At 63.4% G+C, this 57,671-nt stretch carries 48 protein-coding genes, 1 tRNA gene and 1 pseudogene (2 of these 50 only partly in view); 30 read left to right on the plus strand and 20 right to left on the minus strand.

Going from position 1 to position 57,671, the window contains the following annotated elements:
- The 7 genes from GJ654_RS00785 to GJ654_RS00815 all read right to left on the minus strand — a co-directional run.
- Positions 1-378, minus strand: partial view of an FkbM family methyltransferase gene (locus GJ654_RS00785; protein WP_155444189.1) — the 5' portion only. The gene continues 582 nt to the left of window position 1, outside the view; the window shows 378 of its 960 coding nt (coding positions 1-378); its start codon is at positions 376-378; its stop codon lies beyond the left edge, outside the window.
- Positions 379-439: 61 nt separating this feature from the next.
- Complete coding sequence (locus GJ654_RS00790; RefSeq protein ID WP_155444190.1) at positions 440-1,441, minus strand: KpsF/GutQ family sugar-phosphate isomerase; 1,002 nt, start codon at positions 1,439-1,441, stop codon at positions 440-442.
- 1 nt (position 1,442) lies between these two features.
- Complete coding sequence (kdsA, locus tag GJ654_RS00795) at positions 1,443-2,267, minus strand: 3-deoxy-8-phosphooctulonate synthase (RefSeq protein ID WP_264586091.1); 825 nt, start codon at positions 2,265-2,267, stop codon at positions 1,443-1,445.
- A gap of 85 nt (positions 2,268-2,352) precedes the next feature.
- A complete protein-coding gene (locus GJ654_RS00800) occupies positions 2,353-4,833 on the minus strand; it encodes a methyltransferase domain-containing protein (protein ID WP_155444192.1) in 2,481 nt (826 codons plus the stop codon).
- An 82-nt stretch (positions 4,834-4,915) separates the two neighbouring features.
- A complete protein-coding gene (locus tag GJ654_RS00805) occupies positions 4,916-6,280 on the minus strand; it encodes an aminotransferase class I/II-fold pyridoxal phosphate-dependent enzyme (RefSeq protein WP_264586076.1) in 1,365 nt (454 codons plus the stop codon).
- Entirely contained in the window at positions 6,277-13,632 is a 7,356-nt protein-coding gene (locus tag GJ654_RS00810) for a type I polyketide synthase (RefSeq protein WP_155444193.1), read from the minus strand. Before GJ654_RS00810 ends, GJ654_RS00805 begins: the two co-directional genes overlap by 4 nt.
- A 260-nt stretch (positions 13,633-13,892) precedes the next feature.
- Complete coding sequence (locus GJ654_RS00815; RefSeq protein WP_210350791.1) at positions 13,893-14,483, minus strand: CDP-alcohol phosphatidyltransferase family protein; 591 nt, start codon at positions 14,481-14,483, stop codon at positions 13,893-13,895.
- 215 nt (positions 14,484-14,698) lie between these two features.
- Between GJ654_RS00815 and GJ654_RS00820 the strand changes: the two genes are divergently transcribed.
- Both GJ654_RS00820 and GJ654_RS00825 read left to right on the plus strand, forming a co-directional pair.
- On the plus strand, positions 14,699-15,481 hold the full coding sequence (locus tag GJ654_RS00820; protein WP_155444195.1) for an SDR family NAD(P)-dependent oxidoreductase: 783 nt from the start codon (positions 14,699-14,701) through the stop codon (positions 15,479-15,481).
- Positions 15,478-16,281 carry a formyltransferase family protein gene (locus GJ654_RS00825; RefSeq protein ID WP_155444196.1) on the plus strand — a complete coding sequence of 268 codons (804 nt, stop codon included), beginning with the start codon at positions 15,478-15,480 and terminating at the stop codon, positions 16,279-16,281. Before GJ654_RS00820 ends, GJ654_RS00825 begins: the two co-directional genes overlap by 4 nt.
- Positions 16,282-16,577: 296 nt before the next feature.
- Here GJ654_RS00825 and GJ654_RS00830 read toward each other — a convergent pair.
- A tRNA-Arg gene (locus GJ654_RS00830) sits at positions 16,578-16,654 on the minus strand.
- 301 nt (positions 16,655-16,955) lie between these two features.
- Between GJ654_RS00830 and rpmH the strand changes: the two genes are divergently transcribed.
- The 6 genes from rpmH (at position 16,956) to GJ654_RS00860 (ending at position 21,917) form a co-directional block, all read left to right on the plus strand.
- Positions 16,956-17,090 carry a 50S ribosomal protein L34 gene (rpmH, locus tag GJ654_RS00835; RefSeq protein ID WP_111360736.1) on the plus strand — a complete coding sequence of 45 codons (135 nt, stop codon included), beginning with the start codon at positions 16,956-16,958 and terminating at the stop codon, positions 17,088-17,090.
- Positions 17,091-17,112: 22 nt separating this feature from the next.
- A complete protein-coding gene (gene rnpA / locus GJ654_RS00840; protein WP_155444197.1) occupies positions 17,113-17,538 on the plus strand; it encodes a ribonuclease P protein component in 426 nt (141 codons plus the stop codon).
- A 2-nt stretch (positions 17,539-17,540) separates the two neighbouring features.
- Complete coding sequence (yidC, locus tag GJ654_RS00845; RefSeq protein WP_155444198.1) at positions 17,541-19,334, plus strand: membrane protein insertase YidC; 1,794 nt, start codon at positions 17,541-17,543, stop codon at positions 19,332-19,334.
- A gap of 183 nt (positions 19,335-19,517) precedes the next feature.
- Positions 19,518-20,204 carry a ribosome biogenesis GTP-binding protein YihA/YsxC gene (yihA, locus tag GJ654_RS00850; RefSeq protein WP_155444199.1) on the plus strand — a complete coding sequence of 229 codons (687 nt, stop codon included), beginning with the start codon at positions 19,518-19,520 and terminating at the stop codon, positions 20,202-20,204.
- 53 nt (positions 20,205-20,257) lie between these two features.
- The gene (argB, locus tag GJ654_RS00855; RefSeq protein ID WP_155444200.1) at positions 20,258-21,160 is read left to right on the plus strand and encodes an acetylglutamate kinase; all 903 of its coding nucleotides are present in this window, start codon (positions 20,258-20,260) and stop codon (positions 21,158-21,160) included.
- A 46-nt stretch (positions 21,161-21,206) separates the two neighbouring features.
- A complete protein-coding gene (locus GJ654_RS00860) occupies positions 21,207-21,917 on the plus strand; it encodes a pyrimidine 5'-nucleotidase (protein ID WP_155444201.1) in 711 nt (236 codons plus the stop codon).
- 3 nt (positions 21,918-21,920) lie between these two features.
- On the opposite strand, the gene GJ654_RS00865 is transcribed toward GJ654_RS00860, so the two are convergent.
- The gene (locus GJ654_RS00865) at positions 21,921-22,226 is read right to left on the minus strand and encodes a hypothetical protein (RefSeq protein WP_196305388.1); all 306 of its coding nucleotides are present in this window, start codon (positions 22,224-22,226) and stop codon (positions 21,921-21,923) included.
- Between the two features lie 139 nt (positions 22,227-22,365).
- Between GJ654_RS00865 and dapD the strand changes: the two genes are divergently transcribed.
- Complete coding sequence (gene dapD, locus GJ654_RS00870; protein WP_155444203.1) at positions 22,366-23,220, plus strand: 2,3,4,5-tetrahydropyridine-2,6-dicarboxylate N-succinyltransferase; 855 nt, start codon at positions 22,366-22,368, stop codon at positions 23,218-23,220.
- A gap of 78 nt (positions 23,221-23,298) precedes the next feature.
- The gene (gene dapE / locus GJ654_RS00875; RefSeq protein WP_155444204.1) at positions 23,299-24,453 is read left to right on the plus strand and encodes a succinyl-diaminopimelate desuccinylase; all 1,155 of its coding nucleotides are present in this window, start codon (positions 23,299-23,301) and stop codon (positions 24,451-24,453) included.
- Between the two features lie 149 nt (positions 24,454-24,602).
- Here dapE and GJ654_RS00880 read toward each other — a convergent pair whose 3' ends face one another.
- Entirely contained in the window at positions 24,603-25,571 is a 969-nt protein-coding gene (locus tag GJ654_RS00880; RefSeq protein WP_425540365.1) for a polyprenyl synthetase family protein, read from the minus strand.
- 182 nt (positions 25,572-25,753) lie between these two features.
- Between GJ654_RS00880 and GJ654_RS00885 the strand changes: the two genes are divergently transcribed.
- The 3 genes from GJ654_RS00885 to glyS all read left to right on the plus strand — a co-directional run bounded on the left by GJ654_RS00885 (position 25,754) and on the right by glyS (position 29,782).
- Positions 25,754-26,500, plus strand: a complete 747-nt coding sequence (locus GJ654_RS00885; RefSeq protein ID WP_155444206.1) for a tRNA1(Val) (adenine(37)-N6)-methyltransferase — start codon at positions 25,754-25,756, stop codon at positions 26,498-26,500.
- A gap of 153 nt (positions 26,501-26,653) precedes the next feature.
- Positions 26,654-27,583 carry a glycine--tRNA ligase subunit alpha gene (locus tag GJ654_RS00890; protein ID WP_155444207.1) on the plus strand — a complete coding sequence of 310 codons (930 nt, stop codon included), beginning with the start codon at positions 26,654-26,656 and terminating at the stop codon, positions 27,581-27,583.
- A gap of 9 nt (positions 27,584-27,592) precedes the next feature.
- Positions 27,593-29,782 (plus strand): glycine--tRNA ligase subunit beta, encoded by a 2,190-nt coding sequence (gene glyS, locus GJ654_RS00895; RefSeq protein ID WP_155444208.1) that lies wholly within the window; start codon positions 27,593-27,595, stop codon positions 29,780-29,782.
- Positions 29,783-30,118: 336 nt separating this feature from the next.
- On the opposite strand, the gene GJ654_RS00900 is transcribed toward glyS, so the two are convergent.
- Positions 30,119-30,577, minus strand: coding sequence for an endonuclease domain-containing protein (locus GJ654_RS00900; RefSeq protein ID WP_155444496.1), 459 nt, complete (start codon positions 30,575-30,577; stop codon positions 30,119-30,121).
- A complete protein-coding gene (locus GJ654_RS00905; RefSeq protein WP_155444209.1) occupies positions 30,577-32,142 on the minus strand; it encodes a glycosyltransferase family 39 protein in 1,566 nt (521 codons plus the stop codon). The genes GJ654_RS00900 and GJ654_RS00905 overlap by 1 nt, the downstream gene beginning before the upstream one ends.
- Positions 32,143-32,234: 92 nt before the next feature.
- Here GJ654_RS00905 and GJ654_RS00910 point away from each other — a divergent pair, with 92 nt between their 5' ends.
- The gene (locus GJ654_RS00910; protein ID WP_155444210.1) at positions 32,235-33,320 is read left to right on the plus strand and encodes a glycosyltransferase; all 1,086 of its coding nucleotides are present in this window, start codon (positions 32,235-32,237) and stop codon (positions 33,318-33,320) included.
- Positions 33,321-33,350: 30 nt separating this feature from the next.
- Positions 33,351-34,331 (plus strand): annotated as a pseudogene (locus GJ654_RS21050) (HAD family hydrolase); the annotation flags it as partial.
- A 733-nt stretch (positions 34,332-35,064) separates the two neighbouring features.
- Here GJ654_RS21050 and GJ654_RS00920 read toward each other — a convergent pair.
- Positions 35,065-36,360, minus strand: coding sequence for a DUF3422 family protein (locus tag GJ654_RS00920; protein ID WP_155444212.1), 1,296 nt, complete (start codon positions 36,358-36,360; stop codon positions 35,065-35,067).
- Positions 36,361-36,460: 100 nt separating this feature from the next.
- Here GJ654_RS00920 and modA point away from each other — a divergent pair, with 100 nt between their 5' ends.
- Together modA and GJ654_RS00930 are read left to right on the plus strand one after the other, a co-directional pair.
- Positions 36,461-37,279, plus strand: a complete 819-nt coding sequence (gene modA, locus GJ654_RS00925; RefSeq protein ID WP_155444213.1) for a molybdate ABC transporter substrate-binding protein — start codon at positions 36,461-36,463, stop codon at positions 37,277-37,279.
- 176 nt (positions 37,280-37,455) lie between these two features.
- Positions 37,456-38,262, plus strand: coding sequence for an SHOCT domain-containing protein (locus GJ654_RS00930; protein WP_155444214.1), 807 nt, complete (start codon positions 37,456-37,458; stop codon positions 38,260-38,262).
- 50 nt (positions 38,263-38,312) lie between these two features.
- On the opposite strand, the gene GJ654_RS00935 is transcribed toward GJ654_RS00930, so the two are convergent.
- Positions 38,313-38,771, minus strand: a complete 459-nt coding sequence (locus tag GJ654_RS00935) for a nucleoside deaminase (RefSeq protein WP_264586078.1) — start codon at positions 38,769-38,771, stop codon at positions 38,313-38,315.
- Positions 38,772-38,858: 87 nt separating this feature from the next.
- On the opposite strand from GJ654_RS00935, the gene GJ654_RS00940 reads away from it, so the two are divergent.
- From GJ654_RS00940 to GJ654_RS00960, 5 genes are all read left to right on the plus strand, one after another.
- The gene (locus tag GJ654_RS00940) at positions 38,859-39,284 is read left to right on the plus strand and encodes a DUF2267 domain-containing protein (RefSeq protein ID WP_155444215.1); all 426 of its coding nucleotides are present in this window, start codon (positions 38,859-38,861) and stop codon (positions 39,282-39,284) included.
- 54 nt (positions 39,285-39,338) lie between these two features.
- Positions 39,339-41,108 carry a pseudouridine synthase gene (locus GJ654_RS00945; protein ID WP_155444216.1) on the plus strand — a complete coding sequence of 590 codons (1,770 nt, stop codon included), beginning with the start codon at positions 39,339-39,341 and terminating at the stop codon, positions 41,106-41,108.
- Positions 41,108-41,683, plus strand: coding sequence for a 16S rRNA (guanine(966)-N(2))-methyltransferase RsmD (gene rsmD / locus GJ654_RS00950; protein WP_155444217.1), 576 nt, complete (start codon positions 41,108-41,110; stop codon positions 41,681-41,683). The genes GJ654_RS00945 and rsmD overlap by 1 nt, the downstream gene beginning before the upstream one ends.
- A 157-nt stretch (positions 41,684-41,840) precedes the next feature.
- Positions 41,841-42,074: a 30S ribosomal protein S21 gene (gene rpsU / locus GJ654_RS00955; protein ID WP_088519637.1), complete on the plus strand. Its 234-nt coding sequence runs from the start codon at positions 41,841-41,843 to the stop codon at positions 42,072-42,074.
- Between the two features lie 201 nt (positions 42,075-42,275).
- Positions 42,276-43,043, plus strand: coding sequence for a tetratricopeptide repeat protein (locus GJ654_RS00960; protein WP_319802117.1), 768 nt, complete (start codon positions 42,276-42,278; stop codon positions 43,041-43,043).
- A gap of 49 nt (positions 43,044-43,092) precedes the next feature.
- Here GJ654_RS00960 and GJ654_RS00965 read toward each other — a convergent pair whose 3' ends face one another.
- The gene (locus GJ654_RS00965) at positions 43,093-43,317 is read right to left on the minus strand and encodes a DUF2093 domain-containing protein (RefSeq protein WP_155444220.1); all 225 of its coding nucleotides are present in this window, start codon (positions 43,315-43,317) and stop codon (positions 43,093-43,095) included.
- Between the two features lie 78 nt (positions 43,318-43,395).
- The gene (locus GJ654_RS00970) at positions 43,396-44,808 is read right to left on the minus strand and encodes a serine/threonine protein kinase (RefSeq protein ID WP_155444221.1); all 1,413 of its coding nucleotides are present in this window, start codon (positions 44,806-44,808) and stop codon (positions 43,396-43,398) included.
- A 228-nt stretch (positions 44,809-45,036) separates the two neighbouring features.
- Here GJ654_RS00970 and GJ654_RS00975 point away from each other — a divergent pair, with 228 nt between their 5' ends.
- On the plus strand, positions 45,037-46,257 hold the full coding sequence (locus tag GJ654_RS00975; RefSeq protein WP_155444222.1) for a 6-phosphofructokinase: 1,221 nt from the start codon (positions 45,037-45,039) through the stop codon (positions 46,255-46,257).
- 112 nt (positions 46,258-46,369) lie between these two features.
- Here the strand turns inward: GJ654_RS00975 and GJ654_RS00980 are convergent, their stop codons facing one another.
- Positions 46,370-46,915: a GNAT family N-acetyltransferase gene (locus GJ654_RS00980; protein WP_155444223.1), complete on the minus strand. Its 546-nt coding sequence runs from the start codon at positions 46,913-46,915 to the stop codon at positions 46,370-46,372.
- A gap of 78 nt (positions 46,916-46,993) precedes the next feature.
- Entirely contained in the window at positions 46,994-47,983 is a 990-nt protein-coding gene (locus GJ654_RS00985; protein WP_155444224.1) for a glycosyltransferase, read from the minus strand.
- A 437-nt stretch (positions 47,984-48,420) separates the two neighbouring features.
- Between GJ654_RS00985 and GJ654_RS00990 the strand changes: the two genes are divergently transcribed.
- The 3 genes from GJ654_RS00990 (at position 48,421) to GJ654_RS01000 (ending at position 52,096) form a co-directional block, all read left to right on the plus strand.
- A complete protein-coding gene (locus GJ654_RS00990) occupies positions 48,421-50,343 on the plus strand; it encodes a DUF4422 domain-containing protein (RefSeq protein WP_196305389.1) in 1,923 nt (640 codons plus the stop codon).
- Positions 50,344-50,475: 132 nt separating this feature from the next.
- On the plus strand, positions 50,476-51,627 hold the full coding sequence (glf, locus tag GJ654_RS00995; RefSeq protein ID WP_155444226.1) for a UDP-galactopyranose mutase: 1,152 nt from the start codon (positions 50,476-50,478) through the stop codon (positions 51,625-51,627).
- A gap of 91 nt (positions 51,628-51,718) precedes the next feature.
- Positions 51,719-52,096 carry a COG4315 family predicted lipoprotein gene (locus GJ654_RS01000; RefSeq protein ID WP_155444227.1) on the plus strand — a complete coding sequence of 126 codons (378 nt, stop codon included), beginning with the start codon at positions 51,719-51,721 and terminating at the stop codon, positions 52,094-52,096.
- A 71-nt stretch (positions 52,097-52,167) separates the two neighbouring features.
- On the opposite strand, the gene GJ654_RS01005 is transcribed toward GJ654_RS01000, so the two are convergent.
- Positions 52,168-53,286, minus strand: coding sequence for an S-(hydroxymethyl)glutathione dehydrogenase/class III alcohol dehydrogenase (locus GJ654_RS01005; RefSeq protein ID WP_155444228.1), 1,119 nt, complete (start codon positions 53,284-53,286; stop codon positions 52,168-52,170).
- 147 nt (positions 53,287-53,433) lie between these two features.
- Positions 53,434-53,667 carry a hypothetical protein gene (locus GJ654_RS01010; RefSeq protein WP_155444229.1) on the minus strand — a complete coding sequence of 78 codons (234 nt, stop codon included), beginning with the start codon at positions 53,665-53,667 and terminating at the stop codon, positions 53,434-53,436.
- A 309-nt stretch (positions 53,668-53,976) separates the two neighbouring features.
- Between GJ654_RS01010 and GJ654_RS01015 the strand changes: the two genes are divergently transcribed.
- The 4 genes from GJ654_RS01015 to GJ654_RS01030 all read left to right on the plus strand — a co-directional run.
- Positions 53,977-54,933 (plus strand): quinoprotein relay system zinc metallohydrolase 2, encoded by a 957-nt coding sequence (locus tag GJ654_RS01015; RefSeq protein WP_264586079.1) that lies wholly within the window; start codon positions 53,977-53,979, stop codon positions 54,931-54,933.
- Between the two features lie 238 nt (positions 54,934-55,171).
- On the plus strand, positions 55,172-56,974 hold the full coding sequence (gene xoxF5 / locus GJ654_RS01020; protein ID WP_155444230.1) for a lanthanide-dependent methanol dehydrogenase XoxF5: 1,803 nt from the start codon (positions 55,172-55,174) through the stop codon (positions 56,972-56,974).
- Positions 56,975-57,174: 200 nt separating this feature from the next.
- Positions 57,175-57,657, plus strand: a complete 483-nt coding sequence (locus GJ654_RS01025) for a c-type cytochrome, methanol metabolism-related (RefSeq protein ID WP_246664540.1) — start codon at positions 57,175-57,177, stop codon at positions 57,655-57,657.
- Positions 57,658-57,666: 9 nt separating this feature from the next.
- Positions 57,667-57,671 carry the 5' end (the start) of a quinoprotein dehydrogenase-associated putative ABC transporter substrate-binding protein gene (locus tag GJ654_RS01030; protein WP_155444231.1) on the plus strand. The gene runs 835 nt beyond the window's last position, so the window shows 5 of its 840 coding nt (coding positions 1-5); its start codon is at positions 57,667-57,669; the stop codon falls past the right edge of the window.

Raw genomic sequence — 57,671 nt, forward strand, 5'->3', positions numbered from 1 at the left:
AAAGCTCATCCCGCAATGATAATAGAAAACCTCAGGTCTGATCATATTGTCTGGAATTTCAACGTGGCTGAGATCGAAAAGCACCTTCATGGCCTGTGCGTCAATTCTGGGTCGTTTGGCGCATTCGTTGCGTGCCCATTCGCTACGCGTCTGCTCGGCTATGGTGCGATAATCAATCTTGAATTGTCGTCTGTGCTTCAGAGGTGGGTGACATCTGATGCGCTGAGTGTAGCAATCTATTTCTGCGCTTGAAGCGGGATCGCAAATTGATTTTAGCCTGTTGATCCGAAGCTCCAGCTCCTCATTGGTTTGTTGGAGAATATACGGTTGCCAGGTCTGGAGAGCAATGTGATTGGACATGTCATGAAAGTTATTCATAGGTTTTCTCGAGATTGTAGTTCGCCGCTCGCGGCACGTTATTGGCGGGATTGAGTGATGATCACACCACCCCCGCCCTGAGCAGGTCGTGGACGTGCAGAATGCCGACGGGTCGGTCTCCTTCGACCACGAATAGCGCGGAAATGCGGCTCTCGTTCATGATTTCGAGCGCGCTCGCCGCGAGGGCATTGCACGCGATCGTTTTCGGCGCCAGCGTCATCACCTCGCGGGCCGGCGCCTTTAGCAGGCCGTCGCCCATGTGGCGGCGCAAGTCGCCGTCGGTGATCATGCCGATCAGGCGCCCGGCGTCGCCGATCACGCCAAGGCAGCCGAAGCTTTTCGTCGACATGGTGACGATCGCCTGTGACATTGGCGCCTCGGCCTCGACCAGAGGCAGGCGATCGCCGGTGTGCATCAGATCCGACACCAGTTTGAGCCGTCCGCCGAGGGAGCCGCCGGGGTGGTAGGTTCTAAAATCCTGCGCGGAAAAACCCTTGGCCTCGAGCAGGGCGACCGCAAGGCTGTCGCCGAGCGCGAGTTGGATGAGTGTCGAAGTCGTCGGCGCCAGCCCGTGCGGGCAGGCCTCGGTGACCGCCGGCAGTTGCAGGCAGATGTCGGCGGCGCGGCCGAGCGCGCTGTCGCGACGCGACGTGACCGCGATCAGCGGCGTCTTGAAGCGGCGCGAATACATGATGACGCTGGCAAGCTCCACCGTCTCGCCGGACCACGACAGCGCAAGGATCACGTCGTCGCGCGCAATCATGCCGAGGTCGCCGTGGGAAGCCTCGGCGGGATGGACGAAGAAGGCGGGGGTGCCCGTCGACGACAGAGTCGCCGCGATCTTGGCGGCGATATGGCCGCTCTTGCCCATCCCTGTGATGATGACCCTGCCGGAGGCGCCGTGCATGAGCTTGACGGCCGCGACGATGTCGGCGCCGAGCGGGCCCGCGGCGGCGCTTCGCAGCTCCTTCAGTCCGGTGACGCCGATGTCCAACGCATTCGAGATCGAGCGCGCGATGGTCTCCGGGGCTTCGCTGCGGGAGGCGAGGATCAATTCGGTCATGTCAGAGCTCCTTGGCCACCTTGTCGAAGGCCATCAGTTGGCGCAGCAGGCCCTCGAACCGGTCAAGTGGAACCATGTTGGGTCCGTCCGACGGCGCGTTGTCGGGATCTTGGTGAGTCTCGATGAAGAGACCCGCAACGCCAGTGGCGACGGCGGCGCGCGCCAGCACCGGCGCGAATCGGCGGTCTCCGCCTGACGAGGTCCCGTGGCCGCCTGGTTGCTGCACGGAATGAGTGGCGTCGAAGATCACGGGGCAGCCGATTTCCGCCATGATCGGCAGCGCGCGCATGTCCGCGACCAGCGTATTGTAGCCAAACGACGAACCGCGCTCGGTCACGAGCACGTTGGAATTGCCGCTCTCCACGACTTTGGCGACAACATTCTTCATGTCCCAGGGGGCGAGGAACTGGCCCTTCTTGATCTTGACAACCCGTCCCGTCCGGGCCGCGGCGACCAGCAGGTCGGTCTGCCTGCAGAGAAAGGCGGGGATCTGAAGGACGTCGACCGCCTCGGCCACCGGCGCGCAGTGTCCGGGCTCATGGACGTCGGTGACGACGGGAAGGGCAAAGCTCTGGCGGATGTCCGCGAAGACGTCGAGCGCCTTGGCCAGGCCAAGACCGCGCTTGCCAGAAATCGACGTGCGGTTCGCTTTGTCATAGCTGGCCTTGAACACGAGTCCGATGCCGAGACGGCCACACATCTCCTTGAGCGCGCTCGCCATCTCGCGTGCGTGCTCACGGCTCTCGAGCTGACAGGGACCTGCGAAAACGGCGATGGGGCCGCCATTGTTGAAAGTCACGGCGGCGACAGCGTCACCCCCGACCACTACGTGTGGATTTGGCTTCAAGGCCTTATCTCCCGGTTTGACACCTGATTGATTCTCAACATCGCCTTCCCGAATACACCAAAACTCAAGCTTGGCCGCCGCCCGCCAGGCTCTTGACTTCCACCCCCGTGAAAACCAGCGGCGCCCCACAGGCGGCGCCCGCGACGTGGATGCGAAACTCCAGGGGCAAATCGGCATGCGCGTGCAGGAACGTGACGCTCGCCCGCTCTGTGTGCATGAAGGCCATATCCGAAAATGCGACCTGACCGAGCATGTCGTCGTTGGCGTTGACCACGTCAAACGTGAAGGTCGTATTTCCGGGCTGTGCGTCGGCAGCAGAGGCGATCGCGAACAAAACCCGATATGACCCCGCTGGGAACTTCCGATACGGGCCGAACACGATATGACCATCGGCTCCATCCGGCGTATACGTAATCTTTGCGCCGAAATGCTGGCCAATGTTCGTGCTGAACTGATCCGCGCCGATGCGCCAGGTTCTCCGCTCGGGTTTGCGTTCCATCACGAACGGAAGCAAAGTCTCAAGCGACCGCAAGGCTTTTGAAAAGCCGCCGCTCTTGACCGCTATCGCCACCAACCAAGAACTCGCCGGATGCGTCGAGCCGATCATTGGGCCGTGCTGACGCAAGACAATATGGTCCTGGATGTTCGGAAGTTGTTTGATCAGATCGCTGAGATCGTGACAGGCGAAGCGACGAATTTTGCTTGTTTCGTCGCCCAGCGGAGGATTGCAGTCGGCATTGCGCGTCGACAACAGCAGTGCGCCACCGGGCTTCAGCGCAGACCATGCAGCACTCATGAACAATTTGGGATCGTAGCTGTGCTCCAACGTCTGTGGGGCCACAATCGCGTCATAGGGCGCCGGCGCCGCAGAAAGCCAACCTCCAGCCGATGCTTCGTGATAGCGAACGCGATCATGCGGCCAGGCTTGTTGGGCGAACCGAATGTTACTGTCGCCCTGGTCCACGGCGTCGACCGAAGCAGCCGTCTCCGCCAGCAGCACGCCGCCATACCCGGCGCCGCAATCCAGATGCAACACGCGTGAACCGGCTTGCAACGCTGTCGCCGCGAAAGTGAAGAACGCAAGGCTTGAAACTTCAACTTCGCCGAAGTCGATCGGCAGCCGAGTCGCTGACGCGGGGCATTCGCAGTGCGCCGAAGCGATCGCGGCGCCCTGGAGTTCGGGCAGTTCCCTTCTGATTTCCGAATCGCAATAGTTCCGTCGCGCAAGCGCATCGTATCTTTGCGCGGTGCGCAGATAGGCGCTCGCGGACTCAGGATAGCAGCCGGCGAGTGTGGCCAAGGATCGCCATGCGAGCGGACCCGCCTTCTTTGCTTCGTCAAGCCGGGCATTCAATCTGTCGCGGTCGCCGACCGGCATCAAATGCTCGAATGCCAGGCCATACAGAAGCCGGCTGAGCCGCTCGCGATCGGGCGCGCTAGCGGTTTGCAGCGCCTCAGGCAGTTGGCTGGTATGGTTGATGTCGGTGGTCAGCCCCAGATTTGCGTAATAGGGACGCCCGAGCAGGACCACCGGCTTGCCGATCATCAACGCTTCCAGGCCGACGTTGGACGACAACGCGACGACCAAATCGCAGCGCTGCGCAAGGTCGTGAATACTAACTTCGTGTACAACGAGAACATGCTCCAGCTTCGCCAGCCTCTGCACTGCGTCGCTCGTATCCATCGGATGGGCTTTGACGACGATTCGCCAATCGCGCATTCTTCCGATCACATCTCGGTAGAGATCCCATAGGGTCGCGTATTCGCCGAGGTGGGGGAGCACGTTGGCGTCCCAGGAGAGTTGCGCGGGAAGGAATGCGACCCGGCCGCGGGCGTCGGAGACAAAACGGTCCACACGCTCCAGTTCGGAGGCTGAGCTTTCCTGCTCGTATTTCGAGGCGCGTCGGCGCAGCCACTCGTCGAGGAAATTCGAAATCCTTGCGGATTCCTCGCTCGAAAGTGACTGCGCCATTCGCAGAGGCAGCGTTCGCGCCAGCCGGCTCTTCTTGGGAAAAAAATGCTGGCCGCCCACATCAAGAGCAAGAAACCCTGGGAAAAAAGAGGATTCGAGCAGGAGAACGGGAATCGCGAGCGCGGCGCTTTCCGTCGCAATCGCGCGGCTGATGGGTTCGGCCCCATGTGTGACGATGATCGCATCCGGCGCCAAGGCTCTCAGAATGTTGCGCGCCTTGATCGCGATCCCTCGCAAGCGCTGATAGTAGATCGATTCACCGCCAAGCCGCTCGGCGGTCAGCGGCCAGCTATGCACGGCGTGATCGTGAAGCGCCAGATCGAAAAAGTCCCGGATGGCGCCGCCCGCGGCGATGTACTCTTCCATGGTCAAGCGCGGTGCGGCGGGAAATCCGCCATCGTTCAGTGTGAGAAGTGGGACATGCGCCGATGACAGCGCGGTCAGCGGCAAATGATCCAAAAACCAATAGCAAATCCGCACGCAAGAATGTCCGGCCCCGATAACCGTCGCGGCGGCCGATTGCACCATTGGTTCGACCGAAGATGCGTTGATCGAGAAGATTGCTATTTTCACACTTGAGCTCAGTAGCTGAACTGAAATTGACAAAGACCGGCGATCATCGCTTTACCGCGAAGTCGCAAGTCAAACCTCCGGGCTAGCCGCCTCCCATGAACGCTCTTGCCGCGGAGGCGACGGAAACGCCGTCGGCGTCGAGGCGACGTAACTCCTCCGCCAGCGTTGCGACCGTCCGTTCGATGTCGTCTCGGCTATGCTGCGCGGACAGGAAGAACCGCAGCCGCGCGGATTGCTCGGGAACAGCAGGCGGTATTATGGGAAACGCGTTGATCCCGCGCTTCAACAGCCGCTCGGCCAGCACAACCGTCCGCAACGAATCGCCGACGACGACAGGCGCCACGGCAAAGCCCTGGCTGGAGCCGATGTCGAGACCCGCCGCGTTCGCCCTTTCGCCGAACAGTCGCGAATTGTCTCGGAGGCGCGCGACCAACTCTGGTTCGTCGCGCATCAGGCCGATGGCGACGCGGGCCGCTTCCGTCGCCTGCGGCGTCATGCCGGCGGTGTAAACCATACCCTGCGCGGCGAAGCGCAGGAAATCGATGAGCGCGCGGCGGCCGGCGATATAGCCGCCGCAACTCACCAGTGTCTTGGACAGCGTGCCATACCAGATATCGACTCCGTCCGGGTCGACGCCGAAATGCTCGTGACTGCCGCGCCCTGTCGCGCCCATGACGCCCAGCGCATGGGCTTCGTCCATCATCAGCCAGCAGCCCCAGCGCCGCTTGATCTCGATGAGCCGAGAAAGATCCGGCGCGTCTCCGTCCATCGAGAACAAGCCTTCCGTAACAATCAGCGCCCGGCTGTGCCGGTCGCGCGTCGCCGCAAGCTGGTCTTCCAGCGCCGAAAGGTCGTTATGGCGGAAAAGCCTTCGCGTCGCGCCCGACAATTGCGCTCCGAGAATCAAGCTGTTGTGGCTGAGTTCGTCGAGCAGGATCAGGTCGCGCGGCCCCATCAGCGCCGAGATCGTCGACACCGCGGTCGCGTGGCCGCCGACGAAAGCCAGCGCGCTTTCCGTATCGTAAAGTGCGGCGATCTCCTCTTCCAGCGCCTTGTGGAACGGCCGCTCCCCGGCTGTGACCCGGCTTGCGGAGACGCTGGTACCCCAGCGTCGCGTCGCGTCCGCAACCGCCGCCTCGATTTCCGGCCGTCCGTTCAGTCCCAGATAGTCGTAGGAGGCGAAATTGATCACCTCCCGCCCGGCGATGCGGCTACGCGCGCCGGCCCGCTCCTCATGAAGGCGGTAGAAGGGATTGGAAAGCCCCAGCGCCTCGCCAAACGCGCGTTGGAGATCGAATTCGCGATAAGCCGACAGCGTCTCGAACGAAACATCATAACGCGCTTCCGGCGCCATGCGCGGAGCCGGCGCGCAAGAGGTCCGCATTTTCGCGAGCAGACTGGTCTTCTGACGCTCGTCGAGACGGCGGTCCTGTTCCCAAGTGCTCACGTCAGGCCTCCCGCGTTTCGCGCGCCGGCCGCCATGACCTCGGCGACGGCGCCTGCATGCAAATTCGCGAGGCTCGCGGGGGCGTCGACGTTCTCATCCATGTGCCGCGCCGCCAAGTCGCGCGCCGTCAGGGTTTCGGCGTCGCCGGGTTCGCTCTGGCAGTGCAGCAAAGCGCCGACCCGCGCGCCGAGATCGGCCAGGGTCTTGACCGAGGTGATCGCCACGAGCGGCAGGTCCACGCCCAGTCTTGTTTCAAGATTCATGCGCAATTCCAGCCCCATCAGAGAATCCATGCCGAGGTCGCTCAGCGGGCGGCCCGGGTCGATTTCGTCCGTGGAGACATGGAGAATCTGCGCGATTTCCGCCGCGACGAGCGTGGTGATGAGCGCCTGGGCCTCGGCGGGCGATTTGCCGGCGAGCATCTCGCGCACATCGACCTCCTCGGGCAGATCGTTTTGCGCGGCGCCGAGCAGGCTTGCGAAACTTGGCGAGGCCGCCGTCTTGAGGCGCCGGTTGGCCTTCGTCGGGCGCAAGGCGGCGCAATAGACCACCGGATCCGTGTTGTTGTTGGCCAGCAATTCTTCCAGGCGCGCCAGCGCGTCCGCCGCCGGCATGGCCAGCACGCCGGTCAGCCGCGCCAAATGTTTCACGGTGTCTCCGCTGCGGGTCAAAACGCCGGCGTCGGCGATCGCGCCCCAGCCCACCGCCAGGCCCGGCAGGCCCAGTTTGCGGCGGCGGCGCATCAACCCCTGCAAAAAACCGTTCGCGGCGACATAGGCGCCTTGGCCGGGATTGCCAATGAGGGCTGTCGCGGAGGAATAGACGACGAAATAGTCCAGCGCGGCGCCGCGCGTCGCCGCGTCGAGGCAAAGGGCTCCGTCCACCTTGGGGGAGAGCACGGAAGTCAGTTGCGCCTCGGTCATGTTGGCGATCGCCGAGTCTTCGAGCGTCATTGCGCAATGGATCACGCCCTTAAGCGGCGCGATCACGCCAATGCGCGCGATCAGCGCATTGACCTCGTCGGCGCGCGACACGTCGACCTTGTCCACGACGAATTGCACGCCGCGCGCGCGCAAAGGCTCGACCCTGCGTTCGTGTTCTGGCGACAAGCGCCCTCGGCGAGACGCGACGACGACGGTTTGCGCACCCTTTTCGGCGAGCCACAGGGCCGTCTCGAAACCGAAACCGTCGACGCCGCCGATCACCAGATGCGCGCCGGGCGCTGGCGTGAATTGAGGCTTGGTCTTGCGGCGTATCGTTCCCGCCGTCGGCGGGCGGATCAGGATCTTGCCCACGTGTCCGGCCGATTGCATGAAACGGAAGGCCCGTTCGGCCTCGAGCGCGTCGAAGGTGACGTAGGGCAATGCGGAGAACGCGCCGTCGGCGAAGCGCTTCCCGATTTCGTCCATCATCCTGCCCGCATAGCTGATATCCCTGGCGAGCAATTGGTCGATATCGACACCGAAATAGCCGAGATTCCGCCGGAAGGGGCGCAGATGCAGCGCGGTGTTGGCGACATAGTCGCGCTTGCCAAGTTCGACGAAGCGTCCGAACGGCTTGAGGCATCCGATGCCCGCCCGCATGGCTTCGCCCGAGAGAGAATTGAGCACGACATCGACGCCGCCGATCTCGGCGCGGATTTGATCGGCGAAACGGGTTGAACGGGAATCGTAGACTTTTTCGGCGCCGAAGAACGTCGCCAGGGCGCGCTTGTCTGGCGCGCCAGCCGTGGCCGCGACACGCGCGCCGAGCGCGTTGGCGACCTGCAAAGCCGCCAGACCGACGCCGCCGGCCGCGCCATGGATCAGCACCCATTCCCCGGGCCGCACGCGCGCAAGTTCGAACAGCGCATACCATGCGGTCAGGAAGGCGACTGGAATGGTCGCCGCCGCTTCGGTTGAAAATGCTTCCGGCACGACGACGAACACGTCTTCGGCAGCCACCACGTAATTGGCGAAACTGCGTCGCGCAAAGCCCATCACGCGGTCGCCGACCTTCAGGCGCGCCACGTCCTTGCCGACCCGAACCACGCGTCCCGCGCATTCGAAGCCCATGGACGGGCCCGCGAGACCGCCTTCGAGCACATCATCGCTCAGCAGCCCAAGTGACCACATCACGTCACGGAAATTCAGGCCGGTCGCGGCGACCTCGATTTCCACCTCTCCGGGCCCCGGCTCCTGGCGTTCGCGCGGAGACCAATGCGCGCGCGACAGCGCGCCGAGATGTGCGAACTCCAGTTCGGAATTCTCCGCCGCCGTCTCCGCGCCGGCGGCGCCATGTCTCGGGAGAATCCGAAGCACGCGACGCCCGGCCGCTTCGAAGGCGGTCTGTGTTTCGCCCCGTGGCTCCCGCAGATATTCGGCAAGCCGTTCGGCCGCCGCCGCCGCATCGAACTCCGGCGCGAAGTCGACCGTTTCCAGGGCCAGTTCGGGATATTCGTTGGCGGCGACGCGGGCGAACCCGACGAATGCTTCCGCCCAGTCCGCTTCGGGTCCGCCTTGCGCAAGGCCGCGCGTGAGGACGAGGATGCGCCGTTTCGGTGGCGAGCGCCGCAACAGCGCGGCGAAGCGGTCAATCGCCCCAGTCAGATCGGCGGCCGTTCCGGCCCCTTTTCGCGTCGCCAAAAAAGCCACGACGGGTTCCGCGCTTGCGGGGTCTTCATCATCGACGCCGACACAACCAGCGCCGATCTCGGACAAAGCCGCGGTGAACGCCTGCGTCCAGACATCCTTCGCCGGATCGAAAAGCGCCAACGGCGGAAGCGCCGGCTGGCCTGGCGCAACCGTGGGATTGGCGACGACAACGGCGCCAAGGCCTTCTCCGAGCGCGATCGTTGCGACGTCTTGGCAATCCGCGCGTTTCAACGCGCGCTCGATTTGCGTGGGCCCCGGACTGAGGACGAGCGGGAAATCCGGCGGCGATGAGGGATCGAACCAATTGTCGCTCATGCCCCAGAACAGGTCGAAGGCCGATTCGCGCTCGGGCGCCCATACCGCCAACGCGCCCCTAGCGACGAGGCGACGCGACAAGCCCTTGATGAGTTGCTGATCTTCCGCAACGACAGGCGAAAGCCCCAGCGCCAGCGCGAGGTGAAAAGGGGCCCCTGTCGCGGGCTCGTCGCTGGTCACGAGGTAATCGACATTGGCGCGTGCGCCGAGCTTGGCGGCGGCATGCTGCTGCCGCTTGATGTCCTGGCACGCGATGACGACGACGGCCCTTCCGGCGTCCGTGAGTTCATGCAGCGCGCGCAGAACGCCCGCGTGATTCGGTTCAGCGACCAGGACGCGCAACGGCTCGGGTGCAAGCCGTTGAGCGAGATCCTCGCAAACGTCAGCAAAAAGGCGTAACGCCGGCTGGCAATGCATCGACCTGCGGTCGAATTTCTCGGCGAGATCGCGGCGCGTGGGCGTGACGACTCCATCGCGCAGGAAATCGCCGAGCGTTGCGAGGACAAAGGCGGAAAGAACCAGTTCGAAATTGGCGTCGGGACTTTCGGCGGCCAGAGTCGCAAGGATCTGGCGAGCCGGCGGCAGTTCGCTTTGTTCCGCGAGACGCCAGCGGGTCTCGACTTCGTGTGCGAGGCCGGCGTCGCGCAAGGTGTGCAGGAGCGCGTAAATCAATGGCAGCGCCGCGCGCGCTGTTCGTCCCGCTGCGACGCTGGCTTGCAGATCGAGGACGCCGGGGCCGAAGTGGGCGGAGAGCGCCTCGAACGCCAGAGCGCGACTGAACGCTTCGAGCAGCAGCCAGGCGTCAGGTCGGGTCTGCGCCGCCGCGCGCGCAAGATGATCGGTCAAAACCGCGCGCGCATCGAATACGGCGGGCGGATCGACCGCCAGCAGCTTCTCGCAGAACAGCGCTTCGCGCTCGTCATGATCGGCCAGCGCGACAGACCGGAACAATCCGCCGCGCAGGGTCGCGACGATGGCGCCCTCCGCGTCATAGAGGGCGAGCGACGCAGTCAGCGCGTGTTCCGCGTCCGAATCCTTGACCATGACGGCGCGATGGACTTCGGCATTGTCGCGATACACGCGCAGATCTGTGAAGCGCGTGGGCACATAGGCGGTCTTGCGCCCCCGCTTGCGCTTGATCTGAGGGAAAATGCCGTGGAAGGCCGCGTCGAGCACGGTGGGGTGCAGGGTGTAGGCGCCCGAAAACGAGCCTTCGTCGGGCGCAACGGGCGCGAAGTCCGATTCCACGATCCGCTCGTCGGCGCGACAGCGCGCCACGCGCCGAAAGCTTGGCCCGTAGTCGAGGCCGCCGGCGCTGGCGGCGGCGTAGACTTGCGCGCTCTCCAGTTCTTGCATGCTGACCATGTCGATGCAGGGAAAGGCCGGAGGTTCGGCGCATGACGCGATCCGCCCGCGCGCATGAAGGCTCCATTCATCGGGCCCAAGTCGCTGCCGGCTCCAGATCTCGACAACGTGTTGCGCGCCGTCGTAGCGCGTCGAGATCTCGCGCATCACCTCGCCATCGAATGACATCCATTGGATCAGATCGAAATCCGTGAGGCCGATCGCGCCTTCCGGGAAAATCTCTCGCGCCACCGCCAGGGCCATTTCGGCGAGAGCCGCGCCCGGGAGCACCACTTCGCCGTCGACGCGATGATCGGCAAGGTAAGGCAGCACGGAAGCGTCAAGCAGGTTGCGCCATTCCGGCGTCCCCTGTTGCAGGCGGGAGCCCAGCAGGGGGTGCAGCTTCGGGCGAAGAAACAATCCGAGCGCCTGCGACGTCGCCGCCGCCTTGAAGAGTTTCGGATTGCGGGGCAGGGGAGGAAGACTGACGCGGCCCTTCGGCCGTGCGCCGAACAACAGCTTTTCGTCGCCGACCGCGCCGTGCGCCAGCAGACTCGCGATGCAGGCGGCGATCTGGTCGGTCGCGGCTTCGTTCTCCGCGAGCGAGGGCACGGCGGCCGCTTTCGACTGGCATTCGCGCAAAGTGTCGGAGATTGGCGAAAGCAGGATGGGTTGCGGGCCGATCTCCATGAAGATTGAGGCGCCGGCGCGGGCGGCGTACGCGACGGCGTCGCGAAATCTCACGACGTCCCGAAGGTTGCGCCACCAGTAGTCAGCGTTGAGCGCCTCGCCGCCGAGCACGCCACCGGTTACGGTCGACACGAAGCAGGCGCCCTCGAACTGTTTGGGCCTGATGTCTTTGAGCGCGTCGCGGAGCGGCGCGCGCACGGGCTCCATGAGCGACGAATGGAACGGGTAGTCGATGGCGAGCCTGCGAACGGCGATGCGCGCGCGCCGAGCGCGCGCAACAAGGGCCTCCATTTGCGCATTGTCGCCGGAGACCGTGATAGAGGCGGAGCTGTTGACGGCGGCGACCTCCAATCGGAGATCGAATTCTTCCGAAAATTCGCGCAGACGCGTTTCGTCGCATGCGGCGACCGCCATGCCGCCGAAGCCGCGAAGCGGCTCCTGACATAGGCTGCGCCCGTGCACCAAGCGCGTCGCCGTTTCCAGGTCAAGCGCGCCGCACGCCCATGCCGCCGCGATTTCGCCAACGGAATGCCCTATCACAAAGTCGGGCGAAAAACCGAAATTGCGAAGAGTCGTCGTCACGCCGACCTGGACGGCGAACAGCAAGGGCTGCGAGACGGAGGCGGCGCCAAGCCTTGTCTCCAGTTTGGGATCGTCGAGCGCCGCGACCAGGGACCATCCGGCGAGAGGCGCGAAAATTCGGTCCACCGTCTCGAAACTGGAGCGAAATCCTCGATTCGTCTTGTATGCCGCGCGTCCCATGCCCGGCCACTGGCTGCCGTTGCCGGAGAAGACGAATGCGAGCGATGGCTTCGCCGGCAGGGCGGCGCCATACTTGGCTGCTCCGCGCTCGCCGCGCGCAAAGGACTGCAAGGCGGCGCCGAGCGCGGCTGGCTCCCGGGCGTCCACCGCCAGCCGATGCGGGCGCCGTTCGCGCCGCCAGGCGGTCGCGCCGACGATGTCTGCTAGGTCGGCGTCGCTGCTATCGATTCTGTCAGCATAGTCACCCGCAAGCTTGGTCAGAGCTTCGCGCGACGCTGCGGACAGAAGGAGAAATTGCGCCGGATCGCCCTTTGGTCCGCGTTTGGTTGGCTTCGTCACTGAACCAAGCACGGCATGGGCGTTGGCGCCGCCGAAGCCAAAAGAGGAGACGCCAGCCAGCAGAGGGCCTTCCGCGCTGAACTCAATATTTTCGCGCACGGGCGAAAGGTTGAGCGCGGCGAAGTCGATGTCCGGGTTCAACTCGTCCAGATGCAGCGTTTTGGGCAGGCGCCTGTGCTCGAATGCGAGGATCGTCTTGAGAATGCCGGCGAGGCCGGACGCGGGTTCAAGATGGCCGATGTTTGACTTGACCGAACCGATCGGCAATGGCGTGACACGACCGGCGGCGAGAGCCGAGCCGATCGCGCGCGCCTCGACGGGATCGCCGACCCGCGTGCCCGTGCCATGCGCTTCCACAAAGGAGAGCCGCGCGCAGTCGACGCCGATCCGTCCGTAGAGATCGTCCAGCAGGGCGCGCTGCCCGTCCAGCGACGGGAGAGCGATGCCGGATGTGCGGCCGTCGCAATTGACGCCGGCGCCCAACACTTCGGCGCGCGCGGTCCATCCCATGCGTCGCGCGTGTTCGGGGCTCGCCAGGATCAGCGCGACGCAGCCCTCGGCGCGGGCGTAGCCGTCGGCTTGCGCCGAAAACGGCCGGCAAAGGCCGGTCGGCGACAGCATGGTGGCGCGGGAGAAACCTACGAAGGAAATCGGCGACAACAGAAGATTGACGCCGGCGCACACCGCAAGATCCACGCGGCCGGTTTCGATCGCGGCGACGGCTTCGGAAAATGCGACGAGCGACGACGAGCAGGCGGTGTCGACGACGAAGCTCGGACCCTTGAGATCGAAAATGTAAGAAATGCGATTGGCGAGAATCGACAGCGTGTTGCCGGTCATGAAATGACCGTCAACCGCCGCGAGGTCGGTCGCAAACAGCGCGCCGTAATCCAGGCTCGACGCGCCCACGTAGACGCCGGCATTGGCGCCGGCGATGCTCGACGGCAAGATGCCGGCGTCGTCGAGCGCCTCGGACGCCACGTCCAGCAGCAACCGCTGCTGGGGGTCCATCTGCGTGGCTTCGCGCGGGGAAACGCCATAGACAAGGGGATCGAACGAGAAGACGTCGTCGATATAGCCGCCCTGAAACGAGTAGCTGTAGCCGGGCTCCGCCAGCCTGGGATGCAGGAAGCCTTCTTGAGACCAGCGCCCCGGCGGCGGCGCGCCAACCGCGCAGACCCCGCTGTCGAGCATCCGCCAGTACGCATTCACGTCGCGGGCGCCGGGCAGTCGGCAAGCACACCCGATCACGACCGGCTTAATACTCATTGCGCCTTGCCAAAATAGAAGACATATTTTTCCTTGTTAATACGCTGAGCGTGTTGACGATAATGAAATAATTCTGTGAGCTTGATAGTACAGATTGTCAAAAAGCGTGAACTTGTTTATAATAGCAAGCATGGAGCGAAAACCTTCTTTGGTTCGACTATGGCATCCTTGCGGGCTGTCGCACACGCTCAAGATTGAAATTTTTTCTATAGCGATGCACGGCAGAGTGGTAAAGAGCATTATGTGGCGGTGCGCGATCTTTAAAGCAATTCGCGCGCTTTCTTGATGGTAGCAATCAGAAAGAGAATGAGAAAAATGAGGGCGGCGAGGCCTACGGGCGCGTCGTACAGGGAGACGGCATGCCCGCCGAGGTTGAGACTCTGCGCGCCTGCGATGAACATGATGGTGTTCAGCGCAACCAAAAGGAGGCGCAATTCCGTGGGGCCGGCCGACAGGAACGTAAGTTTGAACTCGTCCGTAACGTAAGCTGAAATGAACACATGAATCCCGAGCAAGTAATAGCCGATCAGCGCCAGCAAGGCGACGGGAAGACTGACGAACGAGGACAATCCCAGTCCCGCCATAAGCACGAGATTGGAAAGCGCATCGACTGAGTGGTCGATGAAATAGCCGTATTTCGGCCGTTCGATCTTGCGGTGCCGCGCCAGCGAGCCATCGAGCGAATCGCCGAACCAGTATACGACCAAGCCAAGACTCGCGCCGAACAGCCAGGCCGGATCGAATCGCGCCGCGACATAGCTGGCGAAGGACAGCAGGGCGCCAACAAAACTCAGGGCCGTCAGCCCGTCGGGGGTCACCCATGCCGGCAGGCGTGAACAAAGGTAGTTCAACAGGCGTCGTTCGGATCGCGCGAGCAGATTCGTCTGAATTCGGTTGGGAACGCGGGCTGTCGGCGTGCTGGTCAATGACGTTTCCAATTCCATTCTGCGCCGGATCTGGCGCAAACTGAACGAACACGCGAGGCGCGGCCCTGTTGAGTTCGGGGCGACGTTGAGCTTAACTGTTCGTCATACAACCCTTACGCGAGATTCTGGCCCTGAGAAAGATGCCTTCCGCCCGCAGCATTGCGATCACCGGCGCTTCCGGCGGCCTCGGCCGCGCCCTTGCCTTGAGCTATGCGGCCCCGGGCGTCACGCTGCATCTGCTTGGCCGGAGCGAAACGCGGCTCGTCGAGACGGCCGCCCTGGCTCGCCAACGGGGCGCGGAGACGCGAACCGCTGCATTGGATGTGCGCGACAGCAGCGCCATGGCCGCTTTTCTGAGGGAGGGCGACGCGAGGGCCGCGATCGACTGTCTGATCGGCAATGCGGGGGTGACCTGGGGTTCGAGGCCGGACGGCGAGCTTGAGGATTTTGCCGGCATTCGCGGAGTCATGGAGATCAACTTCGGCGGCGCGCTGAACAGTTTCCTTCCGCTCATCGATTCGATGCTGCGCCGAGGCCGTGGCCAGATCGGTTTGGTGAGTTCGATCGCGGCCTTCGCGCCACAGGCGGACTGCGCCGGCTACGCCGCCAGCAAGGCCGCGCTGCTGGCGCTGGCATTGTCGCTACGCGCCGCGCTTAGTCCTCACGGCTTGCGCGTCAACGCGATTTGCCCAGGCTTCGTCGATACGCCGATGGCCGCCCGCTATATTGGATGGAAGCCGTCAATGGTCAGCGCGGAATACGCCGCGCAATTGATCCAACGCGGGCTTGCGCGCGACAAGGCGATCATCGCCTTCCCCCGGGGGCTCTATCTGGCGGCGCGTCTTCAGCAAATTCTGCCGGAGTCGCTTCGGCGAGTCGGAATGGACCGTTTCCGTTTTCATGTTCGACCCGAGACCGAATGAAGAAAATCGCCCTGCTGACCAGCCCTTCGTTCGCATCGGCCGAAGCGATCTGGCGGATCGTTGACGCTCATGCGAATCATATTGCCGTCATCGGATTATCGGACCCTTTGCGGGACCCACTCGGTGCTGGCGGCCGACGGACGAGGAAAATACTTCTAAAATCTCATTTTCTGCTGGCGCCCTATCTCCTGATCAATTTCGTGCTGCCGCGCATCGGCGCCCTTGCGCGCAGAATTTTGAAGTCTCGGAGATCGCTGCGCGCCCTTTGTTGCGCCAAGGGCCTGCCGCTGCTAGGCATTGACAACGTAAATGCGCCCGACCTGATCGCTCGACTGCAAAGTTTCGGCGTTGATGCGGTGCTGCTGTGCCATTTCGATCAAATCGTCGACGAGCATTTTCTTGCTGCATTCCCGGAGGGTGTGGTTAATGTCCATCCTTCGCTGCTGCCTCTGTATCGGGGCGCATGTCCGACCCTGCACGCCTTGACGGCCGATCAACCGAGATTCGGCGTGACGCTGCACGAAGTGGTGCCGGAAATCGACTGTGGCCCTATTCTTGCTCAAGAGGCGTTGGATTTGCCGAATGACACGAGCGCGGCTGAAGCGGCGCGAAGGTTGCACCTCGCCGCAGTACCGCTCGTTGCGAGTTGGATGAACGATGAATGCGGCCGTGCACGCTCTCAAGACGGCGCGATTTATTGCTATTGGCCCGATGCGGGAATGATCAAGGCAATGCATGCCAAGGGGCGTCGGGCTGTCTGCTGCGCAGACATTCTCGCGGCCATGCGCGCGCCGCTCTGAACTGAACCACAATGGCGTTGATCAAAGGTGTCTGGCGAGGTGCGCGCCTTGAAAGCCGCGTCATGGTTTCTGCGCTTCGACATGTCTGATCTCCTCGTTCGTGGAGACCAGCAGACATCAGATCGTAGCTTCCGTCAGCGTCCGATTTCCGGGGAGTAGCATCAATGATGCGAGCGGATGTGATATTCCAAGCGTGCGCCGCTGATTTCCGAAAATCGCTTACCGCATGCTTACCGGAATGAAAAAACCCGGCTCAATGGCCGGGCTTTTCTCAAGCTAAGATAGCTGAATTTGAATGGCGCGCCCGAAAGGATTCGAACCTCTGACCCCCAGATTCGTAGTCTGGTGCTCTATCCAGCTGAGCTACGGGCGCATGTCGTGGCGTTCATTGCCGCCGCGACTGAGGCGGTGTCTAACCGCTCCGAACCGGCTTGGCAAGTCTGCTTTCACGATTTTTTCGCAGTCGCGTTTCCCTCACTCCCCGCGTTGACTTTACGCGGACCTTGCCCCTATAAGGCCGCTCGCGATTTCGGCTTCGCGCCGACGTCGATGGGCGTTTGCGTCCTGATCAGGGCAATCCGATCCAGGACCAGACGGGAACCGGCGAATGCGCGAAATTTTTGGACACACGGCGCGGGCCAAAATCCCGGCGCTGATAAAACCGGAGCAGACCCGTGAAGCGGACTTATCAACCCTCGAAACTCGTGCGCAAGCGCCGTCATGGTTTTCGCGCCCGCATGGCCACCGTCGGTGGCCGCAAGGTGCTGAACGCGCGCCGCGCTCGCGGCCGCAAGCGTCTCTCCGCCTGATCTCGCGGCGCGGTTTCGCGCCATGCCCCGTCCTGGCGACGGCGAATCGTCCTCTCGCCGCCCTTCGGCGCTAGCCGAAGGCGCGGCGTTGGCGTGTCCGGAACGCTTGAAAAAGCGCGCCGAATTCCTCGCCGCCGCCAAGGGGCGCCGCCAGCATCAACGCTGTTTCACGATGCAGGCGCGCAGGCGCAGCGAAGCGCAGGGCGATGCGCCGCGCTTCGGATTCACTGTCACGAAAAAGACAGGCAATTCCGTCATACGCAACCGCATTCGTCGGCGCTTTCGCGAGATCGTGCGTCTCCATGCCGCTGGGGACGCCAGGCCGGGCATGGACTATGTTCTGGTCGGCCGCATCGACGCGCTGACCGCCGGCTTTGACGACCTGCGCCGCGAATTCTTAAGCGCCCTGCACAAAATCCATTCCGCCGAACGCAAGCCAGACCGCTGAACATGCAGAACGATCAAAAAAATCTCATCCTCGCCATGGCGCTGTCGCTGATGGTGATCGTCGGCTGGAACTATTTCTTTGCCCAGCCGAAGGTGCAGCAGGCGCGACAGACCACGAGCCAGCTCGAACAGTTGGGCGGCAAGCCGGCCAACCCCGCCGCGCCCCAGCCCGATCTGGCCGCTCTCGCGCCGCAACTCCCCCCGGCTGTGAGCCGCGCCGAAGCGCTGGCGGGCAGCCCGCGCATCGTCATCGACACCAAGAATCTGTCCGGCTCGATGGCGCTGAAAGGCGCGCGGCTCGACGACCTGTCGCTGAAGGCGTACCGCGAGACGATCGACCCGAACAGCCCCAACATCGTGCTGCTGTCGCCCTCGGGCGTTCAGGACGGCTATTTCATCGACCTCAATTATGTTGCGCCGCAAGGCGTCACGCTCGACCTGCCCAAGGCGGACACCGTCTGGAAGGCCGACGGCCAGCGTCTGACCGAAACCACGCCGGTGACGCTGACCTTCGACAATGGCAAGGGCCTCGTCATCAAGCGCAAGATTTCGGTCGACGAGGACTATATGTTCACCGTCGCCGATACGGTCGAGAACAAGGGCAAGGAGGCGGTGAACTTCTTCGCCAACGCCACCACCACCCGACAGGGCGAGCCCGTGTCATCGGGCTATGCGGTGCTGCACGAAGGGTTTATCGGCGTGATCGGCGCGGACCAGTCGTCGACCGAGATGACCTACGCCCAGATCGCCAAGGAGCCCAACAAGGCCAAGGTGCTGCCGGTCGACTCCTATGCGCTGGGCGGATGGCTCGGCTTTACCGACAAATATTGGGCGACGGCGATCGTTCCCGACCCGACGCAGGGCTACAAGGGCTGGTTCCGCCAATTCCCGGGCGTTAAACCGCAGTACCAGGTTGACGCATTTGGCGAACAGCGCACGCTCGCGCCCGGCCAGACCGCGACGGTTTCGACCCGCGTCTTCGCCGGCGCCAAAGAGAGCAGGGTTCTGTCCTACTATCAGAACGTGCAGGGCGTCAGCAAATTCGACATGCTGATCGACTGGGGCTGGTTCCATTTCATCACCCGCCCGATGTTCTGGCTGCTCGAAACCCTGTTCGCGCTGGTCGGCAATTTCGGCGTCGCCATCCTGCTGATCACGCTGATCGTGAAAATCCTGTTCTTCCCGCTGGCGAACAAATCCTACGCCTCCATGGCCAAGATGAAGATCATCCAGCCGAAGATGAAGGAGATTCAGGAGAAATACGCCGACGACAAGCAGAAGCAGCAGCAGGAGATGATGAATCTCTACCGCACCGAAAAGGTCAATCCGGTCGCGGGTTGCCTGCCGGTGCTGCTGCAAATTCCGGTGTTCTTCTCGCTGTATAAAGTTCTGTTCGTCGCCATCGAAATGCGGCATGCGCCGTTCTTCGGCTGGATTCGCGATCTGTCGGCGCCCGATCCGACCAATGTGTTCAACCTGTTCGGACTGGTCCCGTGGGATCCCACCACGGTTCCCGCGATCGGCCACCTGCTCCATCTCGGCATCTGGCCGCTGATCATGGGCGTGTCGATGTGGGTTCAGATGAAGATGAACCCGGAGCCCACGGACCCCGTCCAGAAGACGATGTTCGCGTGGATGCCGGTGATCTTCACCTTCATGCTCGGCTCGTTCCCGGCGGGTCTGGTGATCTACTGGACCTGGAACAACGTCTTGTCCGTGGCGCAGCAGGGCCTGATCATGAAGCGCTCCGGCGCCAAGATCGAACTGTTCGACAATATTGCGGGCAAGAAGAAATAGCTCGCGTCATGCCCGGGCTTGTCCCGGGCATCCGAGATGAGACTACAATTCTGCAATGGTTCGCATTGCGGCGCCGCGTGGATGGCCGGGACAAGCCCGGCCATGACGACCTGAAAGTCGATCTCAATCGGGATGTTCGCGTGATTGTAGAATCGAACCTACAGCCCAACACCTGAAAGCCGAATGACCGATTCCGATTCCCCCGACTTCGCCGACATCGGCCGCTGGCTGTTTGCGCAAAATTGCGAATTCGTCTGGGCGGCGGATAAAATCGACGGACTGCCGCCGATGGGGCCGCTGGAGATCGCTTTCGCCGGACGCTCCAATGTCGGCAAGTCGTCCCTTCTTAACGCCCTGACCACGCGGAAAACCTTGGCGCGCACCTCGCACACGCCGGGGCGCACCCAGCAGCTCAATTTCTTTGATCTCGGCCCTGACGCCGCCGCGCCGTTGCTGCGGCTGGTGGACATGCCCGGTTATGGCTATGCGGCGGTCTCCAAGGAAAAGATCGCCAACTGGACCCGCCTGATGAAGGAGTTTTTGCGCGGGCGCGCGACCCTTTCGCGCGTGTTCGTGCTGATCGACGGGCGTCACGGCGTCAAGGACGTCGATCACGACATGCTGACCTCGCTCGATCAGGCGGCGCTGTCCTATCAGGTCGTGCTCACCAAGCGCGACGAAGTGAAAAAATCCCTGGTCGAAAAGACGATCGAAGATGCCCGCGCCGCGCTTCGAAAACATCCCGCCGCGCATCCGGACGTCATCTTCCTGTCATCGCATTCGGGCGATGGGGTAAGCGATTTGCGCGCGGCCATCGTGCGCCTCGTGTCCGAGCGCGACAGCGCGACATTTGGCCGCTTGCGCGCTTGAGAGCGGTGGCGGACTCACGCTAAAAGGCCATCGCAACCAACAAAGGCGGCGCCATGACCGATCTCCCGACCTCGCAGCCCCTCGACACCGCCGAAGCGGTGAATCAGGCCAGGATCCTGATGCAGGCCCTGCCGCACATGCTGCGCTACGACGAAGCGGTGGTGGTGGTGAAATATGGCGGCCACGCCATGGGCGACGAGGAGACCGCGCGCAATTTCGCCCGCGACATGGTTCTCCTGGAGCAATCCGGCGTCAATCCGGTGGTGGTGCATGGCGGCGGCCCGCAGATCGGCGTCATGCTGAAAAAGCTCGGCATCAAGTCCGAATTCGCCGACGGCTTGCGCATCACCGACAAGGCGACCGTCGAAGTCGTCGAAATGGTGCTCGCCGGCTCCATCAACAAGCAGATCGTCGGCTACATCAACAATGAGGGCGGCCACGCCATCGGCCTGTGCGGCAAGGACGGCAAGCTCGTCACCGCGAAAAAAGTCGAGCGGGCCGCGCAGGACGGCAAGCCCGCCGTGGACTACGGGTTTGTCGGCGAGCCGGACAAGGTCGATTCGACCGTGCTCGAACAGGTGTTGGGCCGCGAACTGATCCCGGTGCTGGCGCCGATCGCGCTGGGATCTGAGGGCGAGACTTACAATGTCAATGCCGACACGTTCGCCGGCGCCATCGCCGGCGCCGTGGACGCCAAGCGCCTGCTGCTGCTCACCGACGTGCCCGGCGTGCTCGACAAGAACAAGCAGCTGATCAAGCGGCTGAAGATTGGCGACATTCCCGCCTTGATCGCCGACGGCACCATCACCGGCGGCATGATTCCCAAGGTCGAGACCTGCATCTACGCCATCGAGCAGGGGGTGGAAGGCGTCGTCATTCTCGACGGCAAGATTCCCCACGCCGTCCTGATCGAGCTTTTTACCGATCACGGCGCCGGCACGCTGATCACGCGGTGACGCGAACGCTCGCACAATCGTCATGCGGCGCCCATATGGGAATCGCATGACTCTTTCTGTTCCGATCAAGCGCGCGTTGAGCGCTTTCGCCCAGGTCGATACCTGGGTTTTCGATCTCGACAACACGCTCTATCCGCCGCACAGCGACCTCTGGCCGAAAATCGACGCGCGCATCACCGCCTATATGGCGGCCATGCTCGGGTTGGACGGCATTTCGGCCCGGGCCCTGCAAAAACATTATTATCGGGTGTTTGGCACGACGCTCGCCGGGTTGATCCATGAATATCAGGTCGATCCGTCAGAGTTTTTGCATTTTGTCCATGACATCGACCGGACGTCTCTTGATCCCAATCCAGCGCTGGCGGCGGCCATCGAGGCGCTGCCGGGACGAAAGCTGATTTTGACCAACGGCTCTCACGCCCATGCGCTGGCGACGGCGAAGCAGTTGGGGATTGATGCGCTGTTCGAGGATTGTTTTGCGATTGAGCACGGCGATTTTTTGCCGAAACCGCACTTGCAGACGTACCAGCGGTTTTTCGAGCGGCACGCGGTCGATCCGGCGCGCGCGGCCATGTTCGAGGACATTGTTCATAATCTGGAAGCGCCGCACGCCTCGGGCATGCTGACCGTGCTGGTGAAGCCGAAGGACGGGGCTGAGGATTTTCGCGAGGCCTGGGAGAAGGGCGATCTTGTGCCGCCCCATGTGGATTTTGTTACGGATGATCTCACGATCTTCTTGGCGGAACTGCAGCTCTGATTTTTATGGCTCGTAGCGCGTGAATTTGAAGTCCACCCACTTGTCACGGTCCGGCGTCGTCCAGCCGGCTGTGCCGTCGTAGAATGGGAAGCGCATCAAAAAGTTGCGGCTGCGATCGAAGATCAGCAGGACATCGCGCGAGCGCGACAGTTCGATGAAGCGATTGTGCTCGCCGCTGCGGTTTTCGGGCATCTCGATCCACTGGTCGCCGCGCCGTTCGATCCAGCCGTCTTCCCACAAAAAGCGTTCGGCGAAACAGGGGCTCGAAGCGAGTACGGCCGCAAGGGCGGAAAGCGCGATTTTCTTCATCAGATCCTCAGGTTGGGCTTGAGTCATAAAAAAAGGGCGCGGTCTTGGGCTTGTCAATGGGGGGACGAGAAGGGCTTCAACCTTGACATCCCCGCCCCAAACCCCGAAACGAAAACCATAAACCTGACGGGGGAACCCCATGCCGCATGCGCTCGAGACCATTATCGAAGCCGCTTTCGAAGATCGCCTCAACATCAACGCCGAAACCGGCGGCGACATCCGCCATGCCGTCGAGTCGGCGCTGCATCTGCTCGATTCCGGCAAAGTGCGCGTCGCCGAGAAAATCCCCGGCGCCTCCGGCAAGGACGCCTGGAAGGTCAACCAGTGGCTCAAAAAAGCCGTGCTGCTGTCCTTCCGCCTGCACGACATGAAGGTGATCCCCGGCGGTCCCGAAGGCGCCACCTGGTACGACAAGGTGCCGTCCAAATTCGAGGGCTGGGGTTCGAAGGACCACAAGCAGGCCGGCTTCCGCTCCGTGCCCGGCTGCATCGTGCGCCGCTCCGCCTATATCGCCCCCGGCGTCGTCCTGATGCCCTCCTTCGTCAATCTCGGCGCTTTTGTTGACACCGGCACCATGGTCGACACCTGGGCGACCGTCGGCTCCTGCGCCCAGATCGGCAAGAATGTGCATCTCTCCGGCGGCGTCGGCATCGGCGGCGTGCTGGAGCCGTTGCAGGCGGGTCCGACCATCATTGAGGACAATTGTTTTATCGGCGCGCGCTCGGAAGTCGTCGAGGGCGTTGTCGTCGGCGAAGGCTCGGTGCTAGCGATGGGGGTTTTCATCGGCGCCTCGACCAAGATCGTCAACCGCTCCACCGGCGAGGTCCATGTCGGCTATGTGCCGCCCTATTCCGTGGTCGTGTCGGGCAACCTGCCCGGTAAAATCATGCCCTATGGCGAGCCGGGGCCGTCCACCTATTGCGCGGTGATCGTGAAGACGGTGGACGCCCAGACGCGCTCGAAAACCGCGATCAACGAGCTTTTGCGCGACTGAGGCGAGGCGTGGACCGCCCTCGTGCTTCGAGACGGCGGCTGCGCCGCCTCCTCAGCATGAGGGCTAATGGGATGTGACATGCAGGAGTTGAGCCCCGGCGTCGCGCTGGCGCGCGATCTGATTAAAAAAGCCTCGGTGACCCCCGCCGACGCCGGCGCGCTCGATGTGTTGCAGCACAGGCTGGAAGCGGCGGGTTTCGTCTGCCGTCGCCTGCCGTTCTCGGAGCCTGATACCCCCGACATCGACAATCTTTACGCACGCATTGGGACCGGGGCGCCGTATCTGCTGTTCGCCGGCCACACCGACGTCGTCCCGCCGGGCGATGTTCGAAAATGGCGGGCCGATCCCTTCGCCGGCGAGATTTTGGATGGCGAGCTTTTCGGGCGCGGCGCCGCCGACATGAAGGGCGGCATCGCCGCCTTCGCCGCCGCCGCTCTGGCTTATCTGGCGGAATATCCCCTGCGCGGTTCGATTGGCTTTTTGATCACCGGCGACGAGGAAGGGCCGGCGATCAACGGCACCGTCAAAATGCTGGCGTGGATGGCGGAGCAGGGCGAAAGTTTTGACCATTGCATCGTCGGCGAGCCCACCAATCCCAATGAACTCGGCGACATGATCAAGGTGGGCCGGCGCGGCTCGCTCAACGGCCGCCTGCGGGTGATCGGCCAGCAGGGCCATGTCGCCTATCCGCAGCGCGCCGACAATCCCGTCGGCCATGTGCTCGCCCTGTGCGCGGCGCTGAAGGCGACGCCGCTCGATGAGGGGACCGCGTGGTTCGACGCGTCAAATCTCGAAATCACCTCCATCGACATCGGCAACGAGGCGACCAACGTGATCCCCGGCGAAGCGCTGGTTCGCTTCAATGTGCGGTTTAATGACGCATGGTCGCCCGAGACGTTGAAAGCCGAGATTTTGCGGCGGCTGGAGAGCGCGCGGGCTGCGGAAAAATTCGTGTTGGAGTTCGACCCGTGCAATGCGGTGTCGTTCGTCACCGAGCCCGACGAGTTTACCGCGCTGGTGGCCTCGGCGATTGAGGCGGAGACGGGCCGGCGTCCCGAATATTCGACCTCGGGCGGCACGTCGGACGCGCGCTTCATCGCGCAACACGGCAAAGTGCTGGAGTTCGGGCTGGTCGGCAAAACCATGCACCAGATCGACGAGCGCGTTCCGGTCGCGGATATTGATGCGCTGACACGGATTTATGGGCGGGTGCTGCGGGATTATTTCCGCTGACGCTTGGGGCCCTCATGGTGAGGAGGCCGCTGGAGGGCGGCCGCCTCGAACCATGTTCCAGCTGTTGAGGCGCTTGGGCCTGCGACTCCCTCGCCCTTCGAGACGGCGCTTCGCGCCTCCTCAGGGTGAGGGGATTGAAGCAGCCGAGCTTAGTGCGCGCGGCTGATGCAGAAATCCACGACGTCGAGCAGCGCCTGTTTCCACGCCGAATCGGGGAAAATGCCCATGGCGTCGCGCGCCATCGCGCCGTAGTGGCGGGCGCGCTCGATCGTGTCTTCGAGCGCGCGGTGCTTGGTCATCAGCCCCTGCGCCTTTTCCAGGTCGCCGTCGCCGATCTCGCCCTTTTCCAGCGTCCTTTGCCAAAAGGCGCGCTCGGCCTCGTTGCCGCGCCGGAAGGTCAGGACCACCGGCAGGGTGATCTTTCCTTCGCGGAAATCGTCGCCAACATTCTTGCCGAGTTTCGCGGCGGTGCCGCCATAATCCAGCGCATCGTCGATCAACTGGAAGGCGATGCCGAGATTCATGCCATAGGCGCGGCAGGCGGCGATTTCCGCCTTCGGCCGCAGGGCGACGGTGGGGCCGACTTCCGCGGCCGCCGCGAACAGTTCCGCCGTCTTGCCGCGGATGACCGCGAGATAAGCGTCCTCGGTGGTCGCCGTGTCCTTGGCGGCGGCGAGCTGCATCACCTCGCCTTCCGCGATCACGGTGGCGGCGACCGACAGAACTTCGAGACAGGGCAGGGAGCCCACTTCCACCATCATGCGGAAGGCCTGGCCGAGCAAAAAGTCGCCGACGAGCACGCTGGCTTCGTTGCCCCACAGTTTGCGGGCGGCGGCCTTGCCTCTGCGCAGGTCGCTTTCGTCCACGACATCGTCGTGGAGCAGGGTGGCGGTATGCATGAATTCGACGGCGGCGGCCAGTTTGAAGTGGCCTTCGCCCTGGTAGCCGCACATGCCGGCGGTCGCCAGCGTCAGCATGGGGCGCAGGCGCTTGCCGCCGGAGGAAATGAGGTGAGTGGCGACCTCGGGAATCATCGTCACATCGGAGCCGGTCCGGGCGAGGATGGTCTGATTGACCCGGTTCATGTCGGCGGCGACGAGGCCGACAAGAGCTTCCATGCCAGGATCGGCGGATTTTTCATCGAAGGAAACGACAACACCCAAGAGAGAACCCCCTGCGGCCCGAAGCCTTTGCCCCGCCGCCAAGCTTTTATCGCCGCCGACCATAGGTCGTTAATGTGGCGGGAGCAAGCCGCAGGGGATTCGACTTACCCACGTCCGCCCCGCTAGGATCGCCGCCCATGGCAGAAAATTTTGCTCCAGACCTCCTGCTCGACGGGCGCCTAAAACTGTTTCAGCGGACGGGGCATCGCGCCGGGACGGATGCGGTGCTGCTCGCCGCCGCAGCGCCGGCGCTGCCGTCCGGCCTGATCGTCGACGCGGGCGCGGGGGCGGGGACGGTGGGTCTGTTGCTGGCGCAGATCAACCCGGACGCGCGCGTCGTTTTGCTGGAGAAGAACCCGGTCGCCGCCGAGGACGCCCGCCGCAACATTGAAGCCAATTTTTTGGCGGGGCGGGCGCGTCTGGTCGAGGCGGACCTGTTCGACAAGGCGGCGCGGAAGGCGGAGGGTTTGGTTGAGGCCGCCGACCTCGTCGTCACCAATCCGCCCTTTATGGAGGCGCGCGCGGCGCGGGTGTCGCCCGACGCCGACCGGGCCATGGCGCATGTTCTGGGGGAGGGGGGGCTGGGCCTGTGGCTAAAAGCCGCGCTCGCCCTGCTGCGTCCCGGCGGGTTTTTCGTGTTGATCCATCGCGCCGACGCGCTGGGCGACATTTTGGCCGGGCTTGCGGGGCGGCTCGGCGGTCTCGAAATTTTTCCGATTTTTCCGCGCGCCGATCGCGCGGCGATAAGGGTCTTGGTGCGCGGGCGCAAAGGGTCGAAGGCGCCGCTGGCCTTGCTGCCGGGGCTCGTCCTGCACGGCGCGGATGGCGCGTTCACGCCCGCGGCGGAGGCGGTTCACCGCGGGCGAAAACTGTTCGATCAATAGCAGGTGCGCGCGGTGCGCCAGCGCAAGCCGTGAACACCGCCTGAATGGCGTCCGCCGTCGTGCGCCGCGCGCGGGAAAATTCGCCAAAAAACGGCTTTCCCTTTGCAATCCGCGCCTCTAGTTTGCGCGCGCCGCCGCACAAATAGGGAAACGATGACTCAAAACCCTTCCGCCCTCGACCCAAAGAAGAGTTTTCAGGGCCTCATCCTCACGCTGCAAACGTTTTGGGCGCGGCAGGGCGCCGTTGTGCTGCAGCCCTATGATATGGAGGTCGGCGCCGGCACCTTCCATCCGGCGACCACGCTGCGCTCGCTGGGGAAAAAACCTTGGAAGGCCGCCTATGTGCAGCCCTCGCGCCGTCCCAAGGACGGGCGCTACGGCGAAAACCCCAACCGGTTGCAGCACTACTATCAATTCCAGGTGATTTTAAAGCCGAGCCCGGACAATTTGCAGGATCTCTATCTGCAATCCTTGGCGGCGATTGGCGTCGATTCCGCGCTGCATGACATCCGCTTCGTCGAGGACGATTGGGAGAGCCCGACGCTCGGCGCCTGGGGGCTGGGCTGGGAATGCTGGTGCGACGGCATGGAAGTGTCGCAGTTCACTTATTTCCAGCAGGTCGCGGGCGTGGAATGCTCTCCGGTGTCGGGCGAACTCACCTATGGGCTTGAACGCCTCGCCATGTACGTGCAGGGGGTCGAGAACGTTTACGACCTCAACTTCAATGGCTTGGAGGGCGACGCGCGCATCTCCTATGGCGATGTTTTTTTGCAGGCCGAACAGGAATATTCGCGGCACAATTTCGAGGCCGCCGACGTGAAAAAACTGTTTGGCGATTTCGACCGCGCCGAGGCCGAGTGCAAGGCGCTGCTGGCGTTCGGCGAGCGCGGCGACGAAAAACACCTGATGGTGCTGCCGGCCTATGACCAGTGCGTCAAGGCGAGCCACGCCTTCAACCTCCTCGACGCGCGCGGCGTGATCTCCGTCACCGAGCGCCAGTCTTACATTCTGCGCGTGCGCGAACTGGCCAAGGCCTGCGGCGCGGCGTGGATGAAGACGGATGGCGCGGGTTTGAACGGTTAAGGATTCGAAATGTCCGATCTTCTGCTTGAACTCTTTTCCGAGGAAATCCCCGCGCGCATGCAGGCGCAGGCGGCGGCGGATTTGAAAAAACTCGTCACCGACGCTTTGGTCGAGCGCGGGCTTTTGTACGAGGCGGCGACGAGTTTCGCGACGCCGCGCCGCCTGACCCTGCATATCGTCGGCCTGCCGCCGAGCCAGCCCGACCAGCGCGAGGAGAAGAAGGGCCCGCGCGTCGGCGCCCCCGAGGCGGCGGTCGCCGGCTTTTTGAAAAGCGCGGGGTTTTCTTCGCTGGACGAGGCCCGCATCGACACGGACAAGAAGGGCGGGCAGTTTTACGTTGCCGTCATCGAGAAGAAGGGCGCGCCCACGCTCGACGTGTTGGCCGAGATTTTGCCGGCGGTGGTGAAAAATTTTCCGTGGCCGAAGAGCATGCGCTGGGGCGCGGCGTCGGCTGAGGTCAATCCGCTGCGCTGGGTGCGTCCGCTGCACGCCATCGTCGCTACGTTTGGGCCGGAGACCGAAGAGCCGGATATCGTTCCGTTCGAGGTCGGCGGCATCAAGGCTGGCAATGTCACTTATGGTCATCGCTTCATGGCGCCGGCGGCCATACAAGTGCGGCGGTTCGACGATTACGTCTCGAAACTCTATGACGCCAAGGTTGTGCTCGATCCGGCGCGGCGGCGTGATATTATTTTGCACGACTGCAAGGATTTGGCTTTTGCTCAAGGGCTTGAGCTGGTCGAGGACGAGGGTTTGTTGCACGAGGTCGCCGGGCTCGTGGAATGGCCGGTGGTGTTGATGGGCGAGTTCGACGCCGGGTTTTTGGATATTCCCGGCGAGGTGATCCGCGCCACCATCCGCGCCAATCAAAAATGTTTTGTGCTGCGCGATCCCGCGACCGGCGGGCTGGCGAATAAATTTTTGTTGGTGTCGAACGTTTTGGCGACTGATGGCGGCAAGGCCATCGCCGCCGGCAATGGACGCGTGGTGCGGGCGCGTCTGTCGGACGCGCTGTATTTCTGGCAGACGGATCAGGGTCCGCTGCCGGATTTTTCCGCGTCGGGGAAACCGCCTTTGGACCAACGCCTGGAAAAACTGCGGGCGCTGAACATCGTGTTCCACGCCAAGCTGGGCACGCAGGGCGAGCGCATCGACCGCATCATCGCGCTGGCGCGGGAATTGGCGCCGAAGGTTGGCGCTGATCCGGACAAGGCGGCGCGCGCGGCGGAACTGGCCAAGGCCGATCTGGTGACGGAAGTCGTCGGCGAGTTCCCGGAAACGCAAGGCCTGATGGGCCGGCGTTACGCCGAATTGCAGGGCGAGGATGCCGAGGTCGCGGCGGCGATCGAGGAGCATTACAAGCCGCAGGGGCCGACGGATCGCATCCCGAATGCGCCGGTGAGTGTGGCGGTGGCGCTGGCGGACAAGCTGGACACGCTGGTTGGGTTCTGGGCGATTGATGAGAAGCCGACCGGGAGCAAGGACCCGTTTGCGTTGCGGCGCGCGGCGTTGGGGGTGATCCGGCTGATTCTAGAAAACAGGCTGCGTTTTGCACTCAGAGGAACCATTCTTGCGACGCACCATCTTGTCGAAAACCAGTTTGCGGAACTCAACACGCAAAGAGAGGAGGCCGGGCAACGTGTGGAGTCGTTCGTTAGCCCAGTTCGAATTGCAGATGACCTTCTCTCGTTTTTTGCCGACCGCCTCAAAATTGATCTCCGCGACCGCGGCGCCCGCCATGACCTTCTCGACGCCGTGTTCGCCCTGGGCGAGGACGATCTCGTGTTGATCGTTCGGCGGATTGAGGCGCTCGACGCCTTCTTGAAAACCGAGGACGGGACGAGCCTTTTGGCCGGCTACAAGCGCGCCGCCAATATTTTGAAGGCCGAGGAGAAGAAGGACGGCGCCGGCGCCTTCGAGGCCGCGCCCTCCGCCGATCTGCTGGCCGAGGCCGAAGAAAAAGCCTTGTTCGTGGCGATGGAGACCGCAACGGCCGAGGCCGATGCGGCGCTCAAGGCGGAGAATTTTGAAGCGGCCATGCAGGCGCTTTCAAAACTGCGCGCTCCGGTGGACGCTTTTTTCGACAAGGTGACGGTCAACGCCGAAAACCCGGAGTTGCGCAGGAACCGTTTGAGCCTGCTGGCTCATCTGCGCCGCGCGATTCATCTTGTGGCGGATTTTTCGAAGATCGGGGGGTAACGCTTCGCTCAATGCCGATGCCGCGCAAAGCCTGTCCCCTCGCCCCGCTTTAGCGGGGAGAGGGTTAGGGTGAGGGGCAAACTTTACGCTCAATCCTGGTCGTCGGGGCGATTGCGAGGGGAAGCTGCGAGGCCAATGTCGGAGTCCCCCTCACCCCAACCCTCTCCCCGCTCGCGGGGCGAGGGCGTTGGCGCCGTCATTGGCTGGGGTAGTGCGCTCAGGATGGTTTCGCACACCGTTCAATGACGTTTTGCTCAATGCCGATGCCGCGCGCAACGCGTTCCCTCGCGCTGCTTTGGCGGGGCGAGGGTTACGGTGAGGGGCAAAGTTGCAGGATCAATCTTGATCGTCAGGGTGGATGCGCGCGGAATCTGCGAGGCCAATCTCGGGGTCCCCCTCACCCCCGCCCTCTCCCCGCTTGCGGGGCGAGGGAGCTTGCGCCGTCGCGTTGAGGGCGTTGAGAATGGTTTCGCAGACGCCGTCCACGTTTTCGAAAACGTCCGCGTTGGTCACACGCAGCACGCGGAAGCCGTGTTTGACGAGCCATGCTTCTCGGCTTTCGTCGTTCGCGCGTTCTCTCGTTGTCGAGTGGGTCGCGCCGTCGACTTCAACAATCAGTTTTTGGTCTCGACAGACGAAATCGACGTAATAGGCGCCGATGTTTTCTTGGCGCACGAATTTGAAGTCGTTCAGCCTTCTTGCGCGCAAGCGCGACCACAGTCTGGCTTGGGCCGACGTTCCCTCGCGCCGTAGTTGTCGGGCGCGTTCATTTTGGCTTGGCCGCGCGCTTCGCATCAAGGCTGTTTTGATCGCAGCCCCAGCGTGAATTCCGGCGCGGGATCGTGGAAATTGCGCCCTTTGTAGACCTTGAGTTCGAACGCCGTTTCCCCGTTCGCCGTGATCGCGATCGGTGGCAGCGGCTCGATCGAATCGAAATGTTTTTCGTAGAGCTCGCGCGCCTTCTCCGGGGTGAGCGCGCGCCCTACGAGAATGGCGTCTCGGCCGACGAATTTTTGCGGGTCGCGCGTCGCGCCAAAACCGCGCGGGTCGTTGGACAGGCTCAAGACCGGAAAGGCGCCCCCCAAGGCCGCGTCGATCTTGCCGGCCTCGAACCAGCGCTGGGCGCCGATGAACGCCCCCTCGCGGTCCAGGCCGCGCGCGGAAAAGGCGTTCGAAAAATCGGTCCAGTCGAGCGCTTCCTGAAATGGGTATTTCGGGCCCGCCAGCAGGGGGGGGCGCACAAGGTTCAACAGCGCGAGCAGAAGAATCAGGCCGGCGATCAGTCCGCCTGTTCCAAAGGCGACTCTTCTGATCCAGGGGGCGCCTCGTTCGAAAAGGCCGGCGATTTCGCGCCCGAGCAACGGCAGAATGAGAAGATAGCCCGGCGCCGCCCAGTGCGGCAGCAGGCGGTTCGACGACCACAGCGCGGGCAGGGTGAACAGCAGGATCGGCCCCGCCGCGAGGCAGGCGAGCAGAAAATCCCGTTCCCGCGCCGGTCCGCGTCCCAGGGCGCGCAGGAACAGCCAGGCGCAGGGCAGGAAAATCCAGGGCAGCAGGAACAGCGCTTGCGCTCCCAACAGGATGAACGGCGCGCTGAAATTCAAATGCGGCGCGCCGGTGCGCCCGCTCTGGAACAGGAACGACACCCACGCGTGTTGCGCATTCCAGATCAGAACCGGCGAAAACAGGGCGAGGGCCAAAAAGCCGGCGAGCCAGGGCCATGGGGTTTTCAGCCAATGTCGCTGGCGCGGGCTGCACAGCATGAACAGGAAGGCGCCGGCCGGCAGAAACACGCCGTGATATTTCGACAGCATGGCGAGGCCGGAGCAGGCGCCCGCCATTAGCCACCACAGCCGCGCCCGGGCGCGGTCCTTGTCGAAGAAGGCGTGGGAGAGGGCCAGCGCGCCGCCCAGCAGGGCGGGCAGCAGCGGCGCGTCCGGCACAATCCAGCTGGCGTCGGTCACGCCCAGGACCGGCGAGCAGCACAGGGCGAAACTCGCCCAGAATCCTGCCTCCGCGCCATAAAGTCGGCGCCCGAGCAGGAACATCAGCGCGGTGGTGACTGCGGACAGCAGGATGAAGGGCAGGCGCAGCGCCAGATCGCTCGCGCCGAAAAACCTTTGGCCAAGCGTCGACAGCCACCAGGCGAGCGGAGGATGGTCGAAGGCGCTCAGCACGAAATCGCGCGCGGTGGCGACCGTGTAGGCCTCGTCCATGCCCAGGCCGAGCGAACTGGCGAACAGGATTCGCAAGACCGTGGCGCACAGGATCAGTGCGACGACGCGCCGCTCCGGCGTGCGCAACAGCCCCGCGCCGCGCGCTGACGGCGGGGCGGCGGCGGCGGAAGGCGGATGATCCATGCGTTCGAAAACTCCGGCTGGCTGGACTGTCCAGCGCAATGCAGCTAGCAGAGTTGCAGCCTTAAAAGATAGCCCACAGGAAGCGTTGAGCCTTGGCCGCCGAACTGTCTCTCGTCATTCCCACTTTTAATGAAAGCGCCAATCTGCGCGAGCTTTTGCGCCGCGTGGACGCGGCGCTCGCCGGTGTCGTCTGGGAAATGATCGTGGTGGACGACAATTCGCCGGATGGCACCTGGCGACTCGCCAAGGAAGTGGCGCTGGAAGACCCGAGGGTGCGCTGCCTGCGCCGCGTCAACCGGCGCGGCCTCGCCGGCGCCTGCATCGAGGGCATGCTCGCCTCCTCGGCGCCGGTGGTGGCGGTGATGGACGCCGACTTGCAACACGACGAGCGCATTCTGCCGCAAATGCTGGAAAAAATTCGCGGCGGGGCCGATCTGGTGGTGGGCAGCCGGCATGTGGAAGGCGGGTCCGCCGACGAGGGATTTTCGGCCCGGCGCGCCTTCATCAGCCGATTCGCGACGAGCATGGCGAAAAAGGCGCTCAACGCGCAGTTCAACGACCTGATGAGCGGGTTTTTCATGATTCGCCGCGCCATCGTCGACGCCTGCGCGCCCGACCTGACCCCGGCGGGTTTCAAGATTTTGGCCGATCTCGTCGCCTCCGCGCCAAAACCGCTCAGGGTCGAGGAGGTCGGCTACACGTTTCGCGAGCGCCATGCCGGTGAATCGAAGCTCGACGTCAAGGTTGCGCTGGATTTCGTCGGACTGCTGCTGAACAAGGCGTCGGGCGGGCGCATTCCCGTGCGCTTCATCTTCTTCGCCCTGGTCGGCGCCAGCGGCGTGGGCGTGCATATGGCGACGCTTTACGCCGCCCTCGCGGCCGGCGTGAGTTTTGAAATGGCCCAGAGCCTGGCGGTGCTTGTCGCCATGACCACGAATTTTTTCATCAACAACGCGATCACGTACCGCGACGCCAAGATCAAGGGTTTCGGGCCGCTGGCGCTGGGGCTGCTGTATTTCTATGCTGTCTGCGCCATCGGCGCGGTGGCCAATGTCGGCATCGCCGAATTTCTGTTCCACCGCTACGGTCTGGTCACCTTTGCTGCGCTGGCCGGCGTGGTGATGGGCTCGGTGTGGAATTTCGCGCTCAGTTCGCTGTTCGTGTGGCGGAAGGAGTGAGGGGGCCTCGCCGCAACAAAAGGGCAAATCATGAAGCGCATCATTCTTGCGACCCTTTTCTGCATATTTTCCGGCTCGGTCTTTGCCGCCGATCCGCTGCCGTCCTGGAATGACGGCGCAGCCAAGCAATCCCTCATTGCTTTCGTCACAAAGGTCACGACGGCAGGCTCGCCGGATTTCGTGCCGCCCGATGAGCGCATCGCCACGTTCGACAACGATGGCACGCTCTGGAGCGAGCAACCGGCGCCGGTTCAACTTTTCTTCGCGCTCGACCGCGTCAAGGCGCTCGCGCCGCAGCATCCCGAATGGAACGCCAGGGAACCCTTCGCCTCGCTGCTCAAGGGCGACCTGAACACCGCACGCGCTGGCGGTGACCACGCGATCCTCGACCTGGTCATGGCGACCCACACGGGGATGACTGACGACGAGTTCGAGCAGATCGTGAAGGACTGGATCGCGACCGCGAAGAATCCGAAAACCGGCAAGCTGTTCACCGACATGACCTACCAGCCGATGATCGAGGCGCTTGCCTACCTGCGCGCCAATGGTTTCAAAAACTTCATCGTTTCCGGCGGCGGCATCGAGTTCATGCGTCCGTGGGCGCAGCGTGTCTACGGCATCCCGCCCGAACAGGTCGTCGGCAGCAGCATCAAGACAAAATTCGAATGGCGCGACGGCAAGCCCGTGCTCGTGCGTTTGCCCGAGTTGAACTTCAACGACGACAAGGGCGGCAAACCCGTCGGCATCAACCAGCATATCGGGCGCCGGCCCCTCATGGCGTTCGGCAATTCGGACGGCGACCAGCAGATGCTGGAATACACGCAAGGCGGCGGTGGCGCGCGCTTCGAATTGCTTGTGCTGCATGACGATGCCGCCCGCGAATTCGCCTACGGTCCGGCGCGCGGATTGCCGGATGTCAAACTCGGCGCGTTCACGTCCGCGCTCGATGCGCATGCGAAGAAGGACGGCTGGACGGTCGTCAGCATGAAGAGCGACTGGAACATCGTTTTCCCCACCGACATTGTCGCCGTCGACATCCTGCTGCAGCCGGACGCCGTCATGCTTGAGCATGCCGCCGCCAACAACGCCCGCCTGCTCAGCGTCTATCCCAAGGGCTTCGCCCTGGATGAAACCCACACCCCGCACATCACCATGCTCCAGTGCTTCGTCCGCAAGGCGGACCTGACCAGTCTGTATGCCGCCGAGGAGAAGGTGCTCGCCGCCGCCCATGTGAACGCGATGAAGCTGGAGGCGTCCAAACTCTATTACATCGCAGCCGGTGGCGGGCTCGGGGTCGCCGGCATCGTCGCTCAGACGACGCCGGAATTGCGCAAGTTGCAGGCGGACATCATCGCCGCCGCAGCGCCGTTCAACCTGCGAGCCGGTCCCATCGGCGCATTCACCGCTGCGCACGACAATCCCGCCGTTGACGCCGCCCTCATCGATTATGTGTCGAAGTTTGAGCAGATCGGGGCAGGTGAGCATTTCAATCCGCACGTCAGCACCGGCAATGCGCCGACAGCGTATCTCGACCAGATGATGGTAGAACCGTTTGAGCCGTTCACGTTCTCGCCGGCGGGCGCAGCCGTCTATCAACTCGGCCCGTTCGGGACGGCGGCGAAGAAACTGGTCCAATGGGATTTGAAAAAATGAGCTGAACCCTCACGGAAATCGCTCCGCGCGACGGCGGCTGACGGCTCATGATGAGACGGTCAACAACCGCGCGCGCAGATGCGGCCCGGCCTCATTCCGCCTCGTGGCGCCTGCGAATCCGCCGCACCGTCCACCAGACGAAGCCGGCGATGAAGGGGATGGCGGCGGCCGTCCAGATGGTCGGCTCCAGATGCGCGCCGGCTTCATGGATGCCTTCCAGAATTTTCATCAACACGCTGGCGATGTAATAGGTGATCGCCGCGACCGACAAACCTTCGACCGTCTGTTGCAGGCGCAGTTGCAATTGCACGCGCTCGCCCATCTGGCGCAGCAGGTCGCCGTTCTGCTGCTCCACCTCGGTATCGACGCGTGTGCGCAACAGGTCGGCGGCGCGCGACAGTTTGCGTGACAGGTCGGCCTGGCGGTTTTCCATGTTGAAGCAGGTGCGAATCGCCGGTTGCAGGCGCCGGGTGAGAAAACCGTTGAAGCTGGGATAGTCGGGCAGGGCGGTTTCGTCGATGGCTTCGAGCCGCTCCAGCACCAGGTCGTTATAGGCGTGGGTGGCGCCGAAACGGTATTGGCTGATGGCGGCTTCGGCTTCGAGCTGGGTGGCGAGGCCGGTGAGGTCGTCGAGCAATTGCCGGTTCTGCCCGACCCCCTGGGCGTGGTTCATCGCCGCGAGCAGGCGCGGCAGTTCGCGCTCGATCTCGCGGGTTGGCGGCCCCAGGCGCTGGGCTTCCGGCAGGCCGAGCAGGGCCAGCGTCCGATAGGTTTCGATTTCCAGCAGGCGCTGCGTCAGCCGGCCCGCCGCTATGGCTGGCATCGAGCGGTTGACGACGGCGATGCGGACGAAGCCGAACGTGTCGGGGGCGAAATCCGAGGCGATCAGGGCGCGGCCGTGGTTGGCCTCGCTGACGGCGGGTTGCAGCGGTTCGAAGATGTCGCTGATCTTCGAGGGGTCGGCGTCGCCGGCGATCAGGTGCAGGTCGGCGGCGACCAGCAGCGGGCCGGGCTGCGGCAGCAGCTTCACCTTCTGCATCAAAGCGGCGGGCGTGGGGTCGAACAGTTTTTGCGGTTCGGCGTTGGTGAATTCCCAGGTGTGGGTGACGAATTCGCCGTGGCGCTCCCAGGTCAGGCTGACGCCGGCCATTTCGACGCGATACTGGCGCGCCTGAGGGTCGGGGCCCGGCTGGCCGCGCGAGAGGGCGGCGTCGACGACCGCCAGGCGGTCGGCCTCGGCCTGCGCCGAATCCAGAAGGAAGCCGAAATGCAGAACGCGCGCAGGAGTTTCGAGCGGCCTTGTTGGTCTTGCGTGCAGTTCGCCCAAAATTTGGGCGCGCAGCGCATGTTGCTCGAAAGCTGATGCGCCCAGGTTTGCTTCCAGCATGTTGTCCTCGATGCTATAAATCACTTACATATTGCGTCGCCGCCGCCGAACCGGCGTCGCGATTCTTATGCCACGAATAAGCCGAAAGGATAAGTCAGCCATGTGTCACAGGCGGTTCTTCACTCAATTTTCGGCGGGTGGCGTGTTCCTCGCCCTTTCGCTCGCGGCTTTTCCGGCTCTGGCGCTCGACCCCGCGCCCGCTGCTGCGCCCGCGCAGGTCACCAATATCACCGTTTTCGCCGCGGCCAGCCTGAAGAACGCGCTGGGCGAGGCCGCCGCCGCCTGGAAGGCCAAGACCGGCGAAGAGGTCTCCGTCTCCTACGCCGCCTCCTTTCCGCTGGCGCGCCAGATCGAGGCCGGCGCCCCCGCCGACATTTTTGTCGGCGCCGACGAGGAGAGCATGGACTATCTCGCCGGCAAGAATCTTGTGAAACCTGAGTCGCGAAAAGACTTTCTCTCGAACGAACTGGTGCTCGTCGCCCCGACCGGCGGTCCCGACAAGGTGGAGCTGACGGTGGCGGGGGTGACCGGCGCGCTGAAAGATGGCCGCATGGCGCTGGGCGATCCCTCCAGCGTGCCCGCCGGCAAATATGCGAAGGCGGCGCTGACCAAGCTGAACATCTGGGACGCGGTGAAGGACCATCTGGCGCTCGCCGACAGCGTTCGCTCGGCCCTGCTCTATGTCTCGCGCGGCGAGACCCCGCTGGGGGTGGTCTATCTCACCGACGCCAAGGCGGCGGCCAAGGACACCAGAATCGTCGCCACTTTCCCTGAAAACACCCATGCGCCGATCCGCTATCCCATCGCGCTGACCGCGACCGCCAAGGAGCCCGCCGGCAAATTCTTGGCGTGGCTGCTTGGCTCGGAGGGCGCGCCCTTCTTCAAGAAGCAGGGATTTGGCGTGCTCACCGCCAAGTGAATCCTCTGGCGGCGGCGATGGGAACCGAAATCGCCGCCGCCACCGCCTGGTTCAATTCGGTGGGACCATGTTCCCTCGGCGCCGCATGAAAGCCACAAGGGCGCCAGCGTCTGTAAATCGCTGTATCTCTGGCGGGCGTGCTGCTTTACCGTCCGGCGCGACACAGGAGAAGCGACATGCCGGAATTGACCATGCAAGCTCGGCAAATCATCGAGTCTCTCGCCAATGCGCATGGCGTCAGCGCCGGCGCCGTGGAAACCCTCTTGCACGCGGTCGCCGCGGGCAATGGCGCGCAGGCCCAATTCAATCATCCCGAACTCGGCGGCATGGGACAATGGTCTCAAGGCGGCATGCTGATGATCGGCGACATGTTCAACCAGGGCCTGAAATACAAGGTGGGCGCCCTGTGTGATGAACTGTCGGCGCTGCTGCGCAACCAGCCGGTTTTCGCGCCGGCGCAAGTGCAGTCGCAGGGGTTCGGGCAGAGCCAGCAGCAGGGCATGGGACTGGGGGCCAGCCTGTTCGTGCAGCGGTCCGGCTTGTGGCCGGCGGAACTGGGGGCGCCCTCATCGTCCGGCGGGCAAAACGACATGAGCTATGCCTATTTCCCGGCGACCCGGCGGCTGGCGATTCGCGTCGGCGGCGATCTCCGCATTTACGACACCGGCGACCACCAGATCGGCGGCGTCTCGCAGCAGCAGAGCGGCGACCAGTCGCTGACCTTCACCAGCCAATACGGCCTGGTGCGCGTGGCCGACCTGCCGCTGGTCGGCCCGGTCGCGCAGAACCTCGTCGAACCCGCCGCCGCATCACAGCCCGCCTCGGCGCCGGCGGAATTCGCGCCCCCGCCGCCGGCCGCGCCGTCTCGCGCCGCTGACGATATTTTCGCCCTGATCGAAAAACTCGCCGCGCTCAAGGAGAAAAATATCCTCACCGACGAGGAATTCACGGCCAAAAAAACCGAATTGCTGAGCAGGCTGTGACGCAATGAGGTTTTGTGGCGCGTTCTTCGGTCGGGGACTGCGCCGTTTCGCTATCGCCGCGACCTGAAAAAATCCCGCAGGATGGTCGCGGCCTCGCTGGCGCGGATGCCGCCGTAGACCTCCGGTTTGTGATGGCAGGTCTTTTGGGAAAAGAAACGCGGGCCGTTTTCCACCGCGCCGCCCTTTTCGTCCTCGGCGGCGTAATACAGCCGCCGCACTCGCGCGTGTGAAATCGCGCCGGCGCACATGGCGCAGGGCTCCAGCGTCACATAGAGATCGCAGCCCGTCAGGCGTTCGTCCGAAAGTTTTCGCGCGGCCTCGCGGATCACCAGTATTTCCGCGTGGGCGGTGGGATCGCGGTCCTCCAGCGTGCGATTGCCGGCGCTCGCGATAATCTGGCCGTCCTTGACCAGACAGGCGCCGATGGGGGCCTCGCCGCGCAGCGCGGCGGCGCGCGCCTCGAAGAAAGCGCGATCCCAGGCGGCGTTCAGGCGGACAGTCTGTGACACGGCGAAACCATTGCAAATTTACGCGCGGCGGAGTTTTGGGGCAAAATGCCCGCCGCGCAAGAGGCGGGGGAGCCTCGGAGGACGCCCATGCCCATGCCGATGACCTATCAGCACGCCTCGGAAGATTTCGAGCGTTTTTTGGGCGAGGTGATCGCGCGCACGGGCCTGACCACGCGAAACCAGGCCTTCACCACCGTGCAGGGCGTTCTCCTGACGTTTCGCCGGAGGCTGTCGCCGCGCGAGGCGCTTCGCTTCGCCGACGCGCTGCCGCCGGTGCTGCGCGCGCTTTTCGTCGCGGACTGGGAAATCGACGCGCCGCGTCCGCCCTTCGGCGACCGCGCGACCTGGACGCGCGAGGCGCAATCCCTGCGAAAAGATCATAATTTTTCGCCCGACGGCGCCATTGCCGATGTCGCGGCGGCGCTGCGCGCCGTGATCGGCGACCAGCGGCTCGATGCAGCCCTGGCGGAGCTGCCCGGCGCGCCCCAAGAATTCTGGTCCGTCGCGCCGTGAACCAAGGCCGCAAAAAGCTTCGAAAAAATCTTGCGCCTCTGCTATCAGAGCGGGATGACCAGAGACAAAGACCAGAAATCCGGCAAGAAACCGCCCAGAAGCCGCCCCTCTCGCGGAAAAGTGCTGGAGGCGGTGGACAAGGCCCATGAGGGCGAGCGCATCGCCAAGGTGATGGCGCGCGCCGGCCTGTGCTCGCGCCGCGACGCCGAAGACTGGATCGCAGCCGGCCGCGTGGCGGTGAACGGCAAGGTTTTGGAGTCCGCCGCGCTGAATGTCACCGAGGACGACACGGTTCTGGTGGACGGCAAGCCGCTCGCCACGCGCGAGCGCACGCGGCTGTTCCTGTTCCACAAGCCGCGCGGCCTCGTCACCACCGATCGCGACCCGGAAGGGCGCGCCACCGTGTTCGACTATATCGCGGACAACAATCCGGATTTGCCGCGCCTGATGTCGATCGGGCGGCTCGACATCAACACCGAAGGGCTGTTGCTGCTGACCAATGACGGCGGTCTCGCCCGCGTGCTGGAGCTGCCGTCCACGGGCTGGCTGCGCCGCTATCGCGCCCGCGCCAATGGCGCGACCGACCAGGCCCGGCTCGACACGCTGAAAGACGGCGTGACCATTGACGGCATCGACTATGCCGGGGTTGAGGCGAAGCTCGACCGCGTGCAGGGGGCGAATGTCTGGATCACCCTGGGGCTGCGCGAAGGGAAAAACCGCGAGGTCAAGCGGTTGCTCGAATATTTGGGGCTGGCGGTGAACCGGCTCATTCGCGTCTCCTATGGCCCGTTCCAGCTCGGCGAATTGCCGGAGGGGACGGTCGAGGAGGTCAAGACGCGCGTGCTCGCCGACCAGCTGGGCGCAAAGCTGGCGCAGGAGGCGGGAGTCGATTTCGACGGGCCGGTGATCGACCGCACGCCCGAGCCGGAGCCCGAGGTCGCGCCCAAGGCGCGCCCGCCGCGCGCGCCCGAAAAAGTCCGGCCGCATCGCGCGGCGCCGGAGGAGCGGCGTCCCGGGACAGAAAAGCCCGGTCCGCGAAAGCATGTTTCGGCTTTGCGCGACGAGCGCGTCAAGGCGGAGAAGGGGCCGCGCCGCCGCATCGAGACCGGCGCCACCGCCGACCGCAATGGCCGCACCGTCGCGGTGGAGCGGGTGAGCGTGGCGCGCCGGGTTGAGGACGCGCCGGTCGATTCGCGCAACGCCCGCCGATTCCGCGCCGAACGCGAGGGGGTCGAGGCCAAGCCGGCGCCGCGCGGCAGGGCCGGCGGCGACAAGGAGTTTCGGCCGCGGGGTCAAACGGCCGAGGGCCGGGACCGCAGCGGCAAGGCGTTTGGCGGTCCGCGTGACGAATCCGGCGGCGACAGGCCGTTCCGGCGTCCGCGCGCCGAATCGGGCGCGCAAGAGAAATTCGACCGTCCGCGCCGCGATGGCGGCGGCAAGGCGTTTGGCGGTCCGCGTGACGAATCCGGCGGCGACAAGCCGTTCCGCCCGCGCGGCGAGGGCGGCGAGCGCAAGACATTCGGCAAACCGAGGGGTGAAGCCGGCGGCGGCAAGGCGTTTGGCGCCTCGCGCGGCGAGACCGGCGGCGACAAGCTGTTCCGCCCGCGCGGCGAGGGCGGCGAGCGCAAGACATTCGGCAAACCGAGGGACGAAGCCGGCGGCGGCAAGAGTTTCAGGCCGCGCGCCGAATCGGGCGGTGAAAAAAAATTCGGCGGGCCGCGCGGTGAAACCGGAGCCGCCAAGACGTTTCGGCGCGGGCCCAAGCCGGTCGGCGGCGCGCCCAGAGCCGGCGGCGGTCCCAAAAAGCCGCCGCGCAAGAGCTGATGCGAATCGTCGGCGGCCGGCTGAAGGGTCGCGCGCTGAACGGTCCGCGCGGCGACGGCATCAGGCCGACCTCGGACCGGCTGCGCGAGAGCCTTTTTAACGTTCTCGCCCATTCCTATGGCGATCCCGTTCCGGGCGCGCGGGTCATCGACCTGTTCGCCGGCACCGGCGCGCTCGGGCTGGAGGCGGTTTCGCGCGGCGCCGCCTTCGCGCTGCTGGTCGATGACGGCGCCCAGGCGCGGGCGCTGATCCGCGAAAATGTGGAAAACCTCGGCCTTGGCGGCGTCACCCGCATTTTTCGCCGCGACGCCCGCCGTCTCGGCGACGCGCCGCCCGGTCCCGCCTATGACCTCGCCTTTCTCGATCCGCCCTATGATCGCGGCCTCGCCGAGCCGGCGCTGACGTCTTTGGCGCGCGGGGGGTGGCTTGCGGCGGGCGCGCTGGCGGTGGTGGAGGAGGCGGTCGCCGCCATGTTCGAGCCCGCGCCGGGCTTCGAGGTGCTGGAGCGCCGCGACTACGGCGAGACCGAACTGATCCTGTTGCGCTTCGGTGACTCCGGTGTTTCCGGCGATTGAGCGCGGCGAGACTCGTCTGGACAGCTCCAAAACTTTCTGTTATCGCAGCCCCAACGGTCCGGCGCTCCGCAAGCGCTAAATCTTGTCAATGCGGCTCGACAGCCGAATGCGCGAAAATAGCGCTTCGGCGACTGGCCTTTTTAAATGGGATGACGGCGTGCAGGTTCTGGTTCGCGACAACAATGTCGATCAGGCGCTCAAGGCGCTGAAGAAAAAGATGCAGCGTGAAGGTATCTTTCGCGAGATGAAGCTGCGCGGCCATTACGAAAAGCCTTCCGAGAAGCGCGCCCGCGAGCAGGCGGAAGCCGTTCGTCGCGCCAGAAAGCTTGCGCGCAAGAAGCTGCAGCGCGAAGGCCTGCTGCCGGTCAAGGCCAAGCCGGCCGCCCGCTGATCGTATTTTGCTTGTCCTGCGTTCGCGCCCCCGCTAGACCTGCGGCGGGCGCTTTCGCTTTTTTGCCGCCTTTCTGCTTTAATCCGAGCCTATTCGGGGCGGCTTTCCCGGAAAACTGCGGGGAATTTTGACATGGTCCGATTTCGTTCTTCCCTAATCGCGCTCGCGGCCTTGGCGGCTCCGCTCGCCGGATGCGATTCGATGAGCGGAATCTCGACGCGCGGGCCCGGCTATGCGGAAGTTTCCGTCGCCGACCCCAAGGCGGTCGCGGCCAATATCGATTCGCTCGACGCCGTGGTGGTGGCGCATCCCAACGATCCCGAAGCCTATAACACGCGCGGCGTCGCCCAGGCGAAGATCGGCAAGTACGACCGCGCCATCGCCGATTTCAGCCAGGCCATCAAACTCGATCCGCGCAACGCCTCCGCCTATACCAATCGCGCGCTGGCCGAGCGGCAGATCGGCGCGAATGACGCGGCGCTCACCGACTTCACCCACGCCATCGACTCCAATCCGAACCACGGCCCCGCCTATCTCGGCCGCGCCAACCTGCTGCGCGCCCAGAACAGGCTGCCCGAGGCGATGAGCGACCTCGACCAGGCGATTCGCCTCAATCCGGAAAACGCCCAGTCGTTTCACGCGCGCGGGCTGATCCACCAGAAGAACGGCGACAACGACCGCGCCGTAAAAGATTTCGACAACGCCATCGACCGCGATCCCTTCGCCGCCGCGCCCTATCAGGCGCGCGGCCAGAGTTTTCTCTCCCTGGGCAAGCCGGACAAGGCCATCGAGGATTTCAACGCCGCGCTCAATGTCGACAACCGCAACGCGGAGGCCTGGGCCATGCTCGGCTACGCCTACGAGAAGAAGGGCGATCGCAAGCTGGCCGCGGAAAACTACCGCCGCGCGCTGTCGATCAACCCCGAGCAGCCCATCGCCAAGCAGGGGGCTGGCCGAGTCGGCGCGTAAGCGGCGATTTCGTTTTCCTGGATCGCGAAGCGATCTTGCGGAAACCGTATCAGTTGACCTCGCCGAGCTGCTTCAGCCGCAGCATTTTCGCTTCCGGGCTGGCGTAGGCTTCCTGACGATCCACGTTCCAGTAGGTGAGCCGGTCCAGCGCGATCTGCGCGCCGGTCGCGGCGCAAACGACGAAGGCGCCCGGCTTCTTCACGCGAAATTCGCCGTCGAGATATTCCACTTCGGCGGCGCCTGGCGGCGGCGGACGGCGATCGAGCCGGTTCATCGAAAAACTCCTTCAGGGCGCGGGTTAAGAAACGATGTAATGCCGCGGCGGCCGCGCTTCAATCAAATTCCAAAGTCCTTAAATTCCTAGCCCCTCGCGCGGCTCGGTCGCTTCGGCCTCGGCGGTTCGTCGCGGCCGGCGCAACAGGGTGACCGCGCAGGTCGCCTGCGTGACCACGCGATGGGCCACGGGGCCAAGGGCGGAGTCCTCGAAGGCGGGCGCGCTGGCGAACAGCAGGATGTGGTCGACGTGGGTTTCGCGGGCGAAGTCGAGCAGGCTTTTCGCGGGGTCGTCGGCTTCCAGCACATGCGCGGTGGTTCGCCCTCCCAGGTTCAGGCTCTCGGCCCAGCGGCGCAACTCGATCAGGCGGCGCACATGGCCGCCCGATTCGCCAGTTCTTTGCCTGGGGATCACGGTGACGCAGGCGAGCCGCGCATCCGGCGTCGCCGTCATCAATTTTCTCGCATGCGTGCGCAAAACATCGGTCGCGGCGACGCCGCCGGAAAAATCCACCGCCGCCATGACAATGGGGGTGTTGGCGCGCCGGGTCGCGAGGTTTTGCGGGTAGCGCGTCGGCGCGAGTTTGAGCGCCCACCAGCGTTTTCGCGCGGTCAGCCAGGAATCCGCCTTCAGCTTTTCCGAGCGGCCGGTCAGCGCGATCTGCTCGGGCGCGGCGAGGTTGAGCGCCAGTTGCGCCGCTGAGGCGTATCGGTTTTGGGCGTCCGGCTCCAGACAATGTAGAATCGCCTCCTGCAGCCAGGGCGGGCAGTCCGGCCGCAAGCGCCGGGGCGGTTCGGGATCGCGCCAGAGACGGCGCGCCAGTTCGGTCTTGCCATGGGGAAAACCGAAGGGGCGCTCGCCGGTCAGCAGGTAGTAGAGGGTGACGCCCAGGGCAAATATGTCGCTGCGCGGATCGCTGCGGTCGCGCAACACCTGCTCGGGCGCCAGATAGGGCGCCGTGCCGAACGGCACGCAAAATTCCTCGGCCAAGAGGTCCGGCAGATGCTCGTGTCGCGACAGGCCGAAATCGATCAGGGCGTAAACGCCGTTGGGGCGGCGGATGATGTTCGACGGCTTGACGTCGAGATGCAGCACGTTTTGCGCATGCAGGCCGGCGAGCGCCTGGGCGACGCCGCGCCCTATCGCCGCGACCTCTTCGATCGGCAGGGGCAGGTCGTCGACTTTTCGCAACAGGCTCTCGCCCTCGATCAACTCCATGGCGATATAGGGCTGTCGGCTGAAATCGCCCGAGGAAATGAATCGTGGCGCATGCGGGCCGTGGAGCAGCGGCAGGATCATCTGCTCCATTTCGAGACTGACGATGGCGCTGGCCTCGTCGCCGGGGATTTTTGGGGCCTTGAGCACCGCCGGCGGCGACATGTCCTCCCGCGTCACCTTCCAGATTTCCGACATGCCGCCGTCGTGCAATCGCTCGACGAAGTGAAAACCGTCGAGAACGTCGCCGGGCTGGAAGATGGGCGTGTCGGTCATGGTCCAGGTTACCCGGCGCGGGCGCCAACTGAAATGCGAAATTGCCGCTGGGGCCGCTGTTTTCTGGAAAAACTTGGGCGAACGCATATTCCGCGCATATTCCGCAAGAGTGGAGTCCGGTTTTGCCAAAAGGATATGGGCAAAAAAGAAGGTTTCAGGGCGTTCCCCGCTTCAAACAAAGCGGGGAACGCTCTAGAACGGCTCATCCCATTTGCGCGGAGAAAATTCATGACGACGCCGACAAAAATTTTGGTCGCCCAGGGCGGCGGACCGACCGCGGTCATCAACCAGTCTCTGGCGGGCGTCGTGCTCGAAGCGCGAAAGTTCTTCCAGGTGGCGCGCGTCTATGGCGCCCATCACGGCGTGCGCGGCATCGTCAACGAGGACCTTTTGGACCTCACCCAGGAGACCAGCCACAATCTGGAAGAGGTCGCCCATACCCCGTCCTCCGCGCTCGGCTCGACCCGCGACAAGCCTGACGCCAAATATTGCCACGAGATTTTCGAGGTTTTGCGGGCGCACGAAATCGGCGCGTTCTTCTACATCGGCGGCAACGATTCCTCCGACACGGTGCGCATTGTCGCGGAAGAGGCGATCAAGGCCGATTATCCGCTGCGCTGCATTCACATTCCCAAGACCATCGACAACGATCTCGTCATCAACGACCATACCCCGGGCTTTCCCTCCGCCGCCCGCTTCGTCGCCCAGGCCTTTGCGGGCGCGAACCTCGACAATGCGTCCTTGCCGGGCGTCTATGTCGCGGTGGTCATGGGCCGCCACGCCGGTTTTCTCACCGCCGCTTCGGCGCTGGGCAAAAAATTCCCTGACGATGGCCCGCACCTGATCTACGTGCCGGAGCGCACGTTTGACGTCGACCAGTTCCTGAGGGACGTGAAGGCCACCTACGACCGGCTCGGCCGCTGCGTGGTCGCGGTGTCCGAAGGCATCCACGACGCCTCCGGCGCGCCGATCATCACCAAACTGGCGGCGCAGGTCGAGCATGACGCCCATGGCAACGTCCAGCTCTCCGGCACCGGCGCCCTCGCCGACCTTTTGTGCGAGGAAGTGAAGAACAAGCTCGGCATCAAGCGCGTGCGCGGCGACACCTTTGGCTACCTGCAACGCTCGTTCATCGGCTGCGTCTCCGACGTCGACCAGCGCGAGGCGCGTGAAGTCGGCGAAAAGGCGGTGCAATACGCGTTCTGGGGCGACAGGAACGGCTCGGTCACGATCAAGCGCACCGGCTTCTATTCGGTGGACTACGAACTGGCGCCGCTGGAGGCCGTGGCCGGCAAAACCCGCGTGATGGAAGACGCGTTCCTGAACGACGCCGGCAATGACGTGACCGACGCGTTCCGGCTCTACCTGCGCCCGTTGCTCGGCTCGGGCATGCCCGACGCCTTCAGGCTGCGGCCGAACGCCGTGGCGAAGGTGCTGAACAAGGGTTGAGTTTTTCGGGCCCCGGGAGCGAAAGTTTCCGGGGCTTTTTTATGCAGCGCATTGCGCAACGCGCTTGATGATTTTTGCAGGTGACCGAGACGGGGTGGAAAGCCGACCGCAGTTACCGGCGACAATCCCTTCCGACCTTCATGACCTTCTCGAAACCAAAGCCCTCATCGCTGCCTGGAAAGTCGTTCGGGCCAGGCCCGTGCGGGTCCGGATGGTGGGCGTTGTAAAACTTCACAATCTTGAAACCACACTTGTTCACGTAGAAGTGGATGTTCCGCTTCTCGAAATACGGGGTGTGCGTGATCCAAACCAGCGTCTCGGGGTAACGGCGTTCAATCGCCTGCCAAGCCTTATACCCGAGTCCACGCCCGTGCTCTGCGGGAGAGAGGAAGAACAGGCCAAGCGCATTTTGATGTGTCTCCCGATCAATGGATAGGACGGCCCCGCCTACGGGGCGGCCAGCGGAAAGGATGCGGAGCACCACGGCATCCGGCGCGCTCATGGCGCCGTCGAGATCGGCATCGGACGGGATCGGGCCGTCTGGCAGCTCTCCAAATTCGTCAACGACGGCTACAGCAAAAGCATCCTGCAACTCTCTCTTGAATGCGGGAAAGTCGCCGGGTTGGGCCTCAACGAGTGTGATCTGGTTCTCGGTCATTTGACTCTCTAGCACATTACTTTTGCAAATGAGCCGCGTAGGACCCCATTCTCGCAATGACGGCAGGAATCATTCTGTTCAAGCTTTCCAAGGCAACAATTTCTTCGACAGCTTCGGCCAGATCGGCGGTTTTTCGTGCAGCGTCCGTCCGGAGAGAATTTTCTCGTAGAGCCGCAGATAGCCCTGCGCCATTTTTTGCGAACTGTAGGTCTCGCGCGCATAATCGTGAAGTTTTTTGCGGTCGAAGCGCAAATCCCGCACGGCGCGGGCGAGTTCGCCGCAGGAGTCGCTCAAAAACCCGAATTCTCGCCCCACCAGCTCCGGCAGCGCGCCATAGGGGGTGGAAAACACGGGGCAGCCGAAATACAGGCTCTCGATCACCGCCAGACCGAACGGCTCGTGCCAGCGCATCGGAAAAATCAGCCCGCGCGAGGCGTTGAGGGCGGACAGCTTTTGCGCGCCGCCGACCATGCCGAAGAAATGCGCGCGGCGGGTGAGCGTGATTCGAAAACCGCGGCGAAAATTGAAGCGGTCGCCGCCCAAAATGTCGATGTCGACGCCGGCTTTTTTGGCGACCTGGATCGCGCCCTTCACGTTTTTCGCCCGCCATTCCGCCTTGCCCAAGAAATGGAAGTTTTCGCGGGGCGCTGAAAGATTTACGGGGCCGTAAGCGTCCCAGTTCAGCCCGTTGGGGACATAGACCTCCGAGCGGTGGCGCTGCGCATGGTCGGCGGAAACAAAATTGCAGTTGAGCGGCCGCGTCGGGTTCTTGTTGTAATTGCCGTGCTCGGTCATCAGGTAGGGACGGCCGAACGCGCGGTCGAGGTCGAATTTTGGTTGGAACTGGAAATGGGTGATGTCATAGCCGGAGGGAATCTGCGGCAGCAAATCCTGCTCCGTGTCGAACGCCAAAACCTCGCCGAAATCGCAGGTCGAGCCGGGCGGCGTCAAAAAGGCGATCTCGTGGCCGCGTTTTTTCAGTTCCAGCGCCAGGTCCCAGATGACGCGTTCGGTGCCGCCATAGGCGAAAACCGGAACCGTCGCCCAGTTGACGAAGAGAATGCGCATGGTCTTTCCGTTCCAGATTTTCCTCTTGGAGCGGATCCCTCGGGGGGACGACGGATTCCGCTCCGCGACTCGCAACTTGTGCTCACCAATCCTTTACAGAACTCAGGTCGGAATTGCGCGCCTATTTGGCGCTCGATCCCGGCGCGTCGTCTCCGCGCAATCAATACCGCGCGACGGCTTAGCCGTTTTCATATTGAGGCGCCGGCGGATTTCGTGTAATTCCCGAGCTGATTGCAGGATGAACTGTTCGGTTGGTCGATGAAGTTCATGAAACCCTTTGGCGAGCGCGCCGCCTCAATCCAATAAGATCAATCGTTCAATTATCATACATGCGGGCCCGCATTGAAGCTTGGGAGATTGAAGCTGTGACCATTGAACTTAGCGGCTCGGAGATGTCTGGCGATAAAGGCGCATCTGATGTCGCTGCTCCGGGACAGGTGGCTCCTTTCACCATTTATGTCGTGCAGCACAAGCCGTCGCAGCCGCTCTCGGACCCCAACTTCGTTCAGATTTACGTCGGCCCCCGCAGCAAGGAATGGGCGCTCGATCACAGCGCGGTCCCGAGCGAGGGGATTTGTTCTGACGCCACGGGCGAAAACATCTCGGCCAAGAACGACTCCTATTGCGAACTGACCGCGTTTTATTGGGCGTGGAAGAATGCGCCCAGGAGCAAATACATCGGCTTCATGCATTACCGGCGGCACCTGAACTTCTCCGGTGTCGACCAACCCAACGAAACCAAGCACGGCCTGGTCGAATATGACTGCATCGACGAGGCCTATGAGGCGCTGAACGGTTTGAATGCCGGCCGCGTCAACCGCTTAATCGAGACATACGACATCCTTCTCCCGCGCAAATGGGACGTTACCAACGAAGGCTCCAAACATCTCGAAGATCACTACCTGCGCGGCCCCGCTCATGTCGCCGGCGATTACGACAAGATGTTGGGCGTGATCGGGAGGGTGTATCCGGAATACAAGCCGTTTTTCCGAGAGGTCGGTTCCGCCAAACGCGGCTATTTCACCAATATGTTTGTGATGAAATGGGAGATTTTTGACGCATATTGCCAGTGGCTGTTCGGAATCTTGGGGGAACTCGAGAGGGAGCTGGATATTTCGTCCTATTCGACGCAGCAGAGGCGGGTGTTCGGCTTCCTGTCGGAGTGGATGTTCAACATTTTCATGGCGAAATACACGCGCGACAATCCGCGGTGCAAAATTCTTGAATTGCAGCGCACGTTTGTCCGCAACGCCGAAGCGGTTCAGACGATCTCGCCGGCGTTTTCTTGTGACGCCGTCCCGATCGTGCTGTCGTTTGATGACAAATACGCCAAATATGCGGGGGCTCTGATCGAGTCGATCAAGGAAAACGCAGCGGCGGACAAATTTTACGACATCGTCGTGTTCAACAGCGGCGTCTCCGAGCACAACAAGGACCTGACGGTATCGCTGGTCGAGCCGTTTCCGAATATCTCAATCCGCTTTTTTGACGTGCGGCAGCATGTCAGCAATCTCCATCTTCCCGTACATGCGCATTTCTCCGTAGAGACCTACTTCCGCTTGTTCATTCCAAGGATCATGGGCGCCTATCAAAAGGTTCTCTATCTCGACAGCGACATGGTCGTGCTCAAGGATGTTTCGCCGCTGATCGACATTGAAATCGGCGAAAATCTTGTCGCCGCGGTTCGCGATTGCGTGATGGAGGGCATGTGCAAGTTCGCTGTTCCCTCGATGAAGCAGACGGGTTCGTTGCCGGCGGCGAAATATCTGAAAGACTATCTCGGGATGGCCCGTCCGGAAGACTATTTCCAGGCCGGCGTGATGATCTTCAACAACGAGGCGATCAACAAGACCGACTTCATCGACCAGATCGTCGACAAGATCAAAAGCAAACCCTTCTGGTTCCTGGACCAGGACATCCTCAACCAGGTCTGCGCCGGCAGGGTCCATTTCCTTGACATGAAGTGGAACACGTTCTTCGGCAACGGCGATACGGACACGTTCTTCGAGAACCTGCCAAAGGCCCGGCGCGACGAATTCTTCGAGGCGGTCAAGGCTCCCTACATTTTGCATTTCGCCGGCGAGCGCAAGCCCTGGAATTTCGTCGGCATCAAATACGGCCACGCCTTCTGGCGCTTCGCCCGGAACACCCCCTGGTATGAAGAGGTCTTGCGGGGCGCCATGGGAGGTGGCGGTTCCCACCCCCCGTCAAACGACATCGCCGCGCGGCGGCCTCGCGCCGCGCGCCGCTCGGGGTGGAGGTCCTTTGTGCAAAGCGTCAAGGCGATCGGCTATATCCTCTTCCCGATCGGCAAGCGGCGCCGGAAGAAGCGCAAAGATCTCATGGCGGGCATTCGCTGACGCGTTTCGCGCGCGGCGCGGCGTGCTTCTGTTGGTGGCGCCCATGCGTGCGGGTGTCGTTGCGGAGGCGTTGTTCCCGGCCGCGCACATGTTTAAAGAGGCGCACCATGTCCTGTCAGGGAGCTTCGGCCCATGAGATATTGCATTGTCGGCGCCGGTTTTTCGGGCGCGGTGATCGCGCGGGCGCTGGCTGAAGCCGGCCACAAGGTTTTGGTGATCGACGAACGCGCGACCGCCGGGGGCAATTGCCATTCCGAGCGCGACGCCGACACCGGCGTCATGGTCCATGTCTATGGTCCCCATATTTTCCACACCGGCAACGAACGCGTCTGGGCCTATGTGCAAAAATTCGGCGACTGGGTTCCCTATAACCATCGCGTCCAGGCGGTGGCGGGCGGGCGCGTGTTTTCGCTGCCGGTCAACCTGCTGACCATCAACCAGTTTTTCAATCGGGTGATGAGCCCGGACGAGGCCCGCGCCTTTATCGCCGCGCAGGCGGAAAACATCGCGGAGCCGAAGAATTTCGAGGAACAGGCGCTGAGCATGATCGGCCCGGACCTCTATCGGGCCTTTTTTCGCGGCTATACGCGAAAACAATGGGGCGTCGAACCGACCGAGCTGCCGGCGTCGATTTTAAAGCGCCTGCCGGTGCGCTTCACCTATGAGGACAGCTATTTCGCCCATCCGCACCAGGCCATGCCGCGCGAGGGTTTTACGCAGGTGGTCGAGGCGATCTTGGCTGTGGACGGCGTCGAGGTGCGGCTTTCCACAAGATTCGAGGATCTGGACGAGCCTTTTGCGCATGTGATCTTCAGCGGGCCGATCGACCGCTATTTCAATTACGCTTTCGGCCGGCTGGGCTACCGCACGCTGGACTTCGAGCGCTTCACCCACACGGGCGATTTCCAGGGCACGGCGGTGTTGAATTATTGCGACGAGGACGTTCCGTTCACGCGAATCACCGAGCACAAGCATTTTGCGCCGTGGGAGCGCGACCGGTTGGAGGGGTCGGTGCTTTACCGCGAATTCAGCCGGCTGTGCGGTCCCGACGACATTCCTTATTACCCGATCCGTCAGACCAACGAGGAGGCCATGCTGCGCAAATATGTCGAGCGCGCGCGGGCCACGCCGGGCGTGAGCTTTGTCGGGCGGCTGGGCTCCTACCGCTATCTCGACATGGACGTGACCATCGCCGAGGCGCTCGACGCGTCTGACAGGATGATCGCGGCGATCCGCGAGGGACAGAGCCTGCCGGCGTTCTTTGTCGAGCCGCTGGGCGCCTGAGAGCGCCAGAAATATTTTTTCCCGGCCTGGAATCAAGTCGCGCTTTGATCGTTTTTCTTTCGCGGTCGCTTTTGACCGCGGGAGAACACCTATGAACAAGACATTTGCCGCTCTGGCCGTGCTCGGCCTGCTCGCCGCCTGTTCGCCCATGGGCGAACCCGTCAAAACGGCCAGGACCGCCAAGGGCGATACGCTCGTCGATGCCAAGGGCATGACGCTTTACACGTTCGACAAGGATTCCGAGGGCAAGTCGGCCTGCACGGGACCCTGTGCCGCGAACTGGCCGTCGCTTGCGGCGCCCGCAGACGCTAAGCCTATGGGCTCCTATACGGTCGTCAGCCGCGACGACGGCGGCAAGCAATGGGCCTACAAGGGCAAGCCGCTCTATACCTTCATCAAGGACAAGGCCGCCGGCGACATCACCGGCGACGGTTTTGCCGATGGCGCATGGCATGTGGCGCAGCCCTGACGGGCGAAATGGCGCGGCCAGAGCGGCCGCGCCTGTCATACGATTTCCGAACTGATCGTTCGGAAATCGTATCAGTAAATCACCACCGACCGGATCGACTCGCCCTTGTGCATCAGGTCGAAGGCGTCGTTGATTTTTTCCAGCGGCATGGTGTGGGTGATCAGATCGTCGATGTTGATCTTGCCCTCCATGTACCAGTCCACGATCTTCGGCACGTCGGTGCGGCCCCTGGCGCCGCCGAAGGCCGAGCCGCGCCAGTTGCGGCCCGTCACCAGTTGGAACGGGCGGGTGGAGATTTCCTGGCCCGATGGCGCCACGCCGATCAGAATCGAGGTGCCCCAGCCGCGATGGCAGCATTCCAGCGATTGCCGCATGGTGTGGACGTTGCCGATGCACTCGAAGGAAAAATCAGCGCCGCCGCCGGTGACGTCGACGATCGCCTCGACCACCTTGTCGCGGCCGACATCGTCCGGGTTGATGAAATGGGTCATGCCGAATTTCTTCGCCATGGCGACCTTGTTCGGATTGAGATCGACGCCGACGATCTTGTCGGCGCCGACCATGCGTGCGCCCTGGATGACGTTCAGGCCGATGCCGCCAAGCCCGAACACCACCACATTCGCGCCCGGCCAGACTTTTCCCGTGTAAACCACCGCGCCGATGCCGGTGGTGACGCCGCAGCCGATGTAGCAAATCTTGTCGAACGGCGCGTCCTCGCGGACCTTCGCCACCGCGATGTCCGGGAGCACCGTGAAGTTGGAAAAGGTCGAGCAGCCCATGTAGTGGAACACCGGCTTGTTGCCGCTGTCGCAGGAGAAGCGGCTGGTTCCGTCCGGCATCACGCCCTGGCCCTGGGTGGAGCGGATCGCGGTGCACAGGTTGGTGCGCTGCGACAGGCAGCTTTTGCAGGCGCGGCATTCCGGGGTGTACAGGGGAATCACGTGGTCGCCCGGCTTGACCGAGGTGACGCCGGGGCCGACTTCTCGAATGATTCCCGCGCCCTCATGGCCCAGAATGGCCGGGAATTTTCCTTCGGAATCGAGCCCCGAAAGGGTGTAGGCGTCGGTGTGGCAGACGCCGGTCGCCATGATTTCGACCAGCACCTCGCCCGCCCTCGGGCCTTCGAGGTCGATCGTCTCGATCGTCAGGGGGGCTTCGGCTTTCCAGGCGACAGCCGCGCGCGTTTTCATGGGAATGACCCTTGCTGGAGAAATGAATGTCTCCATTAAAGGGGCAGCCCCAGAGCCGCGCAACGCTGCGCGGCCTCCCTAAGAGCAATTTCAGAAAGCCGGCGATCCCAGGCGCGCGGAAACGTTTGCGCGCGCGCGAGGCGAGGCTTACTTTTCAGTCAGGGCGGCCTGCTCGCTGCGGCGGCAGATCGTCTTGACATAAAGGGTCTCGCCGACGCCTTCGCGCAGGGCGCCGCGGGCCACCGATTGTTGCCAGCCCTGCACGCAGTCGAACTGGCTGGTGACGTGTGTGGAGATCACGTCGATGGCGCGGGTCTCGTCGCAGGCCTGCGGCGGCGTGGACAATTGGCAGACAAGAATCACAGCGGTGAATGCGGACATGTTCTCTTCCTTTCGGCGAGACGCGGGCGCGCTCTTTGGGTTGCGCAACGGCGCGCTCCTGGGGTTGCGCAACGGCGCGCTCCTGGGGTTGCGCAACGGCGCGCTCCTGGGGTTGCGCAACGGCGCGCTCCTGGGGTGCGCAACGAAGCCACTTCCGGTTTCGCCGTCCCGCCTGTTCAAGGGCGGGTCGTGAAACGAGCATTCCTCCACTTCCTGCGGTTTCCGCTTCGCCGAGGCTCGACGCACGAAAACGTGAACGCACGGAAAAGATTACATAATTTCCGTACACACGGAATAGGACTTCCGGCGGTGAGGCCGAAAGATCCTTGCAGGATTGCAGTTCTTCTTGTCCTGGGCCTTGTCGCCCTTTCAGCCGGGAGTCGCGAAACCCTGGCGGCTGAGCAGGCGGCGCCCTCCGCTGCTGTTGAAGTCGCGCCGGGGGATTTTGTCCTTCCCGGCGTTATTGCATTGTCAAACCAGCAAAATGCGGGCCAGATCAGCAATTCCGGCTTTGTCGTCGGGCGCGACGGCGTCGCTGTCATCGATACAGGCGGAAGCATGATCGCGGGCAAACGCCTGCTTGAGGCGGTCCGCGCGAAAACCGATTTGCCCGTGCTTTATGTCATTTTCACGCACGGGCACCCCGATCATGCGCTGGGCGCCGCCGCCTTTGTCGATCTCAAGCCGGTCTTTGTCGGCCACAGCGCCCTGCCTGACGTTCTGGCCAGCCACGGCGACGATTATTTGCGCGCGACGCAACGGCTGATTGGCGAAGCCAATTTCGCGGGAACGCGGATCGTCGCGCCGACCTTGCTGGTCGAGGGCGTGAAGGAGCTGGACCTCGGCGGCCGCAAGCTGAAACTGGAAACCTGGCCCGTCGGCCACACCAACGCGGACTTGACGGTCAGCGACGAGGCAAGCGGCGTCCTATTCTTGGGCGATCTGCTTTTTTCCGGTCACATCCCCGCCCTGGACGGCAAGTTGGGCGGCTGGCTCAACAATTTGAAAAAGCTGCGCGAACGTCCGGTGCGGCTGGTGATTCCCGGCCATGGTCCGGCCTCCATGGCCTGGCCTCAGGCGGCGGATGCGCAGGAAGCCTATTTGCGCCGCCTGCGCGACGACGTCGGCGAGGCCATCCGCAAAGGCTGGACCCTCCGCGAGGCCGCCGGGACCGCCGCCGCGTCGGAACGGCCGAAATGGCGGCTTTTCGACGATTTCAACGCCCGCAACGCCACGAGCGCCTACCATGAGCTGGAGTGGGAATAGCCGGGCGGAACCGTGAAGGGAGCGGTTCTAAGTCAAATCTAAAGAGGAACGCGCGCGAGCAGTGTTGCCGGCGCCCCGCACAGCGACTAGCTTTTTACTGTCGTGAAAAATGACCGCGCTCAAGCATAGCTTAGGCTTTGTTCAAGGCCTGCTGGCGGCGGCGCAGAACAAACAGAAAAATCGGCCATGACCGGCGGCGAGCCGCTGTCCGGATCCGGGGCGCATTGGAGGAAAACTCATGAATAGGCTCGTCACAACCGTCCTGTCTGTCAGCGCGCTTGCGCTCAACACCGCGGCTTTCGCCAACGAATCCGTGTTGAAGAACTCCGCCGACCCCAAGCAATGGGTCATCCAGGCAGGCAATTACGACAACAACCGCTATTCCAAGCTCGACCAGATCAACAGCGGCAATGTGGCCAAGATGGTCCCGTCGTGGAGCTTCTCCACCGGCGTGCTGCGCGGCCATGAAGGCTCGCCGCTCGTCGTCGGCGACGTGATGTATGTTCACACCCCGTTCCCGAACATCGTTTACGCCCTCGATCTCAACAACGACGGCAAGATCCTGTGGAAATACGAGCCCAAGCAGGATCCGAACGTCGTGCCGGTGATGTGCTGCGACACCGTCAACCGCGGTCTCGCCTATGCCGACGGCAAGATTTTTCTGCATCAGGCCGACACCACCGTCGTCGCCTTGAACGCGCAGACCGGCAAGGTCGAATGGTCGGTCGCCAACGGCGATCCCAAGAAGGGCGAGACCAACACCGCCACCGTGCTGCCGGTGAAGGACAAGCTGATCGTCGGCATTTCCGGCGGCGAGTTCGGCGTGCAGTGCCATGTGACCGCCTATGACATCAAGTCCGGCAAAAAAATCTGGCGCGCCTATTCGGTGGGACCGGACGACCAGATCCTGTTCGATCCCGAGAAGACGACCGCGCTTGGCAAGCCGGTCGGCGCGGACTCCTCGTTGAAAACCTGGCAGGGCGACCAGTGGAAGACCGGCGGCGGCTGCACCTGGGGCTGGTACTCCTACGATCCCGACCTGAACCTCGTCTATTACGGCTCGGGCAACCCCTCCACCTGGAACCCGAAGCAGCGTCCCGGCGACAACAAGTGGTCGATGACCCTGTTCGCCCGCGACCCCGACACCGGCATGGCCAAGTGGGCCTATCAAATGACCCCGCATGACGAGTGGGACTATGACGGCGTCAACGAAGTGCCGCTGGTCAATCAGAAGATCGACGGCAAGGATCGCAAGCTGCTCGTGCATTTCGACCGCAACGGCTTCGGCTACACGCTCGATCGCGTCTCCGGCGAGCTGCTGGTCGCCGAAAAATACGATCCGACGGTGAACTGGGCCACCAAGGTCGATATGGACAGGAACAGCCCGACCTTCGGCCGTCCGATGGTCAACGCCAAGTTTTCGACCGAGCAGAATGGCGAGGACGTGAATTCGAAAGGCATCTGCCCGGCGGCGCTCGGCTCCAAGGACCAGCAGCCCGCGGCCTTCTCGCCCAAGACCGGCCTGTTCTACGTGCCGACCAACCACGTCTGCATGGATTATGAGCCGTTCCGCGTGAGCTACACCCCCGGCCAGCCCTATGTCGGCGCGACGCTCGCCATGTATCCGGCGCCCGGCGGCACCCATATGGGCAATTTCATCGCCTGGGACGCCACCAAGGGCAAAATCGTCTGGACCGATCAGGAACAGTTCTCGGTCTGGTCCGGGGCGCTGGCCACCGCCGGCGACATCGTGTTCTACGGCACGCTCGAAGGCTATCTGAAGGCCGTCGACGCCAAGACGGGCAAGCTGCTCTATAAGTACAAGACCCCGTCGGGCATCATCGGCAACGTGATGACCTACCAGCACAAGGGCAAGCAATATGTGGCCGTGCTCTCGGGCGTCGGCGGCTGGGCCGGCATCGGCCTCGCGGCGGGTCTCACCGATCCGAATGCGGGCCTTGGCGCGGTCGGCGGCTATGCCGCGCTGAGCAACTACACCTCGCTTGGCGGCGTCCTGACGGTCTTCGCCCTCCCCGATTGATCGTCAGAGCCCCCATCTGCCGGGCGAGCGTCGAGCCCGCCCGGCATTTTGTTTCCGACATGGCGCAACGTCTTGCTGCCCCCGGTTTTATCGGGAGGTCTTTTGCGCGCCCAGATGATTGGAATGTTGTCGTGACTGAATTCGCCCAAAAAATCACGGGGAGACACGGTTTGGCCGTCGCCGTATTGGCGGCCCTCACCCTGGCCGCGCCCGCTCGCGCCGAGTCGGACAAGGTCGCCGCGGACAAGGCGGTGTCCAGCCAGGACGGCAAATTTTTCGACGCCAACGGCGAGCCCACTTACAAGATCGGTCCCGACGGCAAGGTCGATTGGTACACCTATTCCGGGTTCCAGCGCTACAGCGCGGAGTGTCTGCGCTGCCACGGTCCTGACGGCATGGGCTCGTCCTACGCGCCGGCGTTGGCGAATTCGCTCAAGACCCTGTCCTATGGCGATTTCCTCTCCACCGTCGCCAACGGTCGCAAGAATCTTGAAGGCGGGCAGGAGAAGGTGATGCCGACGCTCGGCCTCGACAAAAACGTCATGTGCTTCATCGACGACATCTACATCTATCTCAAGGCGCGCTCCGACGACGCCCTGGGCCGCGGACGGCCGCCGGGGAAAGAGCCGAAGTCCAAGGCCTGGGAAGAAGGCGTCAACGCCTGCATGGGCCCGCCGAGCTGACGCCTTTTTATGCG

The organism is Rhodoblastus acidophilus, from assembly GCF_009720655.1.
Lineage (GTDB): Bacteria > Pseudomonadota > Alphaproteobacteria > Rhizobiales > Beijerinckiaceae > Rhodoblastus > Rhodoblastus acidophilus_A.

What these genes read in the sequence shown, in the direction of transcription:
- GJ654_RS00900 (WP_155444496.1), bottom strand. Translation starts at nt 30,577, where the DNA reads ATGCGAAGCGCGCGGCCAAGCCAAAATGAACGCGCCCGACAACTACGG.
- glf (WP_155444226.1), top strand. Translation starts at nt 50,476, where the DNA reads ATGAGATATTGCATTGTCGGCGCCGGTTTTTCGGGCGCGGTGATCGCG.
- GJ654_RS00980 (WP_155444223.1), bottom strand. Translation starts at nt 46,915, where the DNA reads ATGACCGAGAACCAGATCACACTCGTTGAGGCCCAACCCGGCGACTTT.
- modA (WP_155444213.1), top strand. Translation starts at nt 36,461, where the DNA reads ATGTGTCACAGGCGGTTCTTCACTCAATTTTCGGCGGGTGGCGTGTTC.
- xoxF5 (WP_155444230.1), top strand. Translation starts at nt 55,172, where the DNA reads ATGAATAGGCTCGTCACAACCGTCCTGTCTGTCAGCGCGCTTGCGCTC.
- rsmD (WP_155444217.1), top strand. Translation starts at nt 41,108, where the DNA reads ATGCGAATCGTCGGCGGCCGGCTGAAGGGTCGCGCGCTGAACGGTCCG.
- dapE (WP_155444204.1), top strand. Translation starts at nt 23,299, where the DNA reads ATGCAGGAGTTGAGCCCCGGCGTCGCGCTGGCGCGCGATCTGATTAAA.
- GJ654_RS00945 (WP_155444216.1), top strand. Translation starts at nt 39,339, where the DNA reads ATGACCAGAGACAAAGACCAGAAATCCGGCAAGAAACCGCCCAGAAGC.
- GJ654_RS00920 (WP_155444212.1), bottom strand. Translation starts at nt 36,360, where the DNA reads ATGCTGGAAGCAAACCTGGGCGCATCAGCTTTCGAGCAACATGCGCTG.
- GJ654_RS01005 (WP_155444228.1), bottom strand. Translation starts at nt 53,286, where the DNA reads ATGAAAACGCGCGCGGCTGTCGCCTGGAAAGCCGAAGCCCCCCTGACG.
- GJ654_RS00985 (WP_155444224.1), bottom strand. Translation starts at nt 47,983, where the DNA reads ATGCGCATTCTCTTCGTCAACTGGGCGACGGTTCCGGTTTTCGCCTAT.
- GJ654_RS00890 (WP_155444207.1), top strand. Translation starts at nt 26,654, where the DNA reads ATGACTCAAAACCCTTCCGCCCTCGACCCAAAGAAGAGTTTTCAGGGC.
- yidC (WP_155444198.1), top strand. Translation starts at nt 17,541, where the DNA reads ATGCAGAACGATCAAAAAAATCTCATCCTCGCCATGGCGCTGTCGCTG.
- GJ654_RS00865 (WP_196305388.1), bottom strand. Translation starts at nt 22,226, where the DNA reads ATGAAGAAAATCGCGCTTTCCGCCCTTGCGGCCGTACTCGCTTCGAGC.
- GJ654_RS00885 (WP_155444206.1), top strand. Translation starts at nt 25,754, where the DNA reads ATGGCAGAAAATTTTGCTCCAGACCTCCTGCTCGACGGGCGCCTAAAA.
- GJ654_RS00970 (WP_155444221.1), bottom strand. Translation starts at nt 44,808, where the DNA reads ATGACCGACACGCCCATCTTCCAGCCCGGCGACGTTCTCGACGGTTTT.
- GJ654_RS00880 (WP_425540365.1), bottom strand. Translation starts at nt 25,571, where the DNA reads ATGGAAGCTCTTGTCGGCCTCGTCGCCGCCGACATGAACCGGGTCAAT.
- GJ654_RS00975 (WP_155444222.1), top strand. Translation starts at nt 45,037, where the DNA reads ATGACGACGCCGACAAAAATTTTGGTCGCCCAGGGCGGCGGACCGACC.
- glyS (WP_155444208.1), top strand. Translation starts at nt 27,593, where the DNA reads ATGTCCGATCTTCTGCTTGAACTCTTTTCCGAGGAAATCCCCGCGCGC.
- GJ654_RS00960 (WP_319802117.1), top strand. Translation starts at nt 42,276, where the DNA reads ATGAGCGGAATCTCGACGCGCGGGCCCGGCTATGCGGAAGTTTCCGTC.
- GJ654_RS00930 (WP_155444214.1), top strand. Translation starts at nt 37,456, where the DNA reads ATGCCGGAATTGACCATGCAAGCTCGGCAAATCATCGAGTCTCTCGCC.
- argB (WP_155444200.1), top strand. Translation starts at nt 20,258, where the DNA reads ATGACCGATCTCCCGACCTCGCAGCCCCTCGACACCGCCGAAGCGGTG.
- GJ654_RS00790 (WP_155444190.1), bottom strand. Translation starts at nt 1,441, where the DNA reads ATGACCGAATTGATCCTCGCCTCCCGCAGCGAAGCCCCGGAGACCATC.
- GJ654_RS01000 (WP_155444227.1), top strand. Translation starts at nt 51,719, where the DNA reads ATGAACAAGACATTTGCCGCTCTGGCCGTGCTCGGCCTGCTCGCCGCC.
- GJ654_RS00965 (WP_155444220.1), bottom strand. Translation starts at nt 43,317, where the DNA reads ATGAACCGGCTCGATCGCCGTCCGCCGCCGCCAGGCGCCGCCGAAGTG.
- dapD (WP_155444203.1), top strand. Translation starts at nt 22,366, where the DNA reads ATGCCGCATGCGCTCGAGACCATTATCGAAGCCGCTTTCGAAGATCGC.
- GJ654_RS01010 (WP_155444229.1), bottom strand. Translation starts at nt 53,667, where the DNA reads ATGTCCGCATTCACCGCTGTGATTCTTGTCTGCCAATTGTCCACGCCG.
- GJ654_RS00860 (WP_155444201.1), top strand. Translation starts at nt 21,207, where the DNA reads ATGACTCTTTCTGTTCCGATCAAGCGCGCGTTGAGCGCTTTCGCCCAG.
- yihA (WP_155444199.1), top strand. Translation starts at nt 19,518, where the DNA reads ATGACCGATTCCGATTCCCCCGACTTCGCCGACATCGGCCGCTGGCTG.
- rnpA (WP_155444197.1), top strand. Translation starts at nt 17,113, where the DNA reads ATGCCCCGTCCTGGCGACGGCGAATCGTCCTCTCGCCGCCCTTCGGCG.
- GJ654_RS00940 (WP_155444215.1), top strand. Translation starts at nt 38,859, where the DNA reads ATGCCCATGCCGATGACCTATCAGCACGCCTCGGAAGATTTCGAGCGT.
- GJ654_RS00905 (WP_155444209.1), bottom strand. Translation starts at nt 32,142, where the DNA reads ATGGATCATCCGCCTTCCGCCGCCGCCGCCCCGCCGTCAGCGCGCGGC.
- GJ654_RS00810 (WP_155444193.1), bottom strand. Translation starts at nt 13,632, where the DNA reads ATGAGTATTAAGCCGGTCGTGATCGGGTGTGCTTGCCGACTGCCCGGC.
- GJ654_RS00820 (WP_155444195.1), top strand. Translation starts at nt 14,699, where the DNA reads ATGCCTTCCGCCCGCAGCATTGCGATCACCGGCGCTTCCGGCGGCCTC.
- GJ654_RS00825 (WP_155444196.1), top strand. Translation starts at nt 15,478, where the DNA reads ATGAAGAAAATCGCCCTGCTGACCAGCCCTTCGTTCGCATCGGCCGAA.